Annotated in this window: 48 protein-coding genes (2 of these 48 running past the window's edge); 25 read left to right on the top strand and 23 right to left on the bottom strand. The window is 63.7% G+C overall.

Annotated features, from left to right (window positions below; genetic code table 11):
* The 3 genes from QQF40_RS02735 to QQF40_RS02725 all read left to right on the top strand — a co-directional run.
* Positions 1-479 carry the 3' portion of an ABC transporter ATP-binding protein gene (locus QQF40_RS02735; RefSeq protein ID WP_253062105.1) on the top strand. It extends 274 nt beyond the left edge of the window, so 479 of the gene's 753 nt are visible here — the last part of the coding sequence; its start codon lies off the left edge, out of view; it ends in the stop codon at positions 477-479.
* Positions 476-1,243, top strand: a complete 768-nt coding sequence (locus QQF40_RS02730; RefSeq protein WP_175089841.1) for an ABC transporter permease — start codon at positions 476-478, stop codon at positions 1,241-1,243. Before QQF40_RS02735 ends, QQF40_RS02730 begins: the two co-directional genes overlap by 4 nt.
* A gap of 154 nt (positions 1,244-1,397) precedes the next feature.
* Positions 1,398-2,690 (top strand): ABC transporter substrate-binding protein, encoded by a 1,293-nt coding sequence (locus QQF40_RS02725; protein WP_253062107.1) that lies wholly within the window; start codon positions 1,398-1,400, stop codon positions 2,688-2,690.
* Positions 2,691-2,803: 113 nt separating this feature from the next.
* Here the strand turns inward: QQF40_RS02725 and QQF40_RS02720 are convergent, their stop codons facing one another.
* The 3 genes from QQF40_RS02720 to QQF40_RS02710 form a co-directional block, all read right to left on the bottom strand.
* Complete coding sequence (locus QQF40_RS02720; protein ID WP_285460287.1) at positions 2,804-4,072, bottom strand: MFS transporter; 1,269 nt, start codon at positions 4,070-4,072, stop codon at positions 2,804-2,806.
* Complete coding sequence (locus QQF40_RS02715; RefSeq protein ID WP_306424376.1) at positions 4,069-4,893, bottom strand: alpha/beta fold hydrolase; 825 nt, start codon at positions 4,891-4,893, stop codon at positions 4,069-4,071. Before QQF40_RS02715 ends, QQF40_RS02720 begins: the two co-directional genes overlap by 4 nt.
* 139 nt (positions 4,894-5,032) lie before the next feature.
* A complete protein-coding gene (locus tag QQF40_RS02710; RefSeq protein WP_175089838.1) occupies positions 5,033-5,941 on the bottom strand; it encodes a LysR substrate-binding domain-containing protein in 909 nt (302 codons plus the stop codon).
* A gap of 214 nt (positions 5,942-6,155) precedes the next feature.
* Between QQF40_RS02710 and QQF40_RS02705 the strand changes: the two genes are divergently transcribed.
* The 3 genes from QQF40_RS02705 to QQF40_RS02695 all read left to right on the top strand — a co-directional run bounded on the left by QQF40_RS02705 (position 6,156) and on the right by QQF40_RS02695 (position 9,617).
* Positions 6,156-7,208 (top strand): YeiH family protein, encoded by a 1,053-nt coding sequence (locus QQF40_RS02705; RefSeq protein ID WP_253062109.1) that lies wholly within the window; start codon positions 6,156-6,158, stop codon positions 7,206-7,208.
* 177 nt (positions 7,209-7,385) lie between these two features.
* On the top strand, positions 7,386-7,652 hold the full coding sequence (locus QQF40_RS02700) for a GrxA family glutaredoxin (protein ID WP_043335038.1): 267 nt from the start codon (positions 7,386-7,388) through the stop codon (positions 7,650-7,652).
* 207 nt (positions 7,653-7,859) lie between these two features.
* The gene (locus QQF40_RS02695; RefSeq protein ID WP_285460286.1) at positions 7,860-9,617 is read left to right on the top strand and encodes a monovalent cation:proton antiporter-2 (CPA2) family protein; all 1,758 of its coding nucleotides are present in this window, start codon (positions 7,860-7,862) and stop codon (positions 9,615-9,617) included.
* A 152-nt stretch (positions 9,618-9,769) separates the two neighbouring features.
* On the opposite strand, the gene QQF40_RS02690 is transcribed toward QQF40_RS02695, so the two are convergent.
* On the bottom strand, positions 9,770-10,666 hold the full coding sequence (locus tag QQF40_RS02690) for a DMT family transporter (RefSeq protein WP_352230710.1): 897 nt from the start codon (positions 10,664-10,666) through the stop codon (positions 9,770-9,772).
* 116 nt (positions 10,667-10,782) lie between these two features.
* On the opposite strand from QQF40_RS02690, the gene QQF40_RS02685 reads away from it, so the two are divergent.
* Positions 10,783-11,565 (top strand): VOC family protein, encoded by a 783-nt coding sequence (locus QQF40_RS02685; RefSeq protein WP_285460284.1) that lies wholly within the window; start codon positions 10,783-10,785, stop codon positions 11,563-11,565.
* 472 nt (positions 11,566-12,037) lie between these two features.
* Here QQF40_RS02685 and nhaD read toward each other — a convergent pair whose 3' ends face one another.
* Positions 12,038-13,327 carry a sodium:proton antiporter NhaD gene (gene nhaD, locus QQF40_RS02680; RefSeq protein WP_176676704.1) on the bottom strand — a complete coding sequence of 430 codons (1,290 nt, stop codon included), beginning with the start codon at positions 13,325-13,327 and terminating at the stop codon, positions 12,038-12,040.
* Between the two features lie 273 nt (positions 13,328-13,600).
* Between nhaD and yihG the strand changes: the two genes are divergently transcribed.
* The 5 genes from yihG (at position 13,601) to QQF40_RS02655 (ending at position 18,247) form a co-directional block, all read left to right on the top strand.
* The gene (gene yihG / locus QQF40_RS02675) at positions 13,601-14,503 is read left to right on the top strand and encodes a 1-acylglycerol-3-phosphate O-acyltransferase, YihG family (RefSeq protein WP_285460283.1); all 903 of its coding nucleotides are present in this window, start codon (positions 13,601-13,603) and stop codon (positions 14,501-14,503) included.
* The gene (locus QQF40_RS02670) at positions 14,493-15,446 is read left to right on the top strand and encodes a LysM peptidoglycan-binding domain-containing protein (RefSeq protein WP_176676702.1); all 954 of its coding nucleotides are present in this window, start codon (positions 14,493-14,495) and stop codon (positions 15,444-15,446) included. Before yihG ends, QQF40_RS02670 begins: the two co-directional genes overlap by 11 nt.
* A 225-nt stretch (positions 15,447-15,671) precedes the next feature.
* Positions 15,672-16,829 (top strand): glycosyltransferase family 4 protein, encoded by a 1,158-nt coding sequence (locus QQF40_RS02665; protein WP_285460282.1) that lies wholly within the window; start codon positions 15,672-15,674, stop codon positions 16,827-16,829.
* Positions 16,801-17,352, top strand: coding sequence for a phosphatase PAP2 family protein (locus QQF40_RS02660; protein ID WP_285460281.1), 552 nt, complete (start codon positions 16,801-16,803; stop codon positions 17,350-17,352). The genes QQF40_RS02665 and QQF40_RS02660 overlap by 29 nt, the downstream gene beginning before the upstream one ends.
* An 85-nt stretch (positions 17,353-17,437) precedes the next feature.
* On the top strand, positions 17,438-18,247 hold the full coding sequence (locus tag QQF40_RS02655) for an alpha-ketoglutarate-dependent dioxygenase AlkB family protein (RefSeq protein WP_176676699.1): 810 nt from the start codon (positions 17,438-17,440) through the stop codon (positions 18,245-18,247).
* Between the two features lie 119 nt (positions 18,248-18,366).
* Here QQF40_RS02655 and QQF40_RS02650 read toward each other — a convergent pair whose 3' ends face one another.
* Positions 18,367-19,263, bottom strand: coding sequence for a LysR family transcriptional regulator (locus QQF40_RS02650; RefSeq protein WP_176676698.1), 897 nt, complete (start codon positions 19,261-19,263; stop codon positions 18,367-18,369).
* Between the two features lie 372 nt (positions 19,264-19,635).
* Here QQF40_RS02650 and QQF40_RS02645 point away from each other — a divergent pair, with 372 nt between their 5' ends.
* From QQF40_RS02645 to QQF40_RS02635, 3 genes are all read left to right on the top strand, one after another.
* Entirely contained in the window at positions 19,636-20,337 is a 702-nt protein-coding gene (locus QQF40_RS02645) for a CoA transferase subunit A (protein WP_176676697.1), read from the top strand.
* 127 nt (positions 20,338-20,464) lie between these two features.
* Entirely contained in the window at positions 20,465-21,127 is a 663-nt protein-coding gene (locus QQF40_RS02640; RefSeq protein WP_176676696.1) for a 3-oxoacid CoA-transferase subunit B, read from the top strand.
* 637 nt (positions 21,128-21,764) lie between these two features.
* Positions 21,765-21,971, top strand: coding sequence for a cold-shock protein (locus tag QQF40_RS02635; RefSeq protein WP_175089832.1), 207 nt, complete (start codon positions 21,765-21,767; stop codon positions 21,969-21,971).
* A 249-nt stretch (positions 21,972-22,220) separates the two neighbouring features.
* Here the strand turns inward: QQF40_RS02635 and gcvT are convergent, their stop codons facing one another.
* Together gcvT and QQF40_RS02625 are read right to left on the bottom strand one after the other, a co-directional pair.
* Complete coding sequence (gene gcvT, locus QQF40_RS02630) at positions 22,221-23,354, bottom strand: glycine cleavage system aminomethyltransferase GcvT (protein ID WP_176676695.1); 1,134 nt, start codon at positions 23,352-23,354, stop codon at positions 22,221-22,223.
* 210 nt (positions 23,355-23,564) lie between these two features.
* Positions 23,565-24,926: an alanine/glycine:cation symporter family protein gene (locus QQF40_RS02625; protein WP_217485881.1), complete on the bottom strand. Its 1,362-nt coding sequence runs from the start codon at positions 24,924-24,926 to the stop codon at positions 23,565-23,567.
* Between the two features lie 874 nt (positions 24,927-25,800).
* Here QQF40_RS02625 and gcvH point away from each other — a divergent pair.
* Together gcvH and gcvP are read left to right on the top strand one after the other, a co-directional pair.
* Positions 25,801-26,193, top strand: a complete 393-nt coding sequence (gcvH, locus tag QQF40_RS02620; protein WP_175089829.1) for a glycine cleavage system protein GcvH — start codon at positions 25,801-25,803, stop codon at positions 26,191-26,193.
* 310 nt (positions 26,194-26,503) lie between these two features.
* Positions 26,504-29,398, top strand: coding sequence for an aminomethyl-transferring glycine dehydrogenase (gene gcvP, locus QQF40_RS02615; RefSeq protein WP_176676693.1), 2,895 nt, complete (start codon positions 26,504-26,506; stop codon positions 29,396-29,398).
* A 195-nt stretch (positions 29,399-29,593) separates the two neighbouring features.
* On the opposite strand, the gene QQF40_RS02610 is transcribed toward gcvP, so the two are convergent.
* The 7 genes from QQF40_RS02610 to QQF40_RS02580 all read right to left on the bottom strand — a co-directional run bounded on the left by QQF40_RS02610 (position 29,594) and on the right by QQF40_RS02580 (position 38,151).
* Complete coding sequence (locus QQF40_RS02610) at positions 29,594-31,336, bottom strand: ABC transporter substrate-binding protein (protein ID WP_175089827.1); 1,743 nt, start codon at positions 31,334-31,336, stop codon at positions 29,594-29,596.
* Between the two features lie 206 nt (positions 31,337-31,542).
* Positions 31,543-33,588: a DUF4955 domain-containing protein gene (locus tag QQF40_RS02605; protein WP_285460280.1), complete on the bottom strand. Its 2,046-nt coding sequence runs from the start codon at positions 33,586-33,588 to the stop codon at positions 31,543-31,545.
* 143 nt (positions 33,589-33,731) lie between these two features.
* Complete coding sequence (locus QQF40_RS02600) at positions 33,732-34,004, bottom strand: DUF2160 domain-containing protein (RefSeq protein WP_176678314.1); 273 nt, start codon at positions 34,002-34,004, stop codon at positions 33,732-33,734.
* A gap of 73 nt (positions 34,005-34,077) precedes the next feature.
* A complete protein-coding gene (locus QQF40_RS02595) occupies positions 34,078-34,878 on the bottom strand; it encodes a carbohydrate ABC transporter permease (RefSeq protein WP_043334505.1) in 801 nt (266 codons plus the stop codon).
* Positions 34,879-34,889: 11 nt separating this feature from the next.
* Positions 34,890-35,759 (bottom strand): carbohydrate ABC transporter permease, encoded by an 870-nt coding sequence (locus QQF40_RS02590; RefSeq protein WP_176676691.1) that lies wholly within the window; start codon positions 35,757-35,759, stop codon positions 34,890-34,892.
* A complete protein-coding gene (locus QQF40_RS02585; RefSeq protein ID WP_175089825.1) occupies positions 35,759-36,997 on the bottom strand; it encodes an ABC transporter ATP-binding protein in 1,239 nt (412 codons plus the stop codon). The genes QQF40_RS02590 and QQF40_RS02585 overlap by 1 nt, the downstream gene beginning before the upstream one ends.
* On the bottom strand, positions 36,997-38,151 hold the full coding sequence (locus QQF40_RS02580) for an ABC transporter ATP-binding protein (RefSeq protein WP_175089824.1): 1,155 nt from the start codon (positions 38,149-38,151) through the stop codon (positions 36,997-36,999). The genes QQF40_RS02585 and QQF40_RS02580 overlap by 1 nt, the downstream gene beginning before the upstream one ends.
* Positions 38,152-38,578: 427 nt before the next feature.
* Here QQF40_RS02580 and QQF40_RS02575 point away from each other — a divergent pair, with 427 nt between their 5' ends.
* Positions 38,579-40,726, top strand: coding sequence for a sigma-54-dependent Fis family transcriptional regulator (locus QQF40_RS02575; RefSeq protein WP_285460279.1), 2,148 nt, complete (start codon positions 38,579-38,581; stop codon positions 40,724-40,726).
* 205 nt (positions 40,727-40,931) lie between these two features.
* On the opposite strand, the gene QQF40_RS02570 is transcribed toward QQF40_RS02575, so the two are convergent.
* The 6 genes from QQF40_RS02570 to QQF40_RS02545 all read right to left on the bottom strand — a co-directional run bounded on the left by QQF40_RS02570 (position 40,932) and on the right by QQF40_RS02545 (position 46,680).
* Positions 40,932-41,783, bottom strand: a complete 852-nt coding sequence (locus QQF40_RS02570) for an ABC transporter permease (protein WP_175089822.1) — start codon at positions 41,781-41,783, stop codon at positions 40,932-40,934.
* 3 nt (positions 41,784-41,786) lie between these two features.
* Entirely contained in the window at positions 41,787-43,088 is a 1,302-nt protein-coding gene (locus QQF40_RS02565) for an ABC transporter permease subunit (protein WP_175089821.1), read from the bottom strand.
* A gap of 174 nt (positions 43,089-43,262) precedes the next feature.
* Complete coding sequence (locus tag QQF40_RS02560; RefSeq protein WP_225347830.1) at positions 43,263-44,399, bottom strand: extracellular solute-binding protein; 1,137 nt, start codon at positions 44,397-44,399, stop codon at positions 43,263-43,265.
* A 176-nt stretch (positions 44,400-44,575) separates the two neighbouring features.
* On the bottom strand, positions 44,576-45,724 hold the full coding sequence (locus QQF40_RS02555) for an ABC transporter ATP-binding protein (protein ID WP_285460278.1): 1,149 nt from the start codon (positions 45,722-45,724) through the stop codon (positions 44,576-44,578).
* 368 nt (positions 45,725-46,092) lie between these two features.
* Positions 46,093-46,254 (bottom strand): YqaE/Pmp3 family membrane protein, encoded by a 162-nt coding sequence (locus QQF40_RS02550; protein ID WP_043334518.1) that lies wholly within the window; start codon positions 46,252-46,254, stop codon positions 46,093-46,095.
* Between the two features lie 147 nt (positions 46,255-46,401).
* Positions 46,402-46,680: a hypothetical protein gene (locus QQF40_RS02545; protein ID WP_285460277.1), complete on the bottom strand. Its 279-nt coding sequence runs from the start codon at positions 46,678-46,680 to the stop codon at positions 46,402-46,404.
* Between the two features lie 375 nt (positions 46,681-47,055).
* On the opposite strand from QQF40_RS02545, the gene QQF40_RS02540 reads away from it, so the two are divergent.
* The 4 genes from QQF40_RS02540 (at position 47,056) to dsdA (ending at position 52,006) form a co-directional block, all read left to right on the top strand.
* Positions 47,056-47,805, top strand: coding sequence for a glutathione peroxidase (locus QQF40_RS02540; protein ID WP_107335176.1), 750 nt, complete (start codon positions 47,056-47,058; stop codon positions 47,803-47,805).
* Between the two features lie 113 nt (positions 47,806-47,918).
* Positions 47,919-49,403 (top strand): dihydrolipoyl dehydrogenase, encoded by a 1,485-nt coding sequence (locus tag QQF40_RS02535; protein ID WP_285460276.1) that lies wholly within the window; start codon positions 47,919-47,921, stop codon positions 49,401-49,403.
* 158 nt (positions 49,404-49,561) lie between these two features.
* Positions 49,562-49,981: a CBS domain-containing protein gene (locus QQF40_RS02530; RefSeq protein WP_175089817.1), complete on the top strand. Its 420-nt coding sequence runs from the start codon at positions 49,562-49,564 to the stop codon at positions 49,979-49,981.
* 603 nt (positions 49,982-50,584) lie between these two features.
* On the top strand, positions 50,585-52,006 hold the full coding sequence (gene dsdA / locus QQF40_RS02525) for a D-serine ammonia-lyase (RefSeq protein ID WP_285460275.1): 1,422 nt from the start codon (positions 50,585-50,587) through the stop codon (positions 52,004-52,006).
* 10 nt (positions 52,007-52,016) lie between these two features.
* On the opposite strand, the gene QQF40_RS02520 is transcribed toward dsdA, so the two are convergent.
* Both QQF40_RS02520 and glcC read right to left on the bottom strand, forming a co-directional pair.
* Positions 52,017-52,601, bottom strand: coding sequence for a YqaA family protein (locus QQF40_RS02520; protein ID WP_175089815.1), 585 nt, complete (start codon positions 52,599-52,601; stop codon positions 52,017-52,019).
* A gap of 109 nt (positions 52,602-52,710) precedes the next feature.
* Positions 52,711-53,526, bottom strand: a complete 816-nt coding sequence (gene glcC / locus QQF40_RS02515) for a transcriptional regulator GlcC (RefSeq protein WP_285460274.1) — start codon at positions 53,524-53,526, stop codon at positions 52,711-52,713.
* A gap of 412 nt (positions 53,527-53,938) precedes the next feature.
* Between glcC and glcD the strand changes: the two genes are divergently transcribed.
* The 3 genes from glcD to glcF form a co-directional block, all read left to right on the top strand.
* Complete coding sequence (gene glcD / locus QQF40_RS02510; RefSeq protein ID WP_153635412.1) at positions 53,939-55,438, top strand: glycolate oxidase subunit GlcD; 1,500 nt, start codon at positions 53,939-53,941, stop codon at positions 55,436-55,438.
* A gap of 136 nt (positions 55,439-55,574) precedes the next feature.
* Positions 55,575-56,777, top strand: a complete 1,203-nt coding sequence (gene glcE, locus QQF40_RS02505; RefSeq protein WP_285460273.1) for a glycolate oxidase subunit GlcE — start codon at positions 55,575-55,577, stop codon at positions 56,775-56,777.
* A gap of 28 nt (positions 56,778-56,805) precedes the next feature.
* Positions 56,806-57,538, top strand: partial view of a glycolate oxidase subunit GlcF gene (glcF, locus tag QQF40_RS02500; protein WP_285460272.1) — the 5' portion only. 614 nt of this gene lie beyond the right edge of the window; only the first 733 of its 1,347 coding nucleotides appear in the window; it begins with the start codon at positions 56,806-56,808; the stop codon falls past the right edge of the window.

Genomic DNA, 57,538 nt, shown 5'->3' with positions numbered 1-57,538 from the left:
ACAACCTGTGGCTGGGCGATGACCTGCGCCGGCGGCCGCGCAATCGCGAACTCGCCCATGAGCTTCTGGCCGCGGTCGGGCTTGAGGGTCGTGAGCAGGCCTGGCCGGACGCCCTCTCCGGCGGCCAGCGCCAACGCGTCGCTCTCGCCCGCACGCTCTATCAGCAGGCGCCGATCGTGATGATGGATGAGCCGTTCTCGGCGGTGGATGCCATCACCCGTCTGGAGCTGCACGATCTGGCCAGCCGCCTGCTCAAGGGCCGCACCGTCCTGATGGTGACCCACGACCCGCTTGAGGCATTGCGCCTTGCCGATCAACTGCTGGTGCTGCGCCCGTCGAGCGCCCCGGGCCACGGCGCCGAGCTTGAGCATCTGCCGGGGCTTGGCGCCGTGCGGCCGGTGCCGCTGGATGACCCGGCCCTGCCGCCGGCGCAGGCGCAACTGATCGCCCGCCTGCGTGATAGCGAGGAGGCCGCATGAAACGTCTGCACGCCATGCGTCACCTCGTCATCAGTACGCTGCTCCTGCTGGGACTTTGGCAGCTGATCATTGCCGTTACCGCCGTACCGCCCTACATTCTGCCCACGCCCCAGGCCGTGCTCGAGGTGCTGATCCAGAAGGCACCGCTGCTGGCCCATCACGCTGGCGTCACCATCAGCGAGATACTGGCCGGGCTGGTGCTGGGCATCCTGCTCGGGCTTTCCACCGCGCTGGCGCTGGCCTTCATCCCCCGCCTGCGCCGTACGCTGTTGCCGATGCTGCTGATCAGCCAGGTGATACCGCTGTTCGCGATCGCCCCACTGCTGGTGCTGTGGCTCGGCTATGACATGCTGTCCAAGGTAGTGATGGCGACGCTGATCATCTATTTCCCGGTCGCCTCCACTGGCTACGACGGCCTGCGCCAGACCCAGCAGGGCTGGCTGGATCTGGCCCACACCCTGGGCGCCAGCCCATGGCGCAGATTGATCCACATCCAGCTGCCCGCCGCACTGCCGGCGCTGGCCTCCGGCATTCGCATGGCCGCGACTGCCGCCCCCATCGGCGCCGTCATCGGGGAATGGGCCGGTGCCAGCCAGGGGCTGGGCTATCTGATGCTCAACGCCAACGCGCGCATGGAGATCGACCTGATGTTCGCCGCCCTGCTGGTGCTGGTTGCCTTTTCCCTGCTGCTCTATTTCTCGCTGGATGCGCTGCTGCGCACCCTGATGCCCTGGCACCGCGACCGGCTGACACGTCTGAGCTGACACGCCTTGCCTTCGGAAAAATACTGCATGACCGCATGACCGCATGACCGCATGACCGAAAGACGCAACGACGCTCGACACAAACTGCAAGAGCCTGACGACTGCCGCCCACGAACGGCAGCACCACTACCCTGTGATCACAAGGAACTCCGCCATGTCTCATTCGTCATCGGCGCCACGGCGCAAAGCACAGCCGACACGTTCACCGCGTGCCTCGCTGCTGTCCACCGCCTTCGCCACCCTGCTGACCACGCTGTGCCTGAGCAGCCTGCCAGCCACTGCCATGTCGGCCCACGCCGCCGAGGCAGAACCCGCCGCGACCAGCACCCAGTCAGCGCCGGAAATCGTCGCTCAGCAAGCCGAGGTCGGAGTGAACGGCGACTCAACCGCCTCCGCGCCGGTGGCGAGTCAGGAAGCCGTGGAAGCGACTGCCGGCGCCGCCGAGCAGGCGAAGAACGGTGCTGAACCGACCGCGGAAGCCACACCAGCCGGCGACGAACAGAGCGCTGATGCTGACTCGAAGGACGTTGCCAAGGACGCTGCCACCGCCGAGCAGCCGCTGACGCAGTTCAAGGTCATGCTCGACTGGTACACCAACCCCGGTCACGCCCCGCTGGTGCTGGCACAGGAGCTGGGGCTGTTCAAGAAGCACGACCTTGATGTCGAATTGATCGCCCCTGCCGACCCGAGCGTGCCGCCCAAGCTGGCTGCCGCCGAGCGTGTCGATATCGCCATCAGCTATCAGCCGCAACTGCACCTGCAGATCGATCAGGGCCTGCCGCTGGTGCGTATCGGCACCCTGGTCGCCACGCCGCTGAATGTGGTGGTGGTGCGCGCCGACAGCGACATCCAGTCGATCGCCGACCTCAAGGGCAAGCGGGTCGGCTACTCGGTCGGCGGTGTCGAGGAAGTGCTGCTCTCCACCATGCTGCAGCACAGCGGCCTGACGCTGGATGACATCACGCTGACCAACGTCAACTTCTCGCTGACGCCGTCACTGCTGACGCGCAAGGTCGATGCCGTCACCGGCGCCTTCCGCAACTTCGAGCTGGCCCAGATGGCTCAGGAAGGCGTCAAGGGCCGCGCCTTCTACATCGAGGAAGAAGGCGTGCCGACCTATGACGAGCTGATCTTCGTCGCCAACAGCGACAGCTACGAGCGCAAGCAGGCGCAGTACGCCGGCTTCCTCGCCGCCGTCGGCGAAGCCACCGCCTGGATCATCAACCACCCGGACCAAGGCTGGGAGATGTTCCGTGACTCCGATCCGGCACTGGATACCGAGCTCAACAAGGAAGCCTGGTACGCCACCCTGCCGCGCTTCGCGCTGCGTCCTGCCGCGCTGGATGCCGGCCGCTACCGTGACTTCGAGGACTTCCTGTTCGAGCGCGGCATGATCAAGAAGCGCCAGTCGCTGAGCCACCTGGCCGTCGACGTCAACGCGCCCTGAGACGTTGAGCGCTTGAGCGCGCCCCATGCAAAACGCCCTGCCGGAATCTCCGACAGGGCGTTTTGGGTTTAGGTCCGGCTCACTCTCGCCGTCTTGTACCGATTCCACAAGCGCTAGCGGCGGGCCAGGCGACGCGACAGCCACAGGATCTGCAGCGGCTGGATCACCAGCGCGATCATCAGCACCGCGACCAGCAGCGGCATGCCTTCCAGCGCGCCACTCGGGGTGCTGACCAGCAGTCCGGCGCCCACATAGCTGCCGGCGGCAGAACTCAGATGCTGCACGGCACTCTGGGTGCTGGTGAAGGCTGCCCGCTCGTGATCGGCGGGAATGAAGCTGTTGAGCGTATTCTGGGTCACACGCCGCGCCGACGAGAACAGCATGTAGGCGCCAAAGCCGATCCAGATCAGCGACGGCCCCGGCGAATGCAGCAGGAAGGCCCAGCCGACCAGCGCCGTCATCAGGCAGGTGATGGTGCCCGGCCAGACACAGCCATAGCGATCACACAGCCGCCCCGTCAGCTGCATGCCGACCAGCGACAGCCCGCCGCCGATCATGTAGAGCCCGCCGAGATCCTCCCGCGGCAGGCCCAGATTGAACAGCAGATAGCTTGCCAGGTTGGGAATCACCAGGAAGTTGCTGAACATCGCCGTGGCGATCAGCGCCAGCCCCAGGCGATGGTCGGGCTGGGCCAGGATGTTCAGGATCGTGGTGCCCTTGCGGCTGCGCAGGCGGGTCTCGGGGTTATCGAGATGACCGCGGATCGGCGGCAGTATCCAGGCCAGCAGCCCGCACACCAGCAACGCCAACAGCGCCACTGCGCGAAATGGCGCCTGCCAGCCGAAGCCCTGCGACAACCACAGCGCAAACGGCAGCCCCAGCACCGAGGCCACCGAGAAGGCACCCATCACCAGCCCCATGGCACGCCCCCGGCGGACTCCCGGCACCACGTCGATCACGATGGCCAGCGCCGTCGCCGCCGCTGGCCCGCCGAACAACCCACCCAGCATGCGCGCCGCCAGCAGGGTCTCGAAGTCGGTGGCGAAGCTGGCGATCAGATGACAGAGCGCCGCACCGAACAGGAAACCCAGCACTGCCCAGCGGCGATCGAAGCGATCGGCTTGCCGTGTCCACAGCAGGGTACCCACCGCGGCGGCCAGCGGATAACTGCCGACGATATAGCCTAGGTGATCCAGCGGAATGCCCAGCGAGGTAGCAAAGTCAGGGCCCAGCGCCATCACCATGGTGAAGCCCATGATGACGGCGAACTGCAGCAGGGTGACCAGCGCCACCACCAGGCGCTCGTGGGTGGTCACCGGCGGGATGACCCGATCACTCGCGGCCGGCTGACGATTTTCGGAGTGACTGCTCGGCGTACTCAAGCGCGTGCGACGCGATCAAGAAACGCCACCACCGCCTGCTGGAACTCGCTGGCACGCTCGGCATGCAGCCAATGGCCGGCCTCCAGGGAGTCATCTTCCAGCGCAGGGAAGTGTTCGCGCATCGTCGCCAGGCCCTCGGCCTGCACGTAGTTGGAGCGCGACCCCCACAGCAGCAGCGCCGGCAGCTCGACCGGCCCCTGACCGTGCGGCGCCTCGACGATCTGCGGGTAGCCCGCGGCGATATGGTCCAGCCCGACGCGCCAGCCCATGGCGCCATCGTCGAGACGCACCAGATTGGTGGCGAGGAACTGGCGGATGGCCGGGGTATCGACATGCTGCGCCATCACCGTGTCGGCCTCCTTGCGTGAGGCCGGGCGCGCGTCACGCACCGCCTCGAAGGCAGCAAAGATATCGTCATGCCCGTGGCCATAGGCGACCGGCGCGATATCGGCGACCAGCAGGCTGCGCAGACGCTCGGGCGCCTCGAGCGCGACCTGCATGGCGACCTTGCCGCCCATCGAGTGGCCCAGCAGGTCACAGCGCTTGATGGCAAGGCGGTCGAGCAGCGCGATGACATCCGCGGCCTGCTCGGGGTAGCTCATGCCGGCCACGTGCGGGCTGCGGCCGTGGTTACGCAGATCCACCGCGATCACACGGCGCGTCCGCGACCACGACTTGATATGCGAACGCCAGTTGTCGGCACTGCCGAACAGGCCGTGAAGAATGACCAGCGGCGTCGCGTCCTGCTGGCTCGTTGTCTGTTCCTCGGCGCCATCACGAGCATCGCTCTCGTGGTAATAAAGCTCGACCGTTGTGCTCATCATCATCTCCATGGACGCTAGACAGACCGTTACGCTCCCCGTGGCTCAGGCTCAGCGGCGTGGCTCGGCGGCAGCCGGATCGCGGGGAGCGCCTATGTTAGCAAACTATCAAGCGCGCGGCGGCTCCGCCCTCGACGGCTCAGCGCGGACTGGCTTCCAGATAGACCTTGACCGCCTGCCACAGCGGGCTGCGGTAACGTTCCGGGTGCCACAGCATCGAGAAGCGCCGCTTCAGGTTGAGCTGGGGCGTGGCCAGCACCACCAGCTCGCCACGCGCGATCTCGGCCGCCACCGACAGCCGCGACAGACACCCCAGCCCCAATCCGGCGAACACGGCCTGCTTGATGGCCTCGTGCTGGCCCAACTCCATTCGCACCTTGAGACGTTCGATCCGCCCATGCAGCGCACGCTCGAAGACCGCCCGCGTGCCCGAGCCACCCTCGCGCAGAATCCAGTCGGCCGTGGCGAGATCCTCATCGCTGAGCGCCGTACCGCGCATGGCCAACGGATGGCTCGGCGGCGCCACCACCACCAGCTCATCCTCGCGCCAGGTCTGGCTCATCAGGCGCGGCGCGTGGCAGTCGCCCTCGATCAAGCCGAGCTCGGCGTCATAGTTGAGCACCGCCTCCACCACCTGGTGGGTATTGCGCAGGCGCAGATTGAGCTCGGTGCCCGGATGTTCGCGCATGAAGGCCCCTGCCAGCCCCGGCAGCAACCAGGTGCCGATGGTGGCGCTGGCGGCGATTTCCAGTTCGCCACGCAGGTTGCCATCCACCACGCCGGGCTCACGGGCCTCAAGTTCCAGCGCGTGGGTCTGCTCCAGCAGTTGCTCGGCGCGCGCCAACAGGCGGCGACCATTGGCGTTCAGGGCCAGGCGGCGACCGAGGCGCTCGAACAACTGCACCTCGAGATGACGCTCCAGTTCGGATAACCCCTGACTCGCCGCCGATTGCGACAGGCCGATCTCGCGCGCCGCGGCGCTGACGGAGCCGTGGCGTGTCACCGCCACGAACACTTGCAACTGACGCAGCGTGATGTGGATCTGCATATCGGTTTTTCCGGTATGTAATAAAAGAATAATCGACTAACTGCCGAATAATATTCCCGAATAGACTAATCATCAAACCGGAGGCACTAAGCAAGCAACGCAAGCTCAAGCGCCCTTGGCGATGACAGCCGTGCCCCCCACGCCAGCGCACGCCCCATAACAAGACAGGCCATGTTCCGCACGGGATAGGCCACTTTCCTCAAGGAGAATGCTCATGGACGCACAGACCCTGACTCCCCCCGCCACTGCCGAGCGCTTGCGCCGCATGTTGCCGGGCCTCGCCCTGTGTGGCGGCCTGACCCTGGTGGGGCTGGCACTGCATTCCATTCCGGCGCTGGCCTCCACCGGCATCAGCCCGCTGGTCTTCGCCCTGCTGTGCGGTATCGTGGTCGGCAACCTGCCGATCACCAGCCGGCACGCCGCGGCGCTTTCCCCGGGGTTGCATATCGCGACCAAGAAGCTGCTGCGTCTCGGCATCATCCTGTTCGGCCTCTCCATCACCCTGCAGCAGATTCTCGGCCTGGGCTGGAGCGTCGTCTTCCTCGATGTGCTGGTGATCACCGCAGTGCTGAGCAGCGGCTACTTCATCGGTACGCGCTGGCTGGGGCTGGACCGCGACACCGCACTGCTGACCAGCGCCGGTTCCGCCATCTGTGGCGCCGCGGCGGTACTGGCGACCGAATCGATGATCAAGGCTCGCCCGGCGGCCACCGCCATGGCCGTCGCCACGGTGGTGCTGTTCGGTTCGCTGGCGATGCTGGTCTACCCGCTGCTCTACCCACTGAGCGGCATGCATGAAGGCCTGTTCGGCATCTATATCGGCTCCACCATCCACGAGGTCGCTCAGGTCGTGGCCGCCGGTGAAGCGGTCGGCCCGGACGCCCTGGCCAATGCGCTGATCGTCAAGTTGATGCGCGTGATGATGCTGGTCCCCTTCCTGCTGCTGTTGCCGAAGCTGTGGGCCATGCGTGCCCGTACCGAAGGTGATGACCGCGAGACCGGCGGCGGCATGACGATTCCGTGGTTCGCGCTGGGCTTCATCGCCATGGCCGGCATCAACAGCACCGGCGAGATTCCGGCGGCAGTGCACTCAAGCCTCTCTACCCTCGGCAGCGTGGCACTGACCATGGCCATGGCGGGCCTGGGCGTCGAGACTCGCATCGATCGTCTGCGCTCACTGGGCATGAAGCCTTTCCTGCTCGCGCTGATCCTGTTCACGCTGTTGATCGTCGGTGGCTTTGGCGCCAATCTGCTGTTGATGGGCTAGTCCCCGGCACGGCAGTGATTGATTGCCACAATGACTTTGGTAGTACGGCTCAATTGGCAAACCCGGGCAGGCTCAAGCACAATGGCGGTCATCGATTACTCACCGGCAGTGCCGGCGCCATTTTCTCGGCCCCTCCAGTACGGGCTGAACGAGAATCACGAACCTTAGGAGAATCTCATGCTTGCAGTCATTTTCGGTCGTCCGGGTTGCCCTTTCTGTGTCCGCGCCAAGGACCTCGCGGAAGAGCTCACCGCCAAGCGCGATGATTTCGACTTCCGCTACATCGACATCCATGCAGAAGGCATCAGCAAGGCCGACATGGAAAAGACCATCGGCAAGCCGGTCGAGACCGTGCCGCAGATCTTCGTCGATCAGACCCACATCGGTGGCTTCACCGAGTTCAACCAGTACGTGCAGGACGAAGCTCTTATGCCGCAGGCCTGATCGCCGCCATCAGTCGTTTCACTGCTGAAGCCCTCGCCATTGGCGGGGGCTTTTTTGTGCCTGCGTCACATCCCCTCCACTCATGCCCCGCTCACAGCAACACGCTGCGCACAAGGTCGCATCCAGCGCGTCTTGACGCTTGCGACAAAAGGAGGGGCCAGCGACAATCGCTGCCTCCTCCGCCCGTGTATGCACAAGGACACGCACATGAACATGTTGATGGAAGGCGCCGTGCTGCTGGGATGCGCGGTGGTTGCCGTGCCACTCTTCCAGCGTCTGGGCCTCGGTTCCATCCTGGGCTATCTGGCCATCGGGGTGCTGCTGGGTCCGTCGTTGATCGGCTTCATCTCGGAGCCTGGCGAAGTGTTGCACTTCGCCGAATTCGGGGTCGTCATGCTGCTGTTCATGATCGGTCTGGAACTGGAGCCCAAGCGCCTGTGGGACATGCGCCTCAAGCTTGCGGGCCTGGGCAGCGCCCAGATGCTGTTGTGCGGTGCCTTGCTCACCCCCGTCGGCCTGTGGCTGGGGCTGGAATTGCCCGCAGCAGTGTTGCTGGGCCTGATTCTGGCGCTGTCCTCGACCGCCTTCGCGCTGCAGGTATTGAGCGAGAATCAGCAGCTGGCGACGCCGCACGGCCAATCGACCTTCGCCATCCTGCTGTTCCAGGACCTGGCGGTGATTCCGCTGCTGGCCCTGATGCCGCTGTTCGCTGACAACTTCGATGCCTCCACCGGCACCAACTGGATCGGCATCGCCGAGGGCATTGGCATGATCGCGGCGGTCATCATCGTCGGGCGCTTTGTCGTGCCGCGCCTGCTCAAGATGGTCGCGCGCAGCGAGATCCACGAGATCTTCACCGCCGCGGCCTTGTTCGTGGTGATCAGCACGGCGCTGCTGATGGAGTGGGTGGGGCTGTCCATGGCCCTGGGTGCCTTCCTGGCCGGGGTGCTGCTCGCCGATACCGTCTACCGCCACGAGCTGGAAGCCAACATCGAGCCCTTCAAGGGGCTGCTGCTGGGGCTGTTCTTCATGGCCGTAGGCATGTCGGTTGACGTCTCGCTGGTGATGGAGCGGCCGCTGACCGTCCTGGCGCTGACGCTGGCACTGATGTTCGGCAAGGTCATCGTCATCACGCTGGTCGGACGCGTTGCACGCCTCAAGATGGCCGAGGCCCTGCCGCTGGCCGCGGTCCTGTCACAGGGTGGTGAGTTCGACTTCGTGCTGCTGACCGCCGGCATGGCCGCCGGCATCTTCGATCAGACCCTCACCAGCCTGGTGATCAGTGCGGTGACCTTGTCGATGGCTGCCACGCCCTTCCTCTATCGCTATGCCCGCCACCTCGGCGCCACCAGCGAAGCCAAGCGCCCCTATGATGAGGACTTCGGTGAGGAGACGCCCCAGGTGTTGATCGCCGGCTTCGGTCGTTTCGGCCAGATCAGCGCGCGCATGCTCAAGAGCCAGGGCATCAACTTCACCGCGCTGGACCCCAATATCACCCAGGTCGAGTTCGTGCGTCAGTTCGGGTCGCGCATCTTCTACGCCGATGCCAGCCGCGCCGAATTGCTGCGGGCGGCGGGTGCCGAGCAGGCCAGGATCATGCTGGTGGCGGTCGATGATGCCGAGACCTCGACCGGCATCGTGCGCATGGTGCGCCATCAATTCCCGCACCTGAAGCTGTTCGTGCGTGCCCGTAACCGCCACCATGCCTGGGAGCTGATGGAATTGGGCGTGGAGCACGTGATTCGTGACACCTATGCCAGCAGCCTGGAGATGGGCGGAGAATTGCTGGTAGCGATGGGCTACCCCAATGCTCGCGCGACGGAAGTGGCGCGCGCCTTCCGGGAAATGGATGACAACATGCTCAAGCAGAACTATGAGCACCGCCACGACCAGAAAGCGCTCGTCAACAGCGAGCAGGCCGCCATGATCGAGCTCAAGCGTCTGTTCCAGAACAATCAGGATTGATGCCTGCACGACTCGCCAGAGCGCTCAGTCGCGCCGGAAAGGACACAAGGGCCGCCCCTGCCGGGGCGGCCCTTGTCGTTGATGCATTCGGCAAGGCATTGCGTGCAGATCCGCTGCGCGAGAGACAGGCAGGATGGCGGCCCGAAGCCTGCTCAGCCCTGCAAGCGGCGGGATGTCAGGCGCGCCCGCCACTGCGGGCCGAACAGATAGGCGCACAACCCGATCACGATCAGCAAGGCCCCGGCGAGCACACGGCTGGAGATCAGCTCATCATTGAGCACCGCGCCCAGGCTCATGGCGAAGATGGGAGTGATCAAGGTCGCCAGCGCCACCGTACTGGCCGACAGGCGTGACAGCACGAAGTAGTAGCACAGGTAGCCGATCAGCGAGCCGAAGATGCCGAGATAGAGGATGGCAGCCATCGGGCGTCCCTCCGGCAGGGCTTGCGGCACGCCATCGACGAGCAGCGCACACACCAGATAGAGCGGCAGAGAGACCAGCAGCGCACCCTCCGTCTGCACCAGCGGATGAAGCCCTGCCCGCTCGCGTTGCACCAGTACCCCCGAGGCGGCAAAGCAGTTGACGGCCAGCAGCATGGTCAGGACCCCCTTCCAGCTGCCCGGCGGTAACGCGAGGGAATCCGAGACCGCGACGGCCAGTCCACTCAGTGCCAACGCAAACCCCATCCACTGCAACTTGTCAAGTGGGGCACTTTTCAACCACCAGCGTGCATAAAGCCCTGATAGCAAGGGTGCCAGCCCAAACAGTAACGACATGATACCGCTTGGTAACCAGGCCGCAGAGAGGTAGGCGAAGTACATGCCACCCCAGATACCCAGAGCGGCTGCCGAGTAGCTGCGCAATGCCCCACGTGAAAGGTCCATTTTCAGCCCCATCATGCGTAACAACGGGTAACCAAGGCATGCGGCAATTAACATTCTGCCCATCGCCGACCAGGCAGGCAGCCAGCCCGAAGCGCTCCACGAGATGGCCAGCGGTGTCGTCGACCACACCATGAGAACCACGCAATACGCCACCACCACTGGCATTTTTACTCTCCGATCAAGAAACGCGAAAAAACGGATAATGGCGTTGAATGACCCTTTGCACGACTACCTATAATCGCTCCAGCACTGAGGTCATAGGGGCCGTTCAAGGAGGCATCATGCAACGCAAGGAATTCCAACAGCAGCTATGGCTGGACTTCGTCCACCGCCATCCCGACATCGGGGCGCTGGATATCTGGCCAGACAGCATCAACCCTGAATATCTGATGTTCCTGACGCTGAACCAGGGGCCCTTCAGAAGCGAGAAGCTGTTGCCCAGTCTGTATCACCAGGGCTATCGCCGCGTGAAACAGTACGCCATGGCCGACCGCGGCCTGCTGGTCGATCTGCTGCTTCCCCCGGATGGTGGCGCTGCTGTCATGCTGGCGGAACTGCAGGCCAACAGCCTGCCGCCGATGCATCGCGACCTGCTCAAGCGCCTGATCAGGCAGAGTCATCGTGATGACTGCAAGGGTCAGAACCTGCTCGCGCCCTGCCGTCCGTGGGACATGCCGGACTGGCCGACCTTCGAGCGCCTGCTCGAGGCCAACCCGCTGGCTGCCTGGCTCTCCGTGATGGGGCCGCGCCTGCACCATGTCGGCTTCAATGCCGAAGAGCTTGGCGAAACGCTGGAAGCGGTCTGCGAGGGCATGCTGGCCTACGGCATGGCACCACAGACCGGGCGTCATCATGCGGTACTGCCCATCAATCCCAAGCTGCAATATCACTACTACCCGGCCCACGCCCAGCGCATGGTGTTCGCGGACGGTGACGAGCATATGGTGGTGCTGGGTGGCATCGCCCTGCTGGCGACCGCACCGGTGACGACTCAGCTAGAAGGAAAACAGCGTCCCGCAGAACAACTGCTGCCGGAACATACGCTGTGCCAGCTCAGCGCGTGATGGTCTGCTGGCAGCACTGCGCAATGAGATGAGTCGCATTCAGCCCCCTACGCATGCGCAGGGGGCTCTTCTGTGCAGAAGATGGCATGCCCTTTCATGCCATACCCTCCACGCCCCTTCTGCCATCACTCTTCATGGCAACACCCCATGGTGTCATCGCCGCATGACTCGCCGCTTACCCCCCGCCATGCCTGCGCCTTGTGCCTGAGGCTCTAAACCTAACGTCGCAGACAGGTTATCAACAGAAGCTGTGGAAAAAGCTGTGAAGAATCTCTGTACATCTGGGTATCGCCATCGAGATCAGGCGAGCGCAGACAGATTGATCAAAAAATGATCAGCCGACCAGGAACAGCGCCAATTCCTCTCCCGATAGCGCATCCGGCAGTGCGTCCAAAAGTAGCTCAGACGGCCACTGTGGCAGCGACTGCGGCAGCGGCTGTGGCCGTAGTGAACGCCCTCCAGCGACCCAACATCAGCCCAGAGATGACAGCGCCAATGTCACTGGCGTGTTCGTGATCTGCCCGCCCAGCCAGTACGCCCCCAGATAGCCCACGCTGTAGGCCAGCAACAATGCCGGGAAGAAGCGCAGATAACTCATGAAACTCACCTCACGCACCTTGGAAAGCGCGATCACCCCGGCGGCGGAGCCAATCACCAGCAGCGAGCCACCCACGCCTGCGGCATAGGTCAGCGCCAGCCACTCTGCATCATTCATGCTGACATCCGCCTTGAGCACTGCGGCGGTCAGCGGCACGTTGTCCACCAGTGCCGAGAGCAGCCCGACCAGATAATTGGCCTGCATCGCCGGCATCAAGGCATAGAGCTGTGCCAGGCCTTCCAGCAGACGAGCTTCCTTGAGCGCCCCGACCATCAGCAGGATGCCGAGGAAGAATAGCAATGTATCGAATTCGATAATACGAATGTAATCAAGTATACGGCGCTCTTCGCTGTCGCTGCGCCGTTCAGCGACATGTCCAAGCAGGAACATCAGCGACATCCCGAACAGGAAAGTCAGCAGCGGCGGCACGCCAAACAGCACGTTGAGCCCGAGGGTCGACAGGATGGTGGCCAGAAACAGCCAGGCGACCAGACGATCAAGACGCCGGGTCTCGCGCGGCTCGCGCACCAGATTCACCTCACCTCCCAGCCCGGGCAGCAGTAGCGTCGCCAGCAGCATAACGCTGAGGAAGGACGGCAGCGCCAGCAGCATCAGCTCGCTGATGCGCACCTTGCCCGCCAGGAAGATCATCAGCGTGGTCACATCCCCGGTGATCAGCGCCACGCCGCCGGAGTTGACGGCGAATACCGCCAGCACCGCAAAGCGCAGCGTCTTCTTCGGCGCCAGGCCCAGCGACAGCACCAGGGTCAGCGATACCAGCGTCGCGGTGATGTTGTCGGCCAGCGATGAAAAGGCGAAGGCAAAGAGCCCCGTCAGATACAGCAGCCCGCGCTCCCCGATGCGTTTGGGCAGCAGGCGGTAGATCAGATTGGCGATCAGCCCCTTGGCATTGAGAAAGGCCACGAAGGTCATCGCAGCCATCAGAAACAGCCACAAGGTGGCGATCTCGAGCAGGTTCTCGTTCAAGGCCTCGGGGACATCCTCCACCGCCAGGGCCGCGGGACCGAAGATGAACAGCAGCAACCAGCTGAAGGTGCCCAGCAACAAGGTCGTCTTGGCCTTGTTGAGATGGATCACATCCTCGATGGCAATCAACACGAAGGCGGCCAGCGCCAGCCCGATCAACAGTCCCTGCAACCACATGCCACTCTCGCTCCCTGAGATATCGCCGCGAAGCGGCGGCGATGATTGACGGTGCCCGGCGTGACTTCAGCGTGAACCCTGCCACGACCTCTCCCTTGCACCGACCAGTCACACGACCGGCGATGCATCTCACCACAGCTGCGTGCGCCCCGCCATTCGACCTGAGGGGGGCGTTCGCTTCGTGCAACGCAGGGTTGCCATCCCTCACGCAAGCGGGGTGGGCATCCACTCCTGGGTGAATTACGATGGCGCCACCTGATGAAGGAGTCATGCATGTCGAGTATCAGAGGTGTCATCAGCCTTGTCTTTCTGATCATCAATACCCTGTGCTGGGCGCTGCCGCTGTATCTGCTGGCCGCACTCAAGCTGATCACGCCATCGCGCCGCCTGCAGTTGCACATGCTGGAGGGGCTCAACCGTCTCGCCATGGGCTGGATCGGCACCAACAACCTGTGGATTCGCCACGTGCTGCGCCCGCGCTGGGACATCCAAGTGCCGCAATCGCTGCGCGATGGGGCTGCCCGGCGTCGCTGGTGGCTGGTGATCGCCAATCATCGCAGCTGGACTGACATCTTCGTTCTCCAGTACGCCCTGCACCGCCGTACGCCGATGCCCAAGTTCTTCCTCAAACAGGAGCTCATCTGGGTACCGGTGATCGGCCTTGCCTGGTGGGCATTGGAATTCCCGTTCATGCGCCGTTACAGCCAGCAGAAACTGGCCAGCAACCCACGGCTTGCCGAACGTGATCGTGAAGCGACACGACGCATGTGCGAGCGCTCGCGTCAGGCGCCGATGGCGATCTTCAACTTCGTGGAAGGCACTCGCTTCACGCCCGCCAAGCACAACCAGCAGCAGAGCCCTTTCCAGCACCTGCTCAAGCCGCGTGCTGGCGGCAGTGCCCAGGTGATCAACACGCTTGGCGATCGACTTTCCGGTATTCTGGATGCCACTCTCGATTACCGACATGCCGATGCCAGTTTCTGGCAGTTCCTGTGCGGTCACGGGGGCGACATCACGCTCGTCATCACTCAGCGGCCCCTGGAGCCCTGGATGCTCGACGGCAACTATCATGCGGACGCCGCCTATCGCGAGCGCTTCCAGCAATGGCTCAATCAGGTCTGGAAGGACAAGGATGCCCGACTGTCACGTGCAGGGAATGACATTGATGAACACTGAATGTGGCCTGGATGCCGCGGGCTTCACGGCACGAGCGCAGGCCGAACCCGACGTAAACCGTCCACTTCTGCAGCGTGCCGGCCTCACGTTGCGCTGGCTGGCGCTGATCTGCCTCAGCCTGTGGCTGAGCGGCTGCGCGACCAGCAGCTACTCCGGCTCGCCGGCCGGCCAGTGGGTCACCATCCAGAAGGGCGATACCCTGGGGCAGATCGCTCGCGATGCCGACATTCCCCTGCTGCGCCTCACGCGCTTCAATCCGGGCGTCAAGATTCGTGACCTCAAGGTCGGTCAGCGCATCCTGGTGCCCACCGCGCGCGAGCGGGCGCCCTCCGGCGGCCCGTATCGCTATCAGCTGCGCCCCGGCGATACCTACTCCAAGATCGGACGCTATTTCGGCGCCAGCCCGCAGCGCATTCAGGCCGCCAACCCCGGCAAGGACCCCAATGATCTCGACGTCGGCATGCTGATCTCGGTGCCGCTCAACGGTGGCCCGAGCCGCAGCGCCCCGGCCGCGCGCGCCAGCGGTGGCAGCCTGGTCGCCCGCCCGGACCCCGGCCCGCTGCAGAAGCCGGGCCAGTCGTGGCGCTGGCCTGCCGCCGGCAGCGTGACACGTGAATTCGGCACCAACGGCAATGGCCAGCTGGCGCCCATGCAGATTCGTACCGCCGCCAGCGGCATCGCCAGTGCGCCGGCGCGGGGCGAAGTGCGCTTCGCCGACGCCATGCGCCAACTGGGCAACGTGGTCATCCTGCACCATTCCGGCAACCTGCAGAGCGTGCTGGCCCAGTGCGGCGAGATTCTGGTCAAGGTGGGCCAGCAGGTCACTCCGGGCACGCCGCTTTGTCGCGTCGCACGCGGCAACAACGGTCAGCATGAATTGCTGTTCGACGTACGCCACGGGGGCAAGCCGATCGACCCGCGCGAAATTCTCGAGAAGCGCTGAAGCTGCGTTGCATCGCGGCGCCAGCCCGGCATGGCGCCACCTCCAGTCCCCGCCAGTTGACGATAGCGCCGGTGGCTGTCGTCCTTGCTTGACGATTCATGAGACAACCCTCATACCTCTGAGTTGTGAGGGGTTGAAGGTGTGTCATCGCTTCGTCACCTGCTTGTTATGCCGCCGTCACTCCCTCTCTCGATAATGACTACAATAGTCATCTAGGGAGACGTCATGGAGCGCATTGCCTTCGTCAGTGAAACCTGGCATCCGGAGATCAATGGCGTGGCTCATACCTTGAGTCATCTGTGCGATCAACTCATCGCGCGCGGCTGTGAGCTCCAACTCATTCGTCCCGCCACCCGAGATGGCAGCCTGGAGCCGCGTGTCCAGCAGGAGCTTCAGGTACGCGGCTTCCGCCTGCCAGGGTATGACAGCGTGCAGGTCGGCGTGCCGGCGCCGCAGCGCCTGATGCGCATGTGGCGCGAGCATCGCCCCTGTGTCGTCTATATCGCCACCGAAGGCCCGCTGGGCATCAGCGCACTGATGGTCGCCCGCCGTCTGGGCCTGCCGGTGGTCGCGGGCTTTCATACCAATTTCGATCAATACAGCACCCACTACCGGCTCAAGGCGCTACGCCCGCTGGTGCGGCGCGGCCTGCGCCGCTTCCACAATGCGGCCAACATGACGCTGGTACCGACGCGCACCCAGGCAGACAGCCTGATGCAGCAAGGCTTCGAGCATGTGCAGGTGGTGGGGCGCGGCCTGGATTGCGAGTGCTTCTCGCCCCGTCATCGCAGCGAAGCATTGCGCAAGTCATGGGGCGTCAGCTCACAGCAACCCGTCGCGCTGCACGTCGGGCGCCTGGCCGCCGAGAAGAACATCGATCTGCTGATCCGTACCTATGAGGCCATGCTGGCCGTGCAACCGGACCTTGCCCTGGTGCTGGTGGGAGACGGTCCGCTGCGCGAGCGCCTGGAACAGCGCCTGCCCGAGGCGATCTTCGCCGGCTTCCAGACCGGCGAGGCGCTGGCCGCCCATTACGCCAGCGCCGACCTGTTCATCTTCCCGTCACTGTCGGAGACCTTCGGCAACGTGGTGCTGGAAGCCATGGCCAGCGGACTGGCCGTGATCGCCTTCGATTACGCGGCGGCCGCCGAGGTGATCCGCGACGATCACCAGGGCCTGCTGGCGCCCTGCAGCCAGCCGGAGCGCTTCATCGAACAGGCGGTGGAGGCCTGCCAGCGGCCGGCCCGCATCGCCAGACTGGGACGTGCCGCCCGCGTGCGCGTCGAACCATTGGGCTGGAGCCGCATCGCCGAGGGCTTTCTGACCTGCCTGCGTCACGCCGAGGAGAAGCCCGATGCACGATCGCAGCCTTCCCGTCTTTGAGCGACTGGACCTTCTGGAGTGGCGCCTGTGCCGCCAGGTCGCGCGCCTGGCGCTGTTCCGGCCGATACTCACCCTGTTTCGTATCGTCTCGCGGCTGGGCGACTGGCCGGCGTGGGCGCTGCTGACGCTGAGCCTGCCGCTGCACCATGCCATGGGCGGCTGGCTGTTTCTGGAATTCGGCCTGGCGGCCGGCGCCGGGGCACTGCTCTACCGCGCACTCAAGACGCGACTATGTCGGGAACGCCCGTTCATCACCTTCAATACCATCAACTGCACCATGCCACCGCTGGACCGCTACAGCTTTCCCAGCGGTCACACCCTGCATGCTGCCCTCTTCGCCAGCCTGACCGCTCAGCAGCTGCCGGAGATTGCCATTCTCGTCACGCCTCTGGCACTGCTGGTCGCGCTTTCCCGAGTGATCCTCGGTCTGCATTACGTCAGTGATGTGCTGGCCGGCGCGCTGCTGGGGCTGGGCCTTGCCGAGGTGGCCATCCTGACCTTCGAGACATTGCTGACGACCTGACGCTTGTGAGGCTCGCGTCAGCCCCGGGTCGGCGCGAATCGAGAGCCACTTGCCCAACCTGACGCGGCTCTGGCACTCTCGCCGCATGACGACTCCTTCTGCTGGCGATGATCTCTTCGCCGCCCTCTCGACCTCTGATTCCACGTCCGCGGCTGATGGAGCTGCGCACCAGACGGCGGCGGATGGCTCGGCCCTGGCAGCTCGCCCGCGCGAGCTGCCCGAGGACTGGCTTGCCCTCGCGCACGGCTGGTACCGCCACCCTCTGCACCCGCTCTATCTCAAGCCGCGCGCCCTGACGCCGCTGCAGGCCGATCAAGCCCTCGTCACGCTGGAGGGCGATCTCGACTGGCAGCGCCCCAGCCTGAGCGTGCATGGCAAGACACACCCGATTCCACGCCGCCAGGTGTGGATGGGCGATGTCGGTGCCCGCTATCGCTACTCCGGCAGCCTGTTCGAACCCAATCCTTGGCACATGACCGCCTGGCAACTGGGCGAGCTTTCACGTCATGCCATCAATCATGAGCTCAGCCCGCAACGCGATGATCTGGGGCGCAGCGAGTCCGTGATCCCGGAGCATTTCAACAGCCTGCTGGCCAATCGCTACGCCGACGGCGCCGACCGCATGGGCTGGCACAGCGACAACGAGCCGGAGCTGGGCACTCGCCCGATCGTGCTCGCCATTTCATTGGGACGAGAACGCCCCCTGCGCTTCAAGGGCCATCCGCGCAGTCCCTATGCCGACACGCCGGCGTTCAATCTGTGGCTGCCACATGGCTCGCTGCTGGTGATGGGCCGTGGCTGTCAGGATCGCCTCCATCATGCGCTGCCGCCGCGCAAGCTCGACGGGCTGCGCATCAGCCTGACCTATCGCCAGCTGCTGACGCCCTCCCGGTGAGGTCGGCTTTCTTGTGCATTCTGCTTTCTCTCTTCTCGCTCTCCTCTTGCCTTCTTGCTGCCCTCTTCCTGCGCTAACGCCTTCTTTGTTGTCGCTCCCTGTGTCACTGCGCCCCGGACTCAATCCGCCGCCGGGTAACGCGCGCGCAGGGTCTCCAGCATCGCCTGTACCGCCACCGACAGTTCATGACGGCCGCGACGGATCACGCCGACCCGCTGCTGAACCTCGGGGCCTGTCAGCGGCAGGCACTGACAGCCCAGCGCGCTCATCTGCGCCGCGCTCATCGCCGGTACCGCACTGACACCCAGACCCTCCGCCACCATGCGCCCGCAGGTGACCAGCTGGTGGGTCTCGAAGGCGACATGCAGCGCCATGCCCGCATCCTCAAGACGTTTCTCGAGCATGCGACGCACCCCCGAGGGCCGCTGCAGCGTGATGAAGTCTTCCTTGAGCAGCCGTGACCACTCGATGGAGGTCGGCGCCTCTGCCAGCAAGGCGTGGCCGGGGGGAATGATCGCCACATAGCGGTCTTCGAACAGCAGCTCGAACACCAGGTCCTGGCGTACGCCGGGGTCGAAGCAGATCCCCAGCTCGACGCGACCATCGGTGACCCGCTCGACCACCTCTTCGGCGATGACGTCATTCACTTCGATGGTGATCTCCGGATATTGGCGGCGAAAATCGGCAAGCACCCCGGGCAGCAGATTGCCGGCGAAGGTCGGCATCGCGGCCAGGGCCACGCGGCCGCGCCCGAGGCTGAAGCGCTGGCGCATCTCATCCTCGGCATGTTCCCAGTCCGACAGCAGACGCCTGGCCAGCGGGAAGAAGGCGCGCCCTTCCGGCGTCAGGCTGACCTGTCGGGTCGAGCGCTGAAACAGGCGCCCCCCCAGCGACTCCTCCAGATTCTTCACCGCCAACGACAGGGCCGGCTGCGAGAGATGTACCAGCGTGCCCGCCTCGGCGAAGGACAACGTGCGCGCCACGGCCACGAAGGCCTTCAGCTGTTTGAGAGTCATGTCGTGTCCTGTCCCGGGGTTGTTTCAAGAGATGTTACAAGAAGTGATGTGGCGCAGTTCGTTGGCTGTCGCTCGCAGAGCAGGCGCTCGCAGGGCATCTAGGCCATTGGTCATAGATGACAGCCACGAAGCTCTCACCTGGCTGAGCGCACAGCTCAGGCCGTTCCGCCCCGCTACCGCATCAGCCCCGCCAGCATGGGGTCTGGCAGGCTTTTTCCTCGCGAGCAGGCTCGATAAGTCGCGAATCAATTCTTATCAAAAACTGATCAATGGATAGAAAAAACAAACTTATTAAATATATACAGACTCAGGATTGTCGGCAATGATGAAGACATCCCGACGACAACAGCTTGGATACTCAAGGAGATTCGCATGGCAGGATTCAACAAGGTGGTGACCAGCTACGCGGAGGCCATGGCAGGCCTCGAAGATGGCATGACGGTAATCGCCGGTGGCTTCGGCCTGTGTGGTATCCCGGAGAACCTTATTGCTGAGATCAAGCGCCTCGGCGCCAAGAACCTCACCGTGGTTTCCAACAACTGCGGCGTCGATGGCTTCGGGCTCGGCGTCCTGCTGGAAGACCGTCAGATCAAGACAATGATCGCCTCCTACGTCGGCGAGAACGCACTGTTCGAGAAGCAGCTGCTCGACGGTGACCTGGAAGTGATCCTCACTCCCCAGGGCACGCTGGCCGAGAAGATGCGTGCTGCCGGCGCCGGTATCCCCGCCTTCTTCACCGCCACCGGTTACGGCACACCGATCGGCGAAGGCAAGGAAGTGCGCGAGTTCGATGGCCGCCATTACATTCTGGAAGAGTCCATCAAGGGCGACTTCGCCATCGTCAAGGCCTGGAAGGCAGACCGCTATGGCAACGTCGTCTACCGCCACACCGCGCGCAACTTCAACCCGCTGGCCGCCACCGCCGGAAAGATCACCGTGGTAGAAGTCGAAGAGCTGGTCGAGCCGGGTGAACTGGACCCCGCCGACATCCACACGCCCGGCATCTATGTGGATCGCGTCATCAAGGGCAACTTCGAGAAGCGCATCGAGAAACGCACCGTCCGCTCGCGTTGAGCCCAGGGCTCCGCCGGCATGAATCGCTGTCATCAGGGCGACAGGCCCGTCGGCGAACTTTCTCGACCGCCTTCACGACAAGGCACAGTGCCTCATGGCTGATGGCACCCAAGACAAGGAAACAATCATGGCTTTGACACGCGAACAGATGGCCCAGCGAGTGGCTCAGGAAATCCAGGACGGCTCCTACGTCAATCTGGGGATCGGCATCCCGACACTGGTGGCCAACTATATCCCCGACGGTATCGAGGTGATGCTGCAGTCCGAAAATGGCCTGCTCGGCATGGGCCGCTACCCCTATGAAGACGAAGTCGACGCCGACATGATCAATGCCGGCAAGGAAACCGTGACGACCATCGATGGCGCTGCCATCTTCGATTCGGCCGAATCGTTCGCCATGATCCGTGGCGGCCACGTCGACCTCACGGTGCTCGGCGCCTTCGAGGTGGACGTGAACGGCAATATCGCCAGCTGGATGATTCCGGGCAAGCTGGTCAAGGGCATGGGCGGCGCCATGGACCTGGTCGCCGGTGCCGAGAACATCATCTGCACCATGACCCACGCCTCCAAGCACGGCGAATCCAAGCTGCTCAGCCAGTGCGAACTGCCGCTGACCGGCGCCGGCTGCATCCGTCGCGTGCTGACAGACCTCGCCTTCCTCGAGATCAAGGAAGGTGCCTTCCACCTGCTGGAGCGCGCGCCAGGCGTGAGCGTCGAGGAAATCAAGCGTCTGACCGCAGGCAAGCTGGTCGTCCCGGAACACGTGCCGGAAATGCAGCTGGATGCCTGAGGCACTTTCTGCCTCCGACCACTGGCCACCCTCGCGCCGCCTTTGGCCTTCGAGCCACTTTTGACTCACGAAACAATTGCGCTCGAGGGTGACGAATCACGGCCCCGGCATCCCACGGATTTTTGCCGACCCTTTTGAGGAAAATCTCTCATGATGTGATGGGCGCATCACATCCTCTCTCCGAGAGCCTTGATGGCTTCGACGCCATCCGCCGGCAGCGCTGCCATCGCTGCCGGCTTTTTTGTGTCTATCGCCCGTCGTACGGGGCTTTGCGCCATTCAAGCTCCTGCACAGGCAAAGCCGCACCATGGTCTTTTTCCTACAGGCGTCATCGCTCATACCAAGATAACGGGATAAAAAAACAAGCGAGCTCCCCGCCCTTGATGTGGCGAAATTCTCAGCACTATTGGCACGGATTTGCGGGCGAATTCTGCACACGATCATTAGGCAAAAGGATAAGTTTTTGATATTTCATTTGACCTTGCCGCCCGAGCAGCGCAGTATTGCTCTCGTTGGTTAGCAAGTCGAATATCGTCAGTCGTGATCGAAGCACTTCGGTACCTGGTGTATATCCTCCTTGTTTTACCCACGTTTATCGGGTAACTCCCGGCAATATCATCAGTAAGGAATTACGATCATGGCAACTGGCACAGTCAAGTGGTTCAACGACACCAAAGGTTTCGGCTTCATTTCTCCGGACGACAACGGTGACGACCTGTTCGCACACTTCTCCGAAATCCAGGCTGAAGGCTTCAAGTCTCTGCAAGACGGTCAGAAGGTTTCCTTCGACGTCACCCAGGGCAAGAAAGGCCTCCAGGCCGCCAACATCAAGATCGTTGACTGATCATGATCTGGCTGGAAGAGGCTAACCCCTCCTCCGACAGAAAAGCCCGCTTCGGCGGGCTTTTCTGCGTCTGGCGTTCGCGCACGACGCGGGGCATCGCCCCCTCCCACATGCCCGTCTGCTAGACATGAAAAAGGGACTGCCTGGGCAGTCCCTTTTTCATGTCTGGTCAAAGTGCGTCCAGCAGCGGGTGATCGTCACGCCTCGTTGGCAATTCCGCTGACTGTGTCTCATCTGGCCACGGCGTGCTCAACCCCGATAGTAGCGCTGCTCGACGAACGGCATCTTCGTCACCGTCATCGGCAGGCGCTTGCCACGCACATCGGCAAACACTTCGGTCTCGAGTGCGCTGTGAGCGATGCTCACATAGCCCATCGCCACCGGCTTGCCATAGGTCGGCCCGAAGCTGCCGGAGGTCACCACACCGATACGATTGTCCTGGGCATCATAGAGCTCAGCCCCTTCGCGGATAGGCGCACGCCCGTGCGCGACCAGCCCTACCCGCTTGCGGGTGTGATCCTTGTTGGCGATCTGGGTCAGGATGACATCGGCCCCCGGGAAGCCGCCTTCACGCTCGCCACCCTGACGACGCACCTTGCCCAACGCCCAGATCAGGCTGCCTTCCACCGGTGAGGTGGTGGTATCGAGATCGTGACCGTACAGGCACAGCCCCGCCTCGAGACGCAGTGAATCCCGCGCGCCAAGCCCGATGAACTCCACCTCTTCCATCGCCAGCAACAGCCGCGCGAAGCGCACTGCGTCGGCATCGGGCACGGAGATCTCGAAGCCATCCTCGCCGGTGTAGCCACTGCGACTGACCCAACACTCGATACCCTCGATGGTGACATGGGCATGATGCATGAAGGTCAGCTCGCAGGCCTCGGGCGACAGACGCTGCATCACCGCATGAGCCATCGGCCCCTGCAGTGCGAGCAGCGCCCGATCTTCCAGCACCTCAAGCTCGATATCCATCGGCAGTCCTACCCGCAGATGTGCGATGTCCTGATCCTTGCAGGCAGCGTTCACCACCACGTAGAGGTGTTCACCGCCATTGACGATCATCAGGTCGTCCAGGATACCGCCGGTGTCGGAGGTCAGCAGGCCATAGCGCTGCATGCCCACCGGCAGGTCGATGATATCCGTCGGCACCAATGCCTCCAGCGCCGCCTGCACATTCTCGCCCCGCAGGATCAACTGCCCCATGTGCGAGACATCGAACAGCCCTGCCTTGGCGCGCGTGTGTTCATGCTCCTTCTTGACGCCAAGCGGGTACTGCACGGGCATGGAATAGCCGGCGAACTCGACCATCCTGGCCCCCTGCTCGACATGCAGGTCATGAAGGGCGGTCTGCTTGAGACCCGTCACTGCGGCGGAATCGGACATCGTCATTCTCCTGGTTGGCTTGCGATGACTCTCAGAGATGGCACACGAACGGCACACGCTCTCTGGAGGCTTGTTGTCATGGACACTGCTCACAAGAGCACCGTCGACTTGAACAGGGCGCCCTGCGCCTGCACCGCCCAGGTCAGGTGGCCCGGGCGATGCACAAGGCAGTCAGTGGCACGGTAGGGCCAGGCGAGTCATCAGCGTCGTTCAGCGATCTTCGCCAGCCAGCACTTCCTTGCCATCAAAATAATCACGCGTCAGCTTGAAGACCACCGGCGACAGCAGCGCCAGGCCGATCAGGTTCGGGATCGCCATCAACGCATTGAAGGTGTCCGCCATCAGCCAGATCAGGTCGAGCTTGGCCATCGCACCCAACGGAATTGCGATCACGAACACGATGCGATACAGCATGATGGCACGCGTACCGAACAGGTACTGGAAGCACTTCTCACCATAGAAGGACCAGCCAAGGATGGTGGTGAAGGCGAAGACCGCCAGCGCGATGGCCACCAGGTGGTTGCCCACACCCGGCAGCGCCTGATCGAAGGACATCGAGGTCAGGGCCGCGCCGGTCTCCCCGGAAGACCACAGGCCAGAGGTGATGATCGCCAGCGCCGTGATGGTGCAGATGATGATGGTGTCGATGAAGGTCCCCAGCATCGCGACCAGACCCTGGCGTACCGGGTTCTTGGTCTGCGCCGCCGCGTGGGCGATGGGCGCACTGCCCAGACCCGCTTCATTGGAGAAGATACCGCGCGCCACACCGAAGCGGATGGCGGCCATCACTGCTGCCCCGGCAAAGCCGCCGGTAGCCGCGACCGGATTGAAGGCATAGGTGAAGATGAGGCCGAAGGCATGACCGATCTGGTCGGCGTTGATCACCAGGATGATGATGCCGGCCAGGAAGTAGGCGATGGCCATGAACGGCACCAGCTTGCCGGCCACGCTGGAGATGCGCTTGATGCCACCGAGAATCACGGCGCCAGCCAGCACCATCATCACCACACCGGAGACCCAGTGCGGAATGGCGAAGGATGTTTCCAGCGCATCCGCGACCGAGTTGGACTGCACGGTGTTGCCGATACCGAAGGCCGCGAAGCAACCGAAGAAGGCGAAGGCACCGCCCAGCCAGCCCCACTTGGCACCCAGACCGTTGCGGATGTAGTACATCGGGCCACCGACATGGTTGCCGGTGTCATCGACTTCACGATAACGCACTGCACACACGGCCTCGGCGTACTTGGTCGCCATGCCGACCAGCGCGGTGATCCACATCCAGAAGATCGCCCCCGGGCCACCCAGCGCGATGGCGGTTGCCACGCCCGCGATGTTGCCGGTACCGATGGTCGCCGACAGCGACGTCATCAGGGCATTGAAAGGAGAAATCTCGCCGTCGCCATCCTTGCCCGGCGCACGACCATTCCACAACAGCTTGAAGCCGGTACCCAACTTGCGGATCGGCATGCCCTTTAGGCCTGCCTGAAGATAGAAGCCGACCCCGAGCAGCAGGATCAGCATCAATGGACCCCAGACGACGCCATTGATGGCACTAAAGACGGAACTGATCATTTCCACGCAGATTTCCTCCGCTGAATTGTTGTTATCACACGATGCGCAGTGACTCGTGGCGGTGCCATCCCCAGGTGGGTGATCGACCCGCGACGAGCCTCCCACGGCATTTTCACCGTTGGGACAGCCCACATTAGCGGAAGCTATCTCACTTCACTAGCCTAACAGGGCTTTACGCTGGCAGGTGAGGCAATCATTGCGTAAAAAGTACGATGAGACTGCGCCAACTCGCATGTTTCATCGCCTCATCGTGTCTTCTGGCAGCAGATCCTTCGCCCGGTGATCTCGAGACTGTCGAAAAAGGTCTCACAACAAACCGAACCGAATGACGAGCTAGATGCAGAGCCGCATGCCCGGCGCGGTCACGCTCAGGTGAACCTCGTTCAGCGTCTCCAGCGCTCTCATCAGGTTCGCTTTGCTTGAACGCATCAGGCATTGACAGCCGAGTCTTCACGACACAACATGGAAACAAGTTTCCGATAAGAAACTGCCGGCACCATAACGCGAGTTTGAGCGCCTCGCAACAGTGACCCGGACATCCTCGCCCACTGGCGCGACCCATCTCCCGCACTGCTGCGAGGTACTTAACCTCTCACGAGGTGTCACGGCGCACTAGCAAGGCGCCGGGCGGCCCGGCCAACGATGCATAGCAATGGGCCAGGCAGGCCCATGATGGCGGGCTTCATGAGTGAACCACGCAAGACACTGGACGCCCGAGGAGTGACAGACCACGATAGAGGGACGGCCGTCAGCAGCACACGCCCAAAGTCGTAGCATCACGCGGCAGTCTGCCACTGCCACACGCTGGGACCTTGGGGCATAATGACGTACCGATTCCCTGAATCAGAAAATCTTTTCACATAGGAAAACACTCATGAGCAATATTCCCGCCACGCTGAAGTACACCGAGAGTCACGAGTGGGTTCAGGACAACGGCGATGGCACCGTGACCATCGGGATCACCGACCACGCCCAGGAGGCGCTTGGCGATGTCGTCTTCGTCGAACTGCCGGAAGTCGGCCGTGAGCTGGCACTGGAAGAAGAGTTCGGGGTCATCGAGTCCGTCAAGGCGGCCTCCGATCTGTACGCACCGCTGGCCGGTGAAGTCATCGCCGTCAACGAGAGCCTCGAAGACGCGCCGGAATCCGTCAACGAGAGCCCCTATGACGATGCCTGGATTCTGAAGATGAAGGTCGCTGACAGCGCCGAACTCGAAAAGCTGCTCGACGCTGATGCCTATTCTCAGCTGGTCGAAAGCGAAGCCTGATCGCCGTCAACCTCCTGTCCAGGCCGCAGTCACTCAGGGCAGGAGGTTTCAGCGCGTATCCGTGCTCGCATAAGTCACACTCGCGCACAGCCACCTTCGTGATTGCGCTACCCCGTTTCGATGGCACGACACCCCTGACACGACCGCCCTTGCAGGTCGCGCGGGGAGTGAAGCAACTGCAGCATGCTCGGCAGTGATGTCGATGCCCCCATGATTCCCGACGCCCTGCCCGCAGCCTCCTCGCTGGCACGGTGATGTTCCTCCCGCGGACTGCCCTCTGCAGTCCCCGTTGCAGCACAGGATTTCTTGCATGGCTCACGAGACGCTTACCCTGGCCCAGTTGGCCGGACACGACGATTTCATCTCCCGCCACAATGGGCCGACCGATGCCAATGTGACGCGCATGTTGGCGACGCTGGGCGAAGAGAGCATCGCCACGCTCATCGACCGCACGGTGCCCACCGCCATTCGTCTGGGCCGTGAGCTGGATCTCGAAGGGCCACGCACGGAATCCGAAGCACTGGACTACCTGAAGCGCCTCGCGCGTCAGAACAAGGTGTTCAAGACCTATATCGGCCAGGGTTACCACAACACCCACCTGCCGGCAGTCATCCAGCGCAACGTGCTGGAAAATCCGGGCTGGTACACCGCCTACACGCCGTATCAGCCGGAAATTGCCCAGGGCCGTCTCGAAGGACTGCTCAACTTCCAGCAGGCAGTGATGGACCTGACCGGCATGGAGCTGGCCAACGCCAGCCTGCTGGACGAAGCCACCGCCGCTGCAGAGGCCATGGCGCTGTGTCAGCGCGGCAACAAGAAGAGCAAGAGCAAGCGCTTCTTCATCGCCGATGATGTCCTGCCGCAGACCCTGGACGTCATGCGCACCCGCGCCGACTACTTCGGCTTCGAGCTGGTCATCGATGCCGCAGAGAACGTCGGCGAGCACGACATCTTCGGCGCCCTCTTCCAGTACCCGGGCAACACCGGCCAGGTGCGAGACCTCGCGCCGCTGCTGGACGCCGCGCGCGCCAATGGCGCGATGACCGTGGTGGCCGCCGACCTGCTGAGCCTGGTGCTGCTCAAGTCGCCGGGCAGCCTCGGTGCCGATATCGTCGTCGGTACCTCCCAGCGTTTCGGCGTGCCGATGGGCTTCGGCGGCCCGCACGCGGCCTTCTTCGCCACCACCGACAAGCTCAAGCGCTCCATCCCGGGCCGTATCATCGGCGTCTCCAAGGACTCACGCGGCAACCCGGCACTGCGCATGGCGATGCAGACTCGCGAGCAGCACATCCGCCGCGAGAAGGCGACTTCCAACATCTGTACCGCCCAGGCGCTGCTGGCCAACATCGCCGGCTTCTACGCCGTCTATCACGGTGCCGAGGGCCTCAAGCGCATCGCTACCCGCGTGCATCGCCTGACCAGCATTCTCGCCGAGGGCGTCAGCCGTTGCGGCATGGCACTGGCCCACGACAGCTGGTTTGACGCCATCACCGTGACCGGCGTGGATGAGGGCAAGATCCACGGTCGCGAACTGACCCACGAGATCAACCTGCGCCACCATGGCGACGGCCGCATCACCATCAACCTCGACGAGACCACCACCGCCGCTGACGTCGGCGTGCTGTTCGACGTGCTGCTCGGCGAAGAGCACGGCCTGTCCGTCGCCGCGCTGGACCAGGACCTGCTGGCCAAGGGCGCAAGCGCGATTCCGGCGGCCTGCCAGCGTGACAGCGACTTCCTGACTCACCCGACCTTCAGCCGCTACCACTCGGAAACCGAGATGCTGCGCTATCTGAAGCGTCTGGAGAACAAGGACCTGTCGCTGACCCACGCGATGATCCCGCTGGGCAGCTGCACCATGAAGCTGAACGCCACCACCGAGATGATCCCGGTCACCTGGCCCGAATTCGCCAACGTCCACCCCTTCGCACCGTCGGATCAGGTGGTCGGTTACAAGCAGATGATCGATGAGCTGTCGGCCTTCCTGGTCGAGATCACCGGCTACGACGCCATTTCCATGCAGCCGAATTCCGGCGCGCAGGGGGAATACGCTGGGCTGGTCGCGATCCGTCGCTACCAGGCCTCCATCGGCGAAGGCGCACGCGATATCTGCCTGATCCCAAGCTCCGCTCACGGCACCAACCCGGCTTCGGCCGCAATGGCCGCGATGAAGGTGGTGGTGGTCGAGTGTGACGCCAACGGCAACATCGACATCAAAGACCTGCGTGCCAAGGCCGAGCAGCACAGCGACAAGCTGTCCGCGATCATGATCACCTACCCGTCCACCCACGGCGTGTTCGAGGAAACCGTGCGCGAAGCCTGTCAGGTCGTTCACGACCACGGCGGCCAGGTCTACATCGACGGTGCCAACATGAACGCCCAGGTCGGCATCTGCCGCCCGGGGGACTTCGGCGGCGATGTCTCGCACCTCAACCTGCACAAGACCTTCTGCATTCCCCACGGTGGCGGTGGCCCGGGCATGGGCCCGATCGGCATCAAGGCCCACTTGGCGCCGTTCGTCTCCAACCACGTGGTCACCCCGCTGGAAGGCGTGAAACCGGAGTGCACCGCCGTCTCGGCCGCCGCCTTCGGTTCCGCGGCGATCCTGCCGATCTCATGGGCCTACATCAAGATGATGGGCGCGCAGGGGCTGCGTGAAGCCACCGAGCTTGCGATCCTCAACGCCAACTACATCGCCACGCGTCTCGATGGGCACTATCCGGTGCTCTACCGCGGCAAGAACGGCACCGTGGCGCATGAGTGCATCATCGATATCCGCCCGCTGAAGGCCGCTTCCGGCATCAGCGAGGAGGACATCGCCAAGCGTCTGATCGACTACGGCTTCCACGCGCCGACCATGTCGTTCCCGGTGGCGGGCACCCTGATGGTCGAGCCCACCGAGTCGGAGTCGCTCTACGAGATCGACCGTTTCTGTGAGGCGCTGATCGCGATCCGCGCCGAGATCGCCCGTGTCGAGCAAGGCGAGTGGACACTGGAAGACAACCCGCTGGTGCACGCGCCGCACACCCAGGCCGACCTGATGGACGCCGAGTGGACGCGCAGCTACTCCCGCGAGATCGGCGCCTTCCCCAGCGAGCACGTCAAGGCCGCCAAGCAGTGGCCGGCGGTCAACCGGGTCGACAACGTGCACGGCGATCGTCAGTTGATCTGCTCCTGCCCGAGCATCGATCTCTACCGTGATTGAGAGCGGCGATTGAGGGCCGTGACTGAGAGCGGTAATGGAAGGCCGTAACGGCAAGCCAGCCATGAGGCAGTGATGAAACGCTGTCGCTGATCGCTCTGGCACAAGAACGCCCCTGCCGGGAAACCGGCAGGGGCGTTGTCGTTGCTGCTGTCTTTCACGAGACTGCTCGAAGGCGCAGTGTCGCGCCAGTCGCGTTTACTCCTTCCAGCTCTTGAGCAGCTCGTCGTAGGCGATGGTCTCGCCCTTGGGCTTCTCGTTGTCCAGCTTGGCCTTCGGCGCACCCGGCTGGGCGAACCAGTACTCCGCATCACGCTCCTCGTTGAGCTTCGGACCACAGTTGTCCATCACCTTGGCGCGCTCGAGACGCTCGAGAATGCGGTCCTGTGCCTTGGCCAGGCCATCGAGGGCTTCCTGTGGCGTGGCTTCGCCACTGGCGGCCTGGGAGATGTACTGCCACCACAGCTGAGCAAGCTTGGGATAGTCCGGCACGTTGGTCCCGGTCGGCGACCACTGCACTCGCGCCGGGCTGCGATAGAACTCGACCAGACCGCCCAGCTTCGGCGCGGCATCGGTCATCGCCTGGGACTGGATATCCGACTCGCGGATCGGCGTCAGCCCTTCCAGGGTCTTCTTGAGCGAGACGGTCTTGGCAGTGACGAACTGCGCGTACAGCCAGGCCGCGTGACGATTCTTCTCCGGCGTGGAATCGAAGAAGGTCCAGGCGCCCACGTCCTGATAGCCAAGCTTCATGCCCTCTTCCCAGTACGGGCCATGCGGCGACGGCGCCATGCGCCACTTCGGGGTGCCATCGTCGTTGACCACCGGCAGGCCATCCCGCGTCATGTCGGCGGTAAAGGCGGTGTACCAGAAGATCTGCTGGGCGATGTTGCCCTGGGACGGCACCGGACCGGACTCGGAGAAGGTCATGCCCTGGGCTTCCGGCGGTGCGTACTTGCCCAGCCAGTCGACATACTTGGTGGTGGCATAGACGGCCGCCGGGCCGTTGGCCGCGCCGCCACGTGTCACCGAGGAGCCCACCGGCTGACATTCCTCGACACGAATGCCCCACTCGTCCACCGGCAGGCCATTGGGCAGGCCCTTGTCGCCGGCACCCGCCATGGAGAACCAGGCATCGGTGAAGCGCCAGCCGAGTGACGGGTCCTTCTTGCCGTAATCCATGTGGCCGTAGACGCGCTCACCGTCGATTTCCTTGACGTCATTGGTGAAGAAATCGGCGATGTCCTCATAGGCCGACCAGTTGACCGGCACCCCCAGCTCGTAGCCGTACTTGTCCTTGAACTGCTTCTTCAGGTCTTCGCGCTCGAACCAGTCGGCACGGAACCAGTAAAGGTTGGCGAACTGCTGGTCCGGCAGCTGATAGAGCTTGTCATCCGGGCCGGTGGTGAAATCCAGCCCGATGAAGTCGTCCAGATCCAGCGTCGGCGAGGTGAAGGCCTTGCCGTCGCCTTCCATCATGTCGCTGATCGGCACGACCTTGCCATAGCGGAAGTGCGTGCCGATCAAGTCGGAATCATTGACGTAGCCATCGTAGATATTGCGCCCGGATTGCATCTGGGTCTGCAGTTTCTCGATGACGTCGCCTTCCTGAATCAAGTCGTGGGTCAGCTTGATGCCGGTGATCTCGCTGAAGGCCTTGGCCAGCACCTTTGACTCATATTCATGGGTGGTCAGGGTTTCCGAGGCCACCTTGATTTCCATGCCGCGCAGCGGTTCAGCGGCCTTGATGAACCACTCGAGTTCGGACATCTGCTCGTCCTTGCTCAGCGTGGAGGGTGAGAACTCCTGATCGATCCACTTCCTTGCCGCATCCTGATACTGATCGGCCGTGGCCTGGCTGGAGAGGCCGGCGAGCCCCGCCGCCGTGGCGAAGGCGATGGCGTAACGCAGGCGTGCGGGTCGAATGATGTGCTGACTCATGGGATGTCCCTTCATTGGCGTTATTGTTGTGTCGCGTCTTCCAACAACCACTTCCGTCAATCACGTGTCGCGCGGCGCGATTCGCCGCCTTGCTTGCTCTCGGTGCTGCTCGTCCTCCTGCCGTTCCAATCTGCTGTCGTTGGCTGCTGCTCTGTTGTCCTCGTTGCACTGCGGCCCTGCTGCTCGATGGGCCGAGCGGCTGGCTATCACTCTTGCGTCTCATGCAACAGCTCGCGTTGGGCGCGGTAGAGCGAGGCAGGCTTCACGGCCTCGCCCGGTGACTCGACGCGTGCCTGCAAGGCATCCATCGGCGGCAAGGGGTCATACTCGGTCACGCCCTTGGCATTCATCACCCGGGCATAGTCATGACGATTGGCGATGCCCAGCGCATGCCCGGTCGCCCCGACGACCGTCGGCATGATCACCTTGCCGAAATGAGAATCGGCGCGCATGAAGGGCCAGGCAGCATGTGGCTTGCCGGTATTGACCGAATTCCACAGCACCAGCCCGCGCAGATGATTGGGCTGATGGCCGACACTGGCGCCCCAACGGTCGCGCACATGACCACCGCGCTTTTGATCGAACACGTTGTCGCGCGATTGCTGACCATGCAGTTCGATACCACTGTCACCGGCGTGCTCCAGTTCAAGGTAGACGTTATGGGTCGCGTAGCGGGCCACTCCCGGTGCATGCCAGGCATGACTTTGGTCGACTACCTGGCGAGCCAGTACCTGATTGCTGTCACTGATCGTCATCGCGATATGCCCGGGCTTGCCGGTCATCGTCACGTCTTCGAGTGTCAGCTGTGAGCTGTGGCGCACCTTCACCCCCTGATTGAAACTGTCGAGCCGTACGTCACGCACCCAGCCATCCGTGATGCCATCCAGGTCCAGAAGGCCGAAGCCGCTGTCATCCTCGGCGCTGCGGTGATGCTTGAAGTGCCCACGCCAGTTGCCCTTGAGCGTGATGCCCTGCACCCCGACTTCCCGCGCCGGGTGCAGACGAGCGATGCGCCACTGCTCACCGGGAAAGCGCTCATGCACCACCGGCAGCGAGAGCGTGAGGCGGTGGCCGTCACGTGCCACCACGCGGTAGCGCGCCCGCTTGAACACTCCATCACGCTCGATCAACCAGCGTGACTCGCCGGTGCTGGCGTCCTTTTCCATCTGATAGGGCGCCAGGGCACGGGCCACTGCCTCAGGCCGCTTGTCGATGCTCTCAAGCAGCACCTCATCGCCTGGCGCGAGCGCTGCGTCATCTGATTCATCCGTCTCATCCGCCAGCGTGATCGTGTCCTGCGTATCCGCCGGCTGCCGGTGACTCGTCGGCGTGACGGCTTGCCATGCTTCCTGCTTGCCACCCTCGGCCAGATTGCCCAGATGGAGCAGCCAGGGAGTGCTCCAGTACCAGCTGGCGTGCAACGGCAGCATCGGCCGGGTCTGCCTGAGGTGCGTGACATCACTGCCCGCGCCCATCAAGGTCCAGTGACTGCCTGCCAGACTCAAACCCTGCATCTTGAGCAGTGCCTCGCGCAGCGCCTGCTGGCGTTCTGAGTCCGCCACCGCGGCTTTCAGTGCCACCAGGCGGGCGTAAAACCAGTCGCGTTCGGCCGCCCCATACACCACGTACTCCCCCGCCGGGAAATACAGCACGCCGCGGCGCGCGGGGCGGTCGGCGTCATCACTGCCCTGGCGCTGCCAGTCACGCATGGCGGCATGCGCCTTGAGAATGGCGCGGCGATCACTCAGGGTGTCACTGCCATCCGCGCCGTAGGCCGTGACATCGAATCGGCGCAGCGCGCCTTTTTCGCTCTCGTCTGGCGTGACCTTTTCTGCCTCGCCCTTTCCTGGCGCTTCACCAGCATCATGTGGCTCAAGCGCAAGTGCCGGCAGTGCCTCGCCCTGATGGTAGCCGGCGCGGGAAACATCAGGCAGTGGCAGTGGCTTGCGCGCCTCGGCTGGGCGGGTCTGATTGGCCTGCCACTGGAGCTGATACTGCTGCCACAATGTTGATTGCCCTGCATCTTCCGTTTCGCCATTCCCGACCTGCTGATCAGGCGTCGTGGCGTCCAAGGTGGCGAGCGGTGTACCGGCCCACCAACCGAGGACGACAACGCAGACAATGCTCAGCCCTGTCACGCCCGTCCAGAGTCGACGGCGGTTCTTGCGGCCCGGCGAGGGAGAATCGCCATTCAAGGCCCCTTTTGAGGCACTATCTGCAGACGAGCGATGCGGTGAGCGAGATGACGACATGCAACGAGATTCCAGAGCGGCGAATGTCACTGGCGGATGCCAGTCAGAACCGCTTGGGACTCCCCTCAGGCTGTCCAGTTCCGTGTTGCCACCGGGCGACGCTGCCTGTCGTCAGCGCTCTCCTCTCCACATCTCCCCGCATGTCATCCCCACTTCATCAACACCAGCATCCAGACGACACACACGATGCTGATGATCCACAACACCTGGTCGGTAAAGCCCAACCACAGCAGATGCAGCCAGCCACTGGAGAGCAGGCCGATGAACAGTCTGTCGCCCCGCGTGGTCGCGATGGGCAGAAAGCCCTGACGACTCAACGTCGGGGTCACGAACTGCCAGGCGGTCATGCCCAGCAGCAGGATGCCGATACCGGCAAAGAAGAGTGACGTGGGCAGTGTCCAGGCCATCCATTCCATCATCATGTCCTCTTGTGAGCCGCCAGCAGAGACTTGCTGACGGTAATGACAGCGGCGCTCGACCTGGTGCCGATCATACCCGGCCCAGGGCGAAGCCCTTGGCGACATGGTTGCGCACGAAGTAGATCACCAGTATGCCGGGAATCAGCGTCAGGGCACCGGCGGCGGCCAGCACGCCCCAGTCGATGCCCGAGGCCGAGACCGTTCGCGTCATTACCGCCGCTATCGGTTTCGCCTCCGTCGAGGTCAGGGTTCGCGCCAGCAACAGCTCCACCCACGAGAACATGAAGCAGAAGAAGGCGGTCACCCCGATTCCCGGGCGAATCATCGGAATGAACAACGTCAGGAAGAAGCGCGGGAAGCTGTAGCCGTCGATATAGGCCGTCTCGTCGATCTCCTTGGGCACGCCGGACATGAAGCCCTCCAGAATCCAGACCGCCAGCGGCACGTTGAACAGACAGTGCGCGAGCGCCACCGCCAGCGGGGTATCGAACAGTCCCACCGAGGAATAGAGCTGAAAGAACGGCAGCAGGAAGACCGCCGGCGGCGCCATGCGATTGGTCAAGAGCCAGAAGAACAGATGCTTGTCGCCCAGGAAGCGATAGCGCGAGAAGGCATAGGCCGCCGGCAGCGCCACCGCCAGCGAGATGAGCATGTTGAGCACCACGTAGCTCATCGAGTTGAGATAGCCCATGTACCAGCTGGGGTCAGTGAAGATCACTCGATAGTTGTCGAAGGTGAAGTTCTCGGGCCACAGGGTCAGGCCGCCGAGAATCTCCTGATTCGACTTGAAGGACATGATCAGCAGCCAGTAGATCGGCACCAGCAGAAACAGCAGATAGATCGTCATTACCAGACGCTTGCGTGTGGTCATCACTCGTCTCCTCAGGCGTCGTCACTGTCCTGATGGGTCATGGCGGTATAGAACAGCCATGAGACCAGCAGGATGATGAGGAAGTAGATCAGCGAGAAGGCAGCGGCACGTCCGAGATCGAACTGGCCGATCGCCATCTGGGTCAAGGTCTGGGACAGGAAGGTGGTGGTGGTACCCGGCCCGCCACCAGTGAGCACGAAGGGCTCGGTATAGATCATGAAGCTGTCCATGAAGCGCAACATGATGCCGATCAACAGCACGCTCTTGAGCTTGGGCAGCTGGATGTAGCGGAACACGGCCCAGGGCGAGGCACGGTCGATGCGCGCGGCCTGGTAATAGACATCGGGAATGGCACGCAGCCCCGAATAGCACAGCAGCGCCACCAGCGACGTCCAGTGCCAGACATCCATCACCAGCACCGTCACCCAGGCGTCGGCCGGATTGGAGGCGTAGTTGTAGTCGATGCCCAGCTGGCCCAGCGCCCAGCCATAGAGGCCGATGTCCTCACGACCGATGATCTGCCAGATGGTGCCGACCACATTCCAGGGAATCAGCAGCGGCAAGGCCAGCAGAATCATGCACAGCGAGACCATGAAGCCCTTGCGCGGCATCGAGAGCGCCACGGCGATCCCCAGCGGAATCTCGATGGCCAGCACCGCGAAGGAATAGACGAACTGCCGGATCAGCGAGTCGTGCAGGCGCTCGTCACGCAGGATCTCGCGATACCATTCGGTGCCGACGAAGAATCGCGTGGAGGGATCGAAGATGTCCTGTACCGAGTAGTTGACCACCGTCATCATCGGGACGATGGCCGAGAATGCCACCACGATGACTACCGGCAGCACCAGCCACCAAGCACGATTGTTGTGTGTGCGTTGCATCAGGCATTCCCTCCCGGCTGCTCTCCACTTTCCCCTCTGACAGAGCCGCCACTCTCCCCCCTGGCAAAGCTTTCTGCCTCACCACTGTCGGACGCACCGGCCTGTGACAGATCCAGCAGATGCTCATCGAGATAGAAGCGCTGCCAGCGGGCCGGCAGGCGCAGACGCACGCGGCCTTCCGGCAGCGGCGCATCTTCCTCGATACGCGCCTTGAACAGGCAGCCGCCGCCGATGTCGAGGTCCACCACCTTGTAGGTCCCCAGGTCCTGCACCAGCGTGACCTGACCACTCAGCCAATGCTCGCGGGTGTCGGGAACCACCGCCGCCGATGAGCTGTCGCTGGCCTCGAGCTCGACGAACTCCGGCCGGATGCCCAGCTTCAGCTCGCCCTTGCGCTCCGCCAGTGTCGCCAGCAGCGCTTGTGGAAGATGCAGCAGGGGTGCGCCCTCCCCCGTGCCGAGCCGCACGCCCTGCGATTCCAGCGTGATACTCGCCAGGTTCATGCCCGGCGAGCCGATGAAGTAGCCCACGAAGGTGTGAGCAGGGTCCTCGAACAGCTCGCGCGGGGTGCCGAACTGCACGATGCGGCCTTCATACATCACCGCGATCTTGTCGGCGAAGGTCGAGGCCTCCAGCTGATCATGGGTGACGTAGACCATGGTGATGTTGAACTGCTCATGGATCTGCTTGAGCTTGCGGCGCAGCTTCCACTTGAGGTGGGGGTCGATGACCGTCAGTGGTTCATCGAACAGGATGGCGGCCACGTCATCGCGCACCAGGCCACGGCCCATCGAGACCTTCTGCTTCTCATCGGCCGTCAGGTTGCTGGCACGTCGCGTGAGCAGGTCTTCCAGCTCCAGCACCTGAGCGATCTCACGCACCCGGGACTGCACCTTGTGCTCCGGCTGGCGCTGATTGCGCAGCGGGAAGGCCAGATTGTCGAAGACCGTCATGGTGTCGTAGACCACCGGGAACTGGAACACCTGGGCGATGTTGCGCTCTTCCGGCGGCAGCCGATTGACCACTCGATCATCGAAGCGCACCTCGCCCTCGGAGGGGGCCAGCAGCCCGGAGATGATGTTGAGCAGCGTGCTCTTGCCACAACCCGACGGGCCGAGCAGTGCATAGGCGCCGCCCTGCTGCCAGACATGATTCATGCGCCGGATGGCGTAATCACTGTCCGCGGAGGGCGCCGCCAGGTAGCTGTGCGCCAGATCATTGAGGTGTATTTCCGCCATCAGGCCAGCCCTCCGCCAGTCGTGGTGGGTCGCTCGGGCGAACGGATCAGTGCCCCATCGCCACGCTGTCCCGCACCGTCACCGCCATCGGCGGCGTAGACGAACAGCTTGTGGGCGGGGGCATAGACGCGGATGGCGTCATCCACGGCGAAGTCGTGAATGCCGGCCAGATGCAGGACCAGCGAGTGGTCGGCATTGCTGACATGCAGGAAGGTCTCGGAGCCGGAGATCTCGGCGATATCCACCGTGACAGCGAACTCCAGATCATCATCGGCCAGCGGCGCCAGCCCCAGGTGGCTGGGGCGGATACCGAAGCGATAGGCCCCGCTCTCGATCCCCGCCAGTGGCGCGGGTAGCACGAAACGGCTGCCCTGCTCGCCGGCACTGGCCGCGCCGGAGAACGCCAGCTCACGCCCGCGCACCTCGGCCTCGAACAGATTGATCTGCGGCTCGGAGTAGAGCTTCGCCGCCTCGACACTCAGCGGATGATGGTAGACAGCCTCGGTAGGCCCGGACTGCAGCACTCGCCCTTCATGCATCAGCGTGGTGGTGCCGCCGAGCGCCAGCGCCTCGCCGGGCTCGGTGGTGGCGTAGACGGCAATGGTGTTGCGGGTCGCGAACAGGCTGCGCATCTCGTGGCGCAATTCTTCGCGCAGCTTGTAGTCGAGATTGACCAGCGGTTCATCGAACAGCACCAGGTCGGCGTCCTTGACCAGCGCCCGCGCCATGGCCGTGCGCTGCTGCTGGCCACCGGACAGCTCCGCCGGCTGACGCGCAAGGAACTGCTCGATATGCAGCATCTCGGCAATCTCGTGTACGCGGCGGCGGATTTCCTCAGGCGCCATGCGCGCCAGCTTCAAAGGCGAGGCGATATTGTCGTAGACGCTCAGGCTCGGGTAGTTGATGAACTGCTGATAGACCATCGAGATGTTGCGCTCGCGCACCGGACGGCCGGTCACGTCCTCGCCGTTCATCACGATGCGTCCGTCACTGGGCACATCGAGACCCGCCATCAGGCGCATCAGCGACGTCTTTCCGGACAGGGTGCGTCCCAGCAGCACATTGAAGGAGCCGGGCTCGAAGGTCAGATCCACCCTGTCGATATGGGTCTCGCGGCCAACCCGGCGGGTGACCGCCTCAAGGCTCAAGGACATGGCGCTGTCTCGTCTGGTGAAAGTCATCGGGGCAAGGACACGGCCAACCACTGCCGAGTGTTCACGCCCACCTGGTGACCCTCCTCAAGCGAACCCTATGCCAGCCGCGCGCAGACACCTGCCCACAGACACCCTCCATCGACCACCGGAGGTCGCCAGATCCCTCTCTTTTGTCGATCATTCAGTGACTTGCCAGATGCGACCAAGGCAGGGGCAGACCATGGTCTAGCCCGTCATCCGCCGCGTCTGCCGCTACTCTGGTGAACAATGTCTGAACACCAAAGTTCTCGGAACTGAACACTCACCACGCACAAGTGAACATTGCCGTGAACACTCCCCCCAGACCGATAAAAGCACCGACAACAGCACCGAAAACAGCACCAATAACAACAGAGGCCTGAAAGGCCCGCCGCACAAGGGACATCGCATGCCACTACCTCAAGCCGCCAAGCACTCAGCGCGCCACGCTGCCCACAACTCGGCCAAGCATCCAGCCCGCCACGCGGAGGATCAGGCGCTCGATCCAGGCGCCGCCTCCGCAACGCCTGCGGCGGCTCTCTCCTCTGCGCTTCCCTCTTCTCCCTCTTCTTTCCCCTCGGCGCTGCCGGCCGCAACCCTCAGGTGCCCGCCGGAGGAGCTCGTCTGGCGTCAGCGTCAGGCCGCCAGCCTGATGGAGACGGTGGCATCAGCAGTCACCGGTCATACTCTCAACCTGCTCGATCACTGGCAGGCGTGTCTGGTGCTGACCGACCGCGACGGCGTGGTGCTGGCAAGCTACGGCCATCAACAGCTGCTGGGCAATGATGCCCCCCTGTTGCACCCCGGCGCGCGCTGGCGTGAGGAGTCATTGGGCCACAACGCCATCGCCGAGACCCTGAATGCACCGCGCGCCAATCGTCTGGCGCGCATCGCGCTCGAGGCGCATGACGCCGAATGTCTCAAGGGGCTGGCCAGCGCCAGTGCCGCTCTGCTGGCACCCGCCAGCTGGAGTGCCAGTCGCGGCCTGACGCCCGGCGCCTGCGAGGGGTGCCTGGGACTGATCTGCGATCCCTACCGTGTGCGCCGATACAGCCTTGGCATGCTCGGCGTACTGGCGGATGACATCGAGCAACGCCGTCTGGGCGAGGCGCACGGGCACGACCATCACCTGTTGCGCCTGCATCTCAACTGCTCGCAGCTGGATTCGCCCAGCGCGGCCCTGCTGGCCATCACGCCGCAAGGTCAGGTCGCGGCTGCCAGTCGCCGGGGACTGCAGCTGCTGGCGGCTCACCTTGAACTCACGCCCGCCCCCGACAGCGCAGCCAACGCCCCCGACAGCGCGGCCAATGCAGTGGACAGCGATAGCTGCGCCACTCGCGACGACATCCACCTGCTGCTGGGCCAACCGCTGGCACGCTGGCAGCTGGACTGGGCACCGCTGGCCCAGCTCGCCGATGCGCAGTGTGTGACGCTCACCCAGCACCCACGCTTCACTGGCTACACCCTGCGCGCAGTCCTGCCCAGGCCACGGGTCGTGGCCCGCGCACCGGCTGAGCCCCCGGAAAGCCAGACACCGGCCGAGACCACCACTCGCGAGGCAGCGTGCCACCCGAGCCTTGCGCGCCTGCATCATGGCGATGCCGGCTGGGCCAGGGTCTGCGAACTGCTGGCGCGGCTGGTGAACGCACGCCTGCCGCTGCTGCTGCAGGGCGAGACCGGCGTCGGCAAGGAGGAAGTGGTCAAGGCGCTGCATCAGGCCAGTCATCGCGCCCATCAACCGCTGGTCGCCATCAACTGCGCCGCCTTGCCTGATGAGCTGGTCGAGGCCGAGCTGTTCGGCTATCGGCGCGGCGCCTTTACCGGTGCCGACCCCGCCGGACGCGAAGGCCGCCTGCTCGAGGCCAATGGCGGGCGCCTGTTTCTGGATGAGATCGGCGACATGCCGCTGCATGTGCAGGCGCGCCTGCTGCGCGTGTTGCAGGAGCGTGAAGTCACCCCACTGGGTGGCGGCAAGCCGCAGCGGGTCGATTTCGAACTGGTCGCCGCCACCCATCAGCCCCTCAGTGAGCTGGTCAAGGCCGGGCGCTTCCGGGCAGATCTCTACTATCGCCTGTGTGGCGCCACCATCGCCTTGCCGCCGCTGAGGGAGCGTCACGACATCGCCGGACTGAGTCGTGCCCTGCTGACACGGCTGTGCCGGGAGCAGCGACGTGAGCCGCCGCGCATCACGCCCGCCTTCCTCGATCGCCTCACCCGTCATGACTGGCCCGGCAACGTGCGCGAGCTGGACAACGTGCTGCGTCTGGCGCTGGCACTGTGCGATGGGTCAGCCCTGGAGCCGTGCCATGTGATGCTGGCGGGCGACTGTCTCGCATCACAGAACGACTGCCTCGCGGTAGAAGACGACTGTCCCGCAGCAGAGAGCGAGATTGCTCACCATCCCTCGCAACCGAGCCGCCTGTCCTCGCTGCCGGATCTTTCCAGTGTCGAGGAGCTGCAGAGCGCGCTGGATGCGCTGGGCGGCAACGTCTCGCGTCTCGCGCGGGAACTGGGCATAAGCCGCACCACGCTCTACAAGCGACTCGGCGCGGCCTGACGCAGCAGGCTTTTCCTCAAGCCCTGTCTCCAAGACCTATCTTCAAGTCCTATCTCCAAGCCCTATCTCCAAGCCCGACACTGAAACGCCCGCGCCCCCGCAGACAGACTCTGCGGGGGCGCGGGCGTTTCTTGCGACTCCTGTTTCTCACCGCTATCAATCGCCCGGCACTCAAGAGCAGAGGGCTGAAGGCTGAGGACAGAGATCAGCTCGGCGTCAGGCCGCGCAGTCGTTCATTGCGACGGCGAATCAGCTCCAGTGTCGTCAGCAGCAGGACCGAAACCAGCACCAGCAGCGTGGCCACCGCCAGGATCGTCGGGCTGATCTCCTCGCGGATACCGGACCACATCTGGATCGGGATGGTGGTCTGCGCCGGCCCGGCGATGAACAGCACCACCACCACCTCATCAAACGAGGTGATGAAGGCGAACAGAGCACCGGACACCACCCCCGGCGTCACCAGCGGCAGGATGATGCGGAAGAAGGTACGGCTCGGACTGGCCCCCAGCGAGTGTGCCGCACGTGTCAGCGAGTGATCGAAGCCGGACAGTGTCGCCGTCACCGTGATCACCACGAAGGGAATGCCCAGCGCCGTGTGCGCCAGGATCACGCCCAGATAGGTCTGGGTCAGCCCCAGTTTCGAGAAGAAGAAGAACATCGCCGCGGCGCTGATGATCAACGGCACGATCATTGGCGAGATCAGGATCGCCATGATGGTATTGCGAAACGGCATGAAGCGACTGGAAAGCCCCAGTGCGGCAAGCGTGCCCAGTACCGTGGCCAGCACCGTCGCGCACACCGCCACGATGATGCTGTTCTTGATCGAGCGCATCCACTCATCCGAGGTGAAGAACTCCTGATACCAGCGTAACGAGTAGCCATCGGGGTCCAGAGACAGCATCTTCTCCGAGAAGGTGAAGTAGGGTTCGGCATTGAACGAGAGCGGAATGATCACCAGGATCGGCCCGATCAGGAACAGGAAGATCAGCGCGCAGAGCACGCAGAACACCCAGTGCCAGATCCGCTCACCACGAGTTGCATAGGAAGGTATGGCCATCTGTCACCCCAGTTTGACCTTGTCCACACCGATCAGACGGTTGTAGACGAGATAGAAGAGGATCACCACGACCAGCAGAATCGAGCCAATGGCCGCTGCCAGCCCCCAGTTGAGCGAGGTCTGCATGTGATAGGCGATGAAGTTGGTGATGAAGCGGCCCGACTGCCCGCCCACCAGTGCCGGCGTGATGTAGTAGCCGATGGAGAGGATGAAGACCAGAATCGAGCCCGCCCCGATGCCCGGCAGGGTCTGCGGGAAGTAGACGCGCCGGAAGGCGGTGATCGGCCCGGCGCCCAGCGAGCGCGCCGCATGCATGTAGCTGGGCGGGATGGTCTTCATCACCGAGTACAGCGGCAGGATCATGAACGGCAGCAGGATGTGGGTCATCGCGATGATGGTGCCGGTCTTGTTGTAGATCATCTGGATACGCGCCTCCTCGGCGAGCATCCCGACACCCACCAGCATGTCATTGAGCACCCCCTGCTGCTGCAGGATCGCGATCCAGGTGGTGGTTCGCACCAGCAGCGAGGTCCAGAACGGCAGCAGCACCAGGATCATCAGCAGATTGCCGCGACTGGCCGGCAGGGTCGCCAGCAGCCAGGCCACCGGATAGGCCAGCAACAGACACAGCCCGGTGATCGCCGCGCTCATCCAGAAGGTGCGGATGAACAGCGAGACGTGGATCTGCAGATACTCCGGTTTCTCGACGATCTCCCCTGTCGGTGAGAACTGGCGATCCACCGCCGCCAGATAGTAGGAAGCGGTGAGAGGCGACGATTCGCGCTTGATCAGACGCCAGATATCCGGGTCCTCCCAATCCTCATCGGCCTTGATCAGCGCGGCCTTGTAAGGGGCCTCCATGCGGCCGGCACGGCGGGCGCTTTTCATGAACAGCGACCGCATGCCGGACTTTTCGTAGTTGAGACGCGAGGCGACGCGCCCGAGATTGCGCGCCTTGAGTCCCGCGGCCAGATCCTGCGCCAGGGCGGCGTAGGCGGCCTCTTCCGGCAACCCTTCGCCGTTCCAGTCGACCAGCACCTCGCTGGTGCGTGGCAGATAGGTGGAGACTTCCGGGTTGTCGACACTGCGTGACAGCATGTCGAAGATGGGCATGACGAATGCCAGCCCGATGAAGACCAGCAACGGTGCCACCAGCAGCAACGCCTTGATGCGGCTGCGGCGGATGGCGCGATTGAGGCTCTGTTTCAACGGCACGCCATCGGCAGTGGTCAGCGCCGCGCCGGGGGCGCCATTGGGGTCATGTGCTGCGCTTCCGGACGTGGCCGGGGCGGAGGAATCGCTCATCCTGCACTCCTTGATCGGCTATCCGAGGATGCCTGGGCCGCCAGCCGGCTTCCGCGTGACAGTGACGGAAGCCAACCTGGCGGAATCGAGCATGGCCGAGGGGCCATCAGGCATGATCAAAAAGGCCCCGGCGCGCGGGTGTGCGCCACCGGGGCCAGCGGGTCAGCGCAGGGGTCAGCGCGCCAGCCAGGCGTTGAAGCGCTGGCTCAGCTCATCGAGGTTGTCGGCCCAGAATTCGTCATCCTTGGGGATGGCGGTCTCGAAGTTGGGGCCATAGGTGGGCATGTGCGGTTTCATGTCGATGCCGGTGTCCGCATGGGTCGAGACCAGTGCCGCGGAGGAGGTACGCGCCGGGCCGTAGGAGATGTACTTGGCCTGATCCGCCAGACGCTGGGTATCGGTGGCAAACATCAGGTAATCCTTGACCTTGTCGAGCTTGCCGGTCGGCACCACCCAACCATCCAGCTCGAAGACCTGGGCATCCCAGACGATGGAGAATGGCTGCTTCTCGTTGACCTCGGCATCGAAGATGCGTCCGTTGTAGGCCGAGGCGAAGGCCACTTCCTTGTCCGCCAGCAGCTGCGGCGGCTGTGCGCCCTCTTCCCACCAGATCACGCTGTCCTTGATGGTATCGAGCTTGGCGAAGGCACGTTCGATGCCTTCCTCGGAATCCAGCATCTCGTAGACATCTTCCGGGGCCACGCCATCGGCCACCAGCGCCCACTCCATGTTGTTGATCGGCTTCTTCTGCAGGGCACGCTTGCCAGGGAATTCCTCGAGATTGAAGACGTCATCGATGGAATCCGGCTGCTTGTCCTCGGGGAACATCTCGGTATTGAAGGCCACGATGTTGGAGTAGACGATCTGCGGCACGAAGCACTCGCTGAGCGAATTCTCGATGAAGTCCTCGCTGGCCGGCGTGCCATCCGGCGCTGCCGCGAACAGGGTGTCCGGGTCCAGCGGCTCGATCAGGCCTTCCGAACAGGCGATCAAGGCATCACTGGGCAGCATGTCGACCAGGTCCCAGGTGACGTTGCCGGCCTGGACCTGCGCACGCAGACCGGAAAGCGCATTGGATGACTTGTCGATATTGACGACGGTGTCACCGCTCTTCTCTTCCCAGGGCTCGTGATAGGCCTTGTTCTGGCTGTCGGTATAGGCGCCGCCCCATGAGACGATATTGAGCGTCTCGGCCTGGGCCGCACCGGCGCTCATGCCGGCCGCTGCCACGGCAACCGCCAGCAGACTGCGCAGCGGCATGCCCGGGCGCGAGGTAGTGAATGACGCGGTGAACTGATTGATGACTGACATGGATGAATCTCCCTGATTTCTTGTTGTTGTGCTGCACTCTTGTCGCGAAACCTGCTCTTGCTCTGCTGAGGAAGCGTGCTTCACCTTCCTTGCTGTCTTGTCTTTACTCGCCTGTCCTTTCTCGCCTGTGCTTTTCTAGTCTGTCCTTAACTGGCCTGTTCTGACCTTTCCTGGCCTCAGGCATCCAGCGCCCGGCAGTCGCAGGCGTCCCATCCCACCTGCAATGTCTGCCCGGGCCGCAAGGGCGGATAGCCCTCGGCGTTGGGTGTCTTGATGATGAATTCGTCACTGCCACACACCGCCACGCGCGTGCGCAGATGATCTCCAAGATAGATCACCTCGAGCACCTCGGCGGAGAAGACATTGTCGGGAGGGCTTGGCGTGCCCGCGGCGCCTGGCTCTTCCGCCGACAGCAGGCGCACCCGCTCCGGGCGCAGTGACAGCTGGGTGCGCTCGCCGACCTCATTGACGGCCACCTTGAGTGCCCGTACCTGTTCGCCGCTGTCGAGGGTCACAGTGCAATGCTCCCCCTGAGCGTCGAGCTGCGATACCTGGCCGTTGAGGCGATTGTTCTCGCCGATGAAATAGGCGACGAAGGCATTCTCCGGCGCTTCATACAGCGCCTCGGGGGTTGCCAGCTGCTGGACGATGCCGTCATTGAAGACCGCGATGCGGTCCGACATGGTCAGCGCTTCCGTCTGATCGTGGGTCACGTAGAGCATGGTGACGCCGAGTCGCTGGTGGATGCGCTTGATCTCGAGCTGCATCTCCTCGCGCAGGTTCTTGTCCAGTGCCCCCAGCGGCTCATCCATCAGCACCAGCTCCGGCTCGAAGACCAGCGCACGTGCCAGGGCGACCCGCTGCTGCTGCCCACCGGAGAGCTGCCCCGGGCGGCGATCGCCGAATTCGCCGAGTCGCACCATGTCCAGCGCGTTGGCTACCTTGGTCGAGATTTCCTCCTTGCTCATGCCGCGCACTTCCAGCGGGAAGGCCAGGTTCTCGGCCACGCTCATGTGCGGAAACAGCGCATAGTTCTGGAAGACCATACCGATACCGCGCTTGTGCGGTGGCAAGTCATTGATGGGAGTTCCGTCGAGGAGGATGTCGCCGTGGGTCGGCGTTTCGAAGCCTGCCATCATCATCAGGCAGGTGGTCTTGCCGGAACCGGACGGCCCCAGCAGGGTGACGAATTCGCCGCGCTGGACTTCAAGATTGAAGCCCTTGACCACCAGCGTTTCGCCGTCATAGCTCTTTTGTACATCATTGAAGATCGCGAAGCAGGAGCTGGTCTCCTGCGGCGCGTCGGGGTCAGCAGTCGTGACCATGCGGGGTATCCATACGTGTTGTTGTTATCGTGGAGCAAGTGATCGAACAGGCTTCATTGGCCCTGATCGCTGCCCTCAGTCCCATTTGACCCTACGGTGACAGTCGAGAGGCGACAAGCGCCGCGCTCGCTGAAAAGCGTTGAAATCAGGCTATGCGAAAGTCTAAATATTGAACTACCGCCGCCAGCCATTCGCCGAGGGCCCTCGACAAGCCCCGCCGCTGAATCACCGACGCCACATGGCGCCTCCCCGGTGAGCGCCCACTGAAAAGCCCCCGCTGCACACAAGGCAGCGGAGGCTTTGGGTCTTTCAACTCTGGGTTGCCCGAGGTGGACAGCCATATCAGAGCATCGGGAGCTCAGCGGCGGTCAGAACTTGGTAATGACCCATACCGCGTGGATGATCCCCGGCAGGAAACCGAAGCAGGTCAGGATGATGTTGATCCAGAAATGCTTGTTGGCGACACCCACCTGCATGAGAACGCCCAGCGGCGGCAGGATGATGGCCAGAATGATGCGAATGATATCCATGAGTTGCTCCTTGCGATTGTGACAACCGTGACTCCACGGAGGTCATGAATGTTCGATGCTCGTGTTGATCAGCGTCCTTCTTGATCACTGTCCTTCTTGATCAGTGTCTTCTATAACAGCTCCCGTCTTGAAGACTGACGGTCTTGATCACTGTTTTTCTTTATCAGCGTCGGCCTTGTCGACGTCATCGTCGTGCGCAGAGGCCGATCCACCGGCGCGGGCCTGACGATCGATCTTCTGGGACAGCTTCTCGGAGTCCGCCGCCAGCTGCTCGTGGTAGCGCTCCCAGTCTTCCCAGTCATGCGGCGTCCCGGTGCGTGGCCGATGGCTGCCGGACTCACGTGCACGTGCCCAGGCATGTTCTTCCAGACTCTGAGGCTTGTCCTCCTCCTTGTCCTTGTCGCCGTCCAGGCCGTGCTTCGCCATGTACTCTCGTGCGTTCATCTATTGCCTCGCTTGCCAGACTCGACGCCTGACGATGCTGTGACGTACCCACTACCTATGGCTGACAGGGTCAAATATCAAGTCTGTATAACTATTTCCGGCAAAAAAGCCGCTTGCCGGCCAGCACGTTCCTGCCGAAAACAAGGCCATGCGCCAGCCCACGCCTGACTGGCAGCATGATCATCAAGAAAAGCTATCGCCTCGCTTGATGCAATCAAATTCACCCGCGAGAGGCTTGCCCCTAGACTGGCTCCAGTTTCGCAAGGCACTGATTTCTCATGCACTCGACAGCATCATCGAGCCTCAGTCGCCTGCCATTCCTTTTAGATACGTCTCATCGAGACCGGAGCCAATTCCATGCAACTCGAATCACACGAAGGCCAGCAGGTCCCGAACGTCAGCTTCAAGATCCGTCGCGACGGCCGTCTGGTCGAGCGCACCAGCGAGGAGATCTTCTCGGGCCGCAACGTGGTGGTCTTCGCCCTGCCGGGGGCCTTCACCCCGACCTGTTCCTCCACTCACCTGCCGCGCTACAACGAGCTGGCCGATCGCTTCTATGCTGTCGGCGTCGACGAGATCGTCTGCCTGTCCGTCAATGACGCCTTCGTCATGGAATCCTGGGGCGAGCATCAGGAAGCCGAGAACCTGAGTCTGATCGCCGACGGCAACGGCGACTTCGCCGCCGGCATGGGTATGCTGGTCGACAAGAGCGACATCGGTTTCGGCAAGCGCAGCTGGCGCTATTCCATGCTGGTACGCAACGGCGTGGTCGAGAAACAGTTCATCGAGCCGCAGAAGCCGGGCGACCCCTTTGAAGTCTCCGACGCCGATACCATGCTCGATTATCTGGACCCCGACGCCGGTCGTCCCAGCTTCGCTACCCTGTTCAGCAAGCCGGGCTGCCCGTACTGCGCACGTGCGAAGCAGATGCTCGACGAAGCGCGCATCAGCTACGAAGTCATCGAAGTCGGCACCCGCGGCGTGACCTCACGCACCCTGCGCGCCATGACCGGCCAGGCCACCGTGCCGCAGGTCTGGATCGACGGCGAGCATGTCGGCGGCAGCGATGAAGTCGCCCGCTACTTCGGCAGCCTGACCAGCGCTTGAACGCCACACGCTGACAGGCCCCGATAACTTTCTCTTTTCATCACGCGCGGGCCACGCCCGCGCCTGAGACCCCATTGTCAGGTGCGCTGCTGGCGCGCCTTGAGGAGTACGACGTGAACGAACGCCAGGTTGAAGTCGCCATCATCGGTGCAGGCAGTGCCGGTCTGGGTGCCTATCGCGCCGCCAAGGCACACACCGATTCCGTGGTCATGATCGAAGGTGGCCCCTACGGCACCACCTGTGCCCGTGTCGGCTGCATGCCGTCCAAGCTTTTGATCAGTGCGGCAGAAGCCGCGCATCACGCCCGTGACACCGCACCGTTCGGCATCAATGTCGAAGGCGAGGTCAAGGTGGATGGCCGCGCCGTGATGGACCGCGTCAAGCGTGAGCGCGACCGCTTCGTCGGCTTCGTGGTCGAGTCCGTGGAAGGCATTCCCTCCCACGACAAGCTGCGCGGCAATGCGCGTTTCGAGACCGCCAACAGCCTGATCATCGGCGACAACGAGACCCGCGTCACCTTCGAGCGTGTCGTGATCGCCACCGGCTCACGCCCCAGCTATCCGGGCTTCTTTGAGAATGCCGGTGACCGCCTGATCATCAACGACAGCGTCTTCGACTGGGACGACCTGCCGGAATCCGTCGCCGTCTTCGGCCCGGGCGTCATCGGGTTGGAACTGGGCCAGGCGCTCACGCGTCTCGGCGTGCGCATTCGCATGTTCGGTGTCGGCGGCGCCATCGGCCCGCTGCGTGACGAGAAGCTGCGTGCCAATGCCGATCGCGTCTTCAACGAGGAGTTCTATCTCGACCCGGACGCCAAGGTCGAGAAGATCGAACGCGTCGAGGACGAGAACGGCACCGGTGTCGAGATCACCTTCATCGAGCGTGGCAGCGAAGCGCGCCTCACCGAGCGCTTCGACTACCTGCTCGCGGCCACCGGCCGTCGCCCGAACGTCGACCGCCTCAATATCGAGGCGCTGGGCCTGAAGCTGGACGAGCGCGGTGTGCCGATCTTCAATCGTCACACCCTGCAGACTCGTCTGAGCGACGACACGCCGAGCCATGTCTTCATCGCCGGCGACGCCAACAACGACCTGCCGCTGCTGCACGAAGCCTCCGATGAGGGCCGTATCGCCGGTGACAACGCCGGTCGCTTCCCCGACGTGCGTGCCGGGCAGCGCAAGAGCACCATCGCTGTCGTGTTCAGTGATCCGCAGATGGCCACCATCGGCCTCTCGACCGCCGAGATCGAGCAGCGCTACGGTGCCTGCGACTGCTACGCGGTGGGCGAAGTCGACTTCACCGGCCAGGGTCGCTCCCGCGTGATGCGCATGAACAAGGGCATGCTGCGCGTCTATGGCGAGCAAGGCACCGGCCTGCTGCTGGGCGCCGAGATCTTCGGCCCGCGTGCCGAGCACCTCGCCCACCTGCTGGCCTGGTCCCATCAGCAACGCATGACCATCGAGCAGATGCTGGAAATGCCCTTCTATCATCCGGTGATCGAGGAAGGTCTGCGCACTGCGCTGCGTGACCTCAACGCCAATCTGCAGCTGGGCCCGGCCATCGTCGAGCGCTGCATGGAGTGCGGTCCGGGTGACTGATACACCCTCAAGGCAACGGGACGCGCAGCTCACGCAGTGATGCCCTATGCTCTGAACAGAGGTTGAATGTCGCCGGCAGTCACGAGAGTGGCTGCCGGCATTCATCGCACGGCTCCCTCACCGGAGAGTCGAAGAGCAGTGACGCAGGAGATCTGCCCATGAAAGCCACCCAGCTCAAGGTGCCCTCGACCATTCGCGACATCATGTCCCGCGACTGTTATCGCGTGAAGGCACGCACCAGCATTCTCGAACTCGCCCAGGGCCTGACCCACCACCGTCTGCCCGGTGTGCCGGTCGTGGATGATCTGGACCGTCTGATCGGCTTCATCTCCGAGCAGGACATCCTCGGCAAGCTGCTCGACAGTGCCTATCACTGCGGCCAGCATGCCCAGGTCGGTGATCTGATGCGTCACGAAGTCCTGAGCGTCGGCCCGAACGACAGCATCACGGATCTGGCGCAGCACATGAATGGTCAGCGCCCCAAGGTCTATCCGGTGGTCGAACAGGGCCGCCTGATCGGCATGGTCACCCGCCGCGATGTCCTGAGTGCTCTGCTGGTGATGCAGAACGGCTGTTGAGACAGTTCGCCAATCAAGAAACTGCCTGGCGCCAGGCCTTGTGCACAGAGCCCCCAGCGGTCATCGCCGCTGGGGGCTCTGTGCGTGATGAAGAGAAAACCAAGAGCGTCTTCAGCACGCTTCAACCAGCAGACCAAATCCTCGAAGATTACCCAATGGCTAATCCATCTCCGCCGCCAGCCTGACGCTCATCAATAGTCGAGCAGCAACCCGAGGCGATGATATTCGCTGGAGGGCGCTGTGCCGTGCTCTGCCACCAAGGCCTCTGGTCATGGTGAAAGTCGCTGAAAGTCTGGGAGAATCCGAAAGCCCCAGCGAAAACCGGCAAAAGCCCACGTATTTCAGGCATAAAAAATCCGCCAGGAAAACCGTGGCGGACCAAAGAACAGTTAAAGCCAGACATAACATCGCGATAACATCATGTCCTTGCTTACTATGACTGCGCCTTTTGCATTTCTATCCCGACGGTTGCCAAAAAATCCGGTCTTTTTTGTCACTGACCTTTACGGAATGTGAAAGCTGGGCTACGTGCGTTGCCAGTGGAAGACGCGCTAACCTGTGACCTGACCTGATCGCAGGATCGAACCGCCACAAGGACACCGCATGTCTGCCACACCCCATGACCTCCACGCCCTGGCGCTGCGTCACCCGGAAATCACCAGCCTGATGGCCGGCCGCGAAATCGGCTGGCTCAACCCTGAACGCGTCGCGACCGCCAAGGCGCTCGCCTCACCAGCGCTGCAGACGAGTGGCGTGGAAGCCCAGGACATCGAGGATGCCGACGCACGCCTGATGCGTTTCGCTCCCTGGATTGCCGAAGCCTTCCCCGAGACCGCCGCGGCGTCAGGGCGCATCGAATCGCCGCTGGTGGCAGCGCCCGGCTTGCAGCAGGCGCTGAGCGGCATAGCCTCGACCGCATCTCCCCTCAACTCAACCGAATCCTCGCTGCCCGGACGCCTGATGATCAAGTGCGACAACGCCCTGCCCATCTCGGGTTCGATCAAGGCGCGCGGCGGCATCCACGAGGTGCTCAAGCATGCCGAGCGTCTGGCCATGGACGCAGGGCTGCTGCGTCAGGACGACGACTACCGCGTTTTCCAGCGTGATGAGATACGTGCCCTGCTGGCCGGCCAACAGGTCGTGGTGGGCTCTACCGGCAATCTGGGGCTCAGCATCGGCATCATGAGCGCGCGGCTCGGCTTTCGCGTCACCGTGCACATGTCGGCAGATGCCAAGCAATGGAAGAAGGACCTGCTGCGCGCGCGGGGCGCGGAGGTCGTGGAGCACAGCGGGGATTATGGCAAGGCTGTCGCCGCTGGGCGCCAGGAAGCGCAGCAGCCCAACGCCCACTTCATCGATGACGAAAGCTCGCGGGACCTGTTCGTGGGTTATGCCACGGCGGCCAGCCGCCTCGCGGAACAGCTCTCCGCGCAGGGCATCCCGGTGGATGCCCGCCATCCGCTCTGCGTCTATCTGCCCTGCGGCGTCGGCGGCGGTCCGGGCGGCGTGGCCTACGGCCTCAAGCAGGTCTTCGGTGACGCCGTGCACTGCTTCTTCGCTGAACCGGTCAACTCCCCCTGCATGCTGCTGGGCATGTTGACCGGCGAACATGATGGCATCGCGGTGGAGGATATCGGGCTGGACAATCGCACCTGCGCCGATGGCCTGGCGGTGGGTCGCGCCTCGGCCTTCGTCGGGCGCGTGATGGCGCCCTTGCTCAGCGGCATCCATACCGTGCGTGATGAGCATCTGCTCGAACTGCTCGCGCTGGCGCATGACAGCGAAGGCCTCATGCTTGAGCCCTCCGCGCTGGCTGGCGTGCCCGGTATTCATCACGTGCTGTGCAATGACGCCCCCGCCTGGCAAGCGTGGCGGGCGGCCAACGGACTGGATGACGGCGAGGTACAGGCCAATACCACCCATGTCGTCTGGGCTACCGGCGGCAGCATGGTGCCCGAGGCGATCTGGCAGGCCGACTATCAGCGCGGCAAGGCGTTGCTCTCCCAGGTCAGCACAAGCCGGTGAGAGTGAGCCATCAGGCGATGAAGGCCTGCCACAGCCACACGCCGGTCAGCGCAAGCCCGATCACTCCCAGCGGGCGCGAATAGCGCTGCCAGAGCGCCAGCGCCTGATCCTCGACCAGTGCCACCAGGGCTGCCAGTCCGAAATAGCGCACCCCGCGCCCGACCAGTGCCGCCAGCAGGAACAACGCGACCGGATAACCGCTGGCACCGGCGACCAGCATGGCACTCTGGAAGGGAATCGGCACGATGCCGATCAGCATGATGGCAAGGAACCCCTGCTCGCTGAAGCGCTGCTGGAAGGATTCGAAGGCCTGCTGCCCGCCGAAGAAGCCGATCAACCCATCACCCCACGCCGCCAGCGCGTAGGCCCCGAGATAGAAGCCCAGCAATGCCGCGGTCAGGTTGCCGGCGAGCGCCACCGCGGCCACGCGCCAACGGCGCTCGGGGTGGCGCAGCATCCACGGAATCAGAACGACCTCGATGGGAATCGGAATCAACAGGGTTTCCAGCATCGAGGCGATGAACAGCCACAGCATGGCGTGGCGGGAGTGATTGAGGCGGTCGAGCCAGTCACTCGCGGAAGAGAGTTTCCACATGAAGGCAGCACGTTGTCCTGGACGATGAGCTGACCACTTTGCCTTGAGTCCGTCCCGCTTGCCAGCCTGCTCGACCACCAGCGCACACCTGAGCCAGAACCCTGACGCGCTACTCGAAACCTTCCAGACGCATGGCCGAACGCACCAGACGCTCGTCCTCCTCCTCCAGCTCGCGCAGGTTGTCGCGAATGCTGTGCAGGTGCTCCAGCGCCGCCTTCTCCGCCGCCTCCGGCTGCTGGTCCATCACCGCCCGGTAGATGGCCGTGTGCTGGGCATTGATCTGACCGCGGGGAATCGGGCGATGGTAGAGATTGCGCAGCGAGGCGAACACCGAGCTGAGCAGCAGGTCATTGATGCCCTTGAGCGTATGCACCAGCACCGGGTTGTGGGACGCCTCACAGATGGCGTGGTGGAAGGCATGATCGTGACGTGCCAGCTGCTGGGCATCCGGCAGCGCCTCATCGCCCGGCGCTGAGGACTCAAAATCAGGCGGATACTCGCGCACGCAGGCCGCCATCGCCTCGTAATGACGCCGGATCAGCACCCTATCCGCCGGCGTGCCGCGCTGGGCGGCCAGTCGCGCCGACTGCCCTTCCAGCAAAGCCCGCACTTCCAGCAGGTCATACAGGGTGCGCGGCTGATCTCGAAACAGGTGCATCAGCGGGCTGATATCGCCGCTCGGCAACAGCGCCGCGACGCTCGAGCCCTTGCCATGGCGCGTCTCGATGATGCCCTTGCCACGCAACAGCCTGAGCCCTTCGCGCAGCGAGGCCCGCGAGATGCCCAGCCGCTCACATAGCCGGCGCTCCGAGGGGATCATCTGCCCGGGCTTGAGCACGCCGTCCAGAATCAATTGCTCCAGACGCGCCGCCGCCTGATCCGCGGCGCGGGGGTCAGCTCCTGACTCGGCGATGGTTCGCAGCATCCTGCCCCTCCCCTTTTGCTCGACCTTTGTGTGCTGGGCCTTGATCAACCTGCGCGTAGCGCTTGATCAACCCGCTCGTGGCGCTTGATCGACCCGCTGGCAGCGCCTGGCGATTCTCGACTGGTCAGACCTGTCGATCGAGTGACGCAAAGCCGCCTGATGACAGCAGAAGTGAGGCCAGTAAAGCGTGGTTTTCCTTGCGCAAACACTAGACGAATGTCTGGTCAGACCACTGATGTGAAGCATGGACAAGGCCGGGGAGGCAGGCCAGATTGTGTGCAGATCAGGTGCGGCGGAATCGACAGGCGACTCGCTCGAACCCCGCACCAGCCGACAGCACCAGCAGTCAGTAACGACAGACAGCACCACGAGACAGCAGCCGCGCAGACCCCAACCTCCCGGGAGGCAGTGCATGAATATCCTCTATGACCCGACGCTGGATGGACCGCTGGCCCAGCACGACAAGGGCCAGGTGCTGGCGCATCTCACCACCCTGCTGCCGGACCTGACGCTGCTGCACCGCGAAGAGGACCTGCATCCCTTCGAATGTGATGGCCTGTCCGCCTATCGCGTCATGCCGATGCTGGTCGCCCTGCCGGAGCGGGTCGAGCAGGTCGCCGCCCTGCTGCGTGAATGTCATGCGCTGGGCGTGCCGGTGGTGACACGTGGCGCCGGCACCGGGCTGTCCGGCGGCGCCTTGCCGCTGGCGCAAGGCGTGCTGCTGGTGATGTCGCGCATGGCGCGGATTCTCGAGATCGACCCCGACGCCCGCACCGCACGCCTGCAGCCCGGGGTGCGCAATCTCGCCATTTCCGAGGCCGCCGCGCCCTTCGGACTCTACTACGCGCCGGACCCCTCCTCGCAGATCGCCTGCTCCATCGGCGGCAACGTGGCCGAGAATGCCGGTGGCGTGCACTGCCTCAAGTACGGCCTCACCGTTCACAACCTGCTCAAGCTCGAGATGCTGACCATCGAAGGCGAGGCGATGACGATCGGCGCCGACAGCCTCGACTCGCCCGGCCTGGACATGCTGGCGCTGATGACCGGCTCCGAAGGCATGCTGGGGGTGGTCACGGAAGTCACGGTGCGCCTGCTGCCCAGGCCCGAGACCGCCAAGGTGCTGATGGCGAGCTTCGCCGATATCGACAAGGCCGGCCGCGCGGTGGGCGACATCATCGCCTGCGGCATCATCCCCGGCGGGCTCGAGATGATGGACAACCTGGCGATCCGCGCCGCCGAGGACTTCATCCACGCAGGCTATCCGGTCGAGGCCGCCGCCATTCTGCTCTGCGAACTGGATGGCGCCGAGGCCGATGTCGTCGATGACTGCGCACGGGTCCGAGAGGTGCTGGAGCGCGCCGGCGCCACCGAGATCCGCCAGGCACAGGACGAGGCCGAACGCGCGCGCTTCTGGGCCGGGCGCAAGAATGCATTCCCCGCCGTGGGCCGCATGTCGCCGGACTATTACTGCATGGATGGCACCATTCCACGCCGCGAGCTGCCCGCCGTGCTGAACGGCATCGCGGAGCTCTCGCGCCAATCGGGGCTCGCGGTGGCCAATGTCTTCCATGCCGGTGACGGCAACATGCACCCACTGATCCTGTTCGATGCCAACCAGCCCGGCGAGCTGGAACTGGCCGAGGAGGTCGGCGGCAAGATTCTCGAACTGTGCGTGGCCGCCGGCGGCAGCATCACCGGCGAACATGGCGTGGGCCGCGAGAAGATCAATCAGATGTGCGCCCAGTTCAACCACGAGGAGATCAGCGTCTTCCATGCCGTGAAGGCCGCCTTCGACCCCGCTGGGCTGCTCAACCCCGGCAAGAACATTCCGACGCTGGCGCGCTGCGCCGAATTCGGGGCCATGCATGTGCATGACAACCAGTTGCCGCATCCCGATCTGCCGCGTTTCTAGACAGCTGCCACGTTGCCGGACAGCCGCCGCGTGGCTGGATGGTTTCTCTGTCATGGACAGCTCTCAAATCCACTGCCGCCTGACCTTTCGCTACCTGACGTTCGCCACTTCATCGCCACTTTAATAGAGACATGCCATGCCAGAGCCAGATGATTCGCTCCAGGATCAGGTGCCAAGCCATGCCGAGTGCGCTACGCCTGCCGCCAGCCAGCACCCGCAGCAGCAGGACGCCAGTGAGACACTCCGTGAACAGGTCCGCGCTGCCCATGAGGCGAAGCGCCCGCTACGCATCGCCGGCAGTGGCAGCAAGGCCTTCCTGGGCCGCGAAGTGGCCGCCGAGGAAGTGCTCAACATGCGCGCGCATCATGGCATCACCCACTACGACCCCGTGGAGCTGATGGTCTCGGTGCGCGCCGGCACCCCGCTGGCGACGCTTGAGGCCGTACTCGCCGAGCAAGGTCAGCACCTGAGCTGCGAGCCGCCCCACTTCGGCCCCGCGGCGACCGTCGGCGGCACGCTCGCCTCGGGACTCAGCGGCCCACGCCGCCCCTGGAGCGGCAGTCTGCGCGATCTGGTGCTTGGCACGCGCATCATCAGTGCCGACGGCAAGGCGCTGCGTTTCGGTGGTGAAGTGATGAAGAACGTGGCGGGCTATGACCTGTCGCGCCTGATGTGCGGCGCTCAGGGCACGCTGGGCGTGATCAGCGAAGTCTCGCTCAAGGTGATGCCGCGTCCGGTGGCAAGCGAATCGCTGTGTCTGGAGCTCAGCCTCGCCGAGGCGCTGACTCGCCTGAATGCCTGGGGCCGCACGCCGCTGCCGATCACGGCGACCAGCTGGCATGACGGCCACCTCACCCTGCGCCTGGAAGGAGGCGAGCGTTCGGTCCAGGCCGGTTGCGAGCAGCTGGGCGGCGAGGCCCTGACGACGGATCAGGCGACGGCGCACTGGACTGAGCTGCGTGAGCAGCGCCTGCCCTTCTTCAGCGCGCGCGCACCGCATCAGGCACTGTGGCGACTGTCGCTGCCGTTGGCGCTGGACCACCTCGAGTGGCAAGCCGCCGTCAGCGAACTGCTGGGCCCTCTGGATGATGCCGACTTGCTGTGTGACTGGGCGGGTGCCCAGCGCTGGCTTGCAAGCGATGCCCCGGCCCAGCGCATCCGCGCGCTGGCCAGTCGACTGGGCGGCCACGCCATCTGCTATACCCCGGGTACCGTCGCCGCCGAGGACAGCCCGCTGATGCCGCTGGCCGCCCCCAATGCCCGCTATCACCTTCAGCTCAAGCAGCAGCTGGACCCCCACGGCATCCTCAATCCCGGTCGCCTGTATGCCGAAATGTGACTCACGCCACGACAGGAGACGCACCTGAATGCAGACCCACTTCAGTGACGCCGCGCTTGCCAGACCGCATATCCAGCGGGCCGACAAGGTCCTGCGCAGCTGCGTGCATTGCGGCTTCTGCAATGCCACCTGCCCCACCTATCAGCTGCTGGGCGATGAGCGCGACGGGCCGCGCGGGCGCATCTATCTGATCAAGCAGCTGCTGGAGAGCGACCCCGAAAGCCCGGACGCAAGCACCCGCCAGCAGGCCAGCGAGATCACCCGCGAGACCCAGCGGCATCTGGATCGCTGCCTGAGCTGTCGCAGCTGCGAGACCACCTGCCCGTCGGGCGTGCAGTATCACACCCTGCTCGATATCGGCCGTCAGGAACTGGAGCGTCGCGTCGGCCGCCCGTGGCGAGAGCGCCTGCTGCGCAGTGGCCTGCGCCATGCGCTGGTCGATCCCGCGCGCTTCAAGGCCCTGCTGGCACTTGGCGTGCGCTTTCGCCCTCTCGCGCCTGGCGCGCTGGCTGACAAGATCCCGCTGGCTCGCGAGCGTCAAGCCAAGCGCCCGGCCGCCCCCGTCACCGCGACGCCTTCTGATCAGGCGCTTTCGCGCCAAGGGCTTTCTCAGCAAGGGTTTTCGCGCCAGGTGCTGATGCTGGAAGGCTGCGTGCAACCGGGCCTGGCCCCCAACATCAATGCCGCCACCGCCCGCGTGCTGGCGCGCTTCGGCATCGGCGTCACGCCGATTCACGAGGCCGGCTGCTGCGGCGCCATCG

It is taken from the genome of Cobetia sp. LC6, assembly GCF_030264805.1.
In the GTDB taxonomy this organism is placed as follows: domain Bacteria; phylum Pseudomonadota; class Gammaproteobacteria; order Pseudomonadales; family Halomonadaceae; genus Cobetia.
The sequence above is the reverse complement of the archived record's forward strand: the minus strand, read 5'-3'. Positions and strand labels throughout refer to the sequence as shown.

What these genes read in the sequence shown, in the direction of transcription:
- QQF40_RS02730 (WP_175089841.1), top strand. Translation starts at nt 476, where the DNA reads ATGAAACGTCTGCACGCCATGCGTCACCTCGTCATCAGTACGCTGCTC.
- QQF40_RS02725 (WP_253062107.1), top strand. Translation starts at nt 1,398, where the DNA reads ATGTCTCATTCGTCATCGGCGCCACGGCGCAAAGCACAGCCGACACGT.
- QQF40_RS02715 (WP_306424376.1), bottom strand. Translation starts at nt 4,893, where the DNA reads ATGAGCACAACGGTCGAGCTTTATTACCACGAGAGCGATGCTCGTGAT.
- QQF40_RS02710 (WP_175089838.1), bottom strand. Translation starts at nt 5,941, where the DNA reads ATGCAGATCCACATCACGCTGCGTCAGTTGCAAGTGTTCGTGGCGGTG.
- QQF40_RS02705 (WP_253062109.1), top strand. Translation starts at nt 6,156, where the DNA reads ATGGACGCACAGACCCTGACTCCCCCCGCCACTGCCGAGCGCTTGCGC.
- QQF40_RS02700 (WP_043335038.1), top strand. Translation starts at nt 7,386, where the DNA reads ATGCTTGCAGTCATTTTCGGTCGTCCGGGTTGCCCTTTCTGTGTCCGC.
- QQF40_RS02695 (WP_285460286.1), top strand. Translation starts at nt 7,860, where the DNA reads ATGAACATGTTGATGGAAGGCGCCGTGCTGCTGGGATGCGCGGTGGTT.
- QQF40_RS02690 (WP_352230710.1), bottom strand. Translation starts at nt 10,666, where the DNA reads ATGCCAGTGGTGGTGGCGTATTGCGTGGTTCTCATGGTGTGGTCGACG.
- QQF40_RS02685 (WP_285460284.1), top strand. Translation starts at nt 10,783, where the DNA reads ATGCAACGCAAGGAATTCCAACAGCAGCTATGGCTGGACTTCGTCCAC.
- nhaD (WP_176676704.1), bottom strand. Translation starts at nt 13,327, where the DNA reads ATGTGGTTGCAGGGACTGTTGATCGGGCTGGCGCTGGCCGCCTTCGTG.
- yihG (WP_285460283.1), top strand. Translation starts at nt 13,601, where the DNA reads ATGTCGAGTATCAGAGGTGTCATCAGCCTTGTCTTTCTGATCATCAAT.
- QQF40_RS02670 (WP_176676702.1), top strand. Translation starts at nt 14,493, where the DNA reads ATGAACACTGAATGTGGCCTGGATGCCGCGGGCTTCACGGCACGAGCG.
- QQF40_RS02665 (WP_285460282.1), top strand. Translation starts at nt 15,672, where the DNA reads ATGGAGCGCATTGCCTTCGTCAGTGAAACCTGGCATCCGGAGATCAAT.
- QQF40_RS02660 (WP_285460281.1), top strand. Translation starts at nt 16,801, where the DNA reads ATGCACGATCGCAGCCTTCCCGTCTTTGAGCGACTGGACCTTCTGGAG.
- QQF40_RS02655 (WP_176676699.1), top strand. Translation starts at nt 17,438, where the DNA reads ATGACGACTCCTTCTGCTGGCGATGATCTCTTCGCCGCCCTCTCGACC.
- QQF40_RS02650 (WP_176676698.1), bottom strand. Translation starts at nt 19,263, where the DNA reads ATGACTCTCAAACAGCTGAAGGCCTTCGTGGCCGTGGCGCGCACGTTG.
- QQF40_RS02645 (WP_176676697.1), top strand. Translation starts at nt 19,636, where the DNA reads ATGGCAGGATTCAACAAGGTGGTGACCAGCTACGCGGAGGCCATGGCA.
- QQF40_RS02640 (WP_176676696.1), top strand. Translation starts at nt 20,465, where the DNA reads ATGGCTTTGACACGCGAACAGATGGCCCAGCGAGTGGCTCAGGAAATC.
- QQF40_RS02635 (WP_175089832.1), top strand. Translation starts at nt 21,765, where the DNA reads ATGGCAACTGGCACAGTCAAGTGGTTCAACGACACCAAAGGTTTCGGC.
- gcvT (WP_176676695.1), bottom strand. Translation starts at nt 23,354, where the DNA reads ATGTCCGATTCCGCCGCAGTGACGGGTCTCAAGCAGACCGCCCTTCAT.
- QQF40_RS02625 (WP_217485881.1), bottom strand. Translation starts at nt 24,926, where the DNA reads ATGATCAGTTCCGTCTTTAGTGCCATCAATGGCGTCGTCTGGGGTCCA.
- gcvH (WP_175089829.1), top strand. Translation starts at nt 25,801, where the DNA reads ATGAGCAATATTCCCGCCACGCTGAAGTACACCGAGAGTCACGAGTGG.
- gcvP (WP_176676693.1), top strand. Translation starts at nt 26,504, where the DNA reads ATGGCTCACGAGACGCTTACCCTGGCCCAGTTGGCCGGACACGACGAT.
- QQF40_RS02610 (WP_175089827.1), bottom strand. Translation starts at nt 31,336, where the DNA reads ATGAGTCAGCACATCATTCGACCCGCACGCCTGCGTTACGCCATCGCC.
- QQF40_RS02605 (WP_285460280.1), bottom strand. Translation starts at nt 33,588, where the DNA reads ATGTCGTCATCTCGCTCACCGCATCGCTCGTCTGCAGATAGTGCCTCA.
- QQF40_RS02600 (WP_176678314.1), bottom strand. Translation starts at nt 34,004, where the DNA reads ATGGAATGGATGGCCTGGACACTGCCCACGTCACTCTTCTTTGCCGGT.
- QQF40_RS02595 (WP_043334505.1), bottom strand. Translation starts at nt 34,878, where the DNA reads ATGACCACACGCAAGCGTCTGGTAATGACGATCTATCTGCTGTTTCTG.
- QQF40_RS02590 (WP_176676691.1), bottom strand. Translation starts at nt 35,759, where the DNA reads ATGCAACGCACACACAACAATCGTGCTTGGTGGCTGGTGCTGCCGGTA.
- QQF40_RS02585 (WP_175089825.1), bottom strand. Translation starts at nt 36,997, where the DNA reads ATGGCGGAAATACACCTCAATGATCTGGCGCACAGCTACCTGGCGGCG.
- QQF40_RS02580 (WP_175089824.1), bottom strand. Translation starts at nt 38,151, where the DNA reads ATGTCCTTGAGCCTTGAGGCGGTCACCCGCCGGGTTGGCCGCGAGACC.
- QQF40_RS02575 (WP_285460279.1), top strand. Translation starts at nt 38,579, where the DNA reads ATGCCACTACCTCAAGCCGCCAAGCACTCAGCGCGCCACGCTGCCCAC.
- QQF40_RS02570 (WP_175089822.1), bottom strand. Translation starts at nt 41,783, where the DNA reads ATGGCCATACCTTCCTATGCAACTCGTGGTGAGCGGATCTGGCACTGG.
- QQF40_RS02565 (WP_175089821.1), bottom strand. Translation starts at nt 43,088, where the DNA reads ATGAGCGATTCCTCCGCCCCGGCCACGTCCGGAAGCGCAGCACATGAC.
- QQF40_RS02560 (WP_225347830.1), bottom strand. Translation starts at nt 44,399, where the DNA reads ATGTCAGTCATCAATCAGTTCACCGCGTCATTCACTACCTCGCGCCCG.
- QQF40_RS02555 (WP_285460278.1), bottom strand. Translation starts at nt 45,724, where the DNA reads ATGGTCACGACTGCTGACCCCGACGCGCCGCAGGAGACCAGCTCCTGC.
- QQF40_RS02550 (WP_043334518.1), bottom strand. Translation starts at nt 46,254, where the DNA reads ATGGATATCATTCGCATCATTCTGGCCATCATCCTGCCGCCGCTGGGC.
- QQF40_RS02545 (WP_285460277.1), bottom strand. Translation starts at nt 46,680, where the DNA reads ATGGCGAAGCACGGCCTGGACGGCGACAAGGACAAGGAGGAGGACAAG.
- QQF40_RS02540 (WP_107335176.1), top strand. Translation starts at nt 47,056, where the DNA reads ATGCAACTCGAATCACACGAAGGCCAGCAGGTCCCGAACGTCAGCTTC.
- QQF40_RS02530 (WP_175089817.1), top strand. Translation starts at nt 49,562, where the DNA reads ATGAAAGCCACCCAGCTCAAGGTGCCCTCGACCATTCGCGACATCATG.
- dsdA (WP_285460275.1), top strand. Translation starts at nt 50,585, where the DNA reads ATGTCTGCCACACCCCATGACCTCCACGCCCTGGCGCTGCGTCACCCG.
- QQF40_RS02520 (WP_175089815.1), bottom strand. Translation starts at nt 52,601, where the DNA reads ATGTGGAAACTCTCTTCCGCGAGTGACTGGCTCGACCGCCTCAATCAC.
- glcC (WP_285460274.1), bottom strand. Translation starts at nt 53,526, where the DNA reads ATGCTGCGAACCATCGCCGAGTCAGGAGCTGACCCCCGCGCCGCGGAT.
- glcD (WP_153635412.1), top strand. Translation starts at nt 53,939, where the DNA reads ATGAATATCCTCTATGACCCGACGCTGGATGGACCGCTGGCCCAGCAC.
- glcE (WP_285460273.1), top strand. Translation starts at nt 55,575, where the DNA reads ATGCCAGAGCCAGATGATTCGCTCCAGGATCAGGTGCCAAGCCATGCC.